This window comes from Streptomyces sp. NPDC002018, from assembly GCF_042890865.1.
Lineage (GTDB): Bacteria > Actinomycetota > Actinomycetes > Streptomycetales > Streptomycetaceae > Streptomyces.
The window spans coordinates 1-57671 of record NZ_JBIASO010000006.1 but is presented as its reverse complement, the minus strand read 5'-3'; the positions used below and the strand labels follow the sequence as shown (position 1 = coordinate 57671).

The following is a 57671-nucleotide window of genomic DNA, read 5'->3' as shown; positions in this document are numbered from 1 at the left end:
GCGCCGCTTGAAGTACGTCAGGACACGCGGCGTCAGATACTCCGACAGATACCGCTCCGCGGTGGGCCGCAGACCGGGATAGATCTGCGGCTGCATCGCGAACCCGACGGTGCTGACCAGCTCGGCGAGCTGCTCGTTCGGCCGGTGCGTGCCCTGCTCCTCCAGCGGAGGCAGCAGCGCGTCCACGATCGTCACCGGCACCCGGTTGCTGTTCTGGTACGGGGTGAGCCGCTCCAGCAGCAGTTCCGTACCGGCACGGGCGACCGGCAGATCGTAGAAGGTGGCCGCCGTGAGGAGGGCCGTGGAGAAGCAGGCCACCACGAGGGCCGGGTTCAGCCGCTGGTAGAGCACCTCGGCCAGGACCGGCCCCGACCGTATCGTCAGCCGCGCGCCGAGCCGTTCGGCCTCCTCCTCCAGCCGGCGCGACCACTGCGCGGGCGCCGAGGGGTGCGGCTTGAACACGATCCGCCGGTGGCCGCGCGCGACGGCCCCCCGGAGCATCCGCAGATGCAGCTCCTCCTCCTCCTGGACGGTGAGGATGTCCAGCAGGGACAGATACTGGCCGAGCAGCAGGGCGGGGGCCTCGGCCCCGGACTCCTCCTCGTCCGCCCCGGAGTCCTCGCCGGTCCCGAAGTCCGTCGTCGCGTCCGCCAGTTCGGCGAGCACCTTGACGAAGGCGTCGGTCGGGATGATCTCGGGCTCGACCCCGAACTCGGTCAGCAGCAGCGGCTTCAGCCCCGGCACCAGATCGAGATGGAGCAGCCGCTCGACCCGCGAGCCGATCAGGGGGTCGACCTTGGAGCGGGTGGGGCCGTAACTCATCAGCCCGTCCGCGTAGATGTGGATCGGGCTCTCGCCGAAGATCATGGCGACGGCCTGGGACGGGTTGGCCTGGATGGACTCACAGGCGATCTCCACCGGCCCGTCGCCGAGGTTCCACGCCTCGCGGACCGCGCGCTGCCACAGCGGCGCGTCCTGCTCACGGGGGCCCCAGCCCGCCGGATGGAACGGCCGGATGAAGTCGTTCCACGAGCGGACCTCGTCGAACTCGGGCCGCAGCCGGTCGAACCCGGGCAGCTCGCTGAACGGCTTGCCCAGTTCGGGCGAGGACGAGACATCGCTGACCACGAGGATGCGCCGGTGATCGGCCCGCGCGCCGAACTGCCCGGATCTGAGCGCCGCGGTCACGGTGGCGGCCGCGTACTGGGTGGCCGCGAAGAAGAGCTGGGTGGAGGACGTGCCCGCCATCAGACCTGGACCTCCATCGAGCGGGAGACGGGACGGCGGCGTACCCGGCGGAGCTGGCCGGCCCGGCGGGTGCCGAGCGCGTCGATCGTCTCCGCCAGGATGTCCGAGGGCATGCGCTTCAGCGCCGCCGCGCTCAGGGAGCGCAGTTTCCGTGCCACTGACGGTTCCATCCTCTCGATGGATTCCAGGTGATGGGCCATGACGGCGCAGTACGTCCGTACGGCCTTGGGAAGGAACCGGTCGGCCTCCGCGTCCTCGGCCGTCTCCGCCAGCACCTGGTCGAAGGCCCGGATGAAGTCGAGCTGCCGTACGTCACCGATCTGGGTGAGGGACGAGGCGACCCCGCGCCGGTAGAAGACACCGTGCAGACCGACGGCGGCGAAGGTCTCCGCCTCCCGGTGCAGCCGCCAGATCCAGGGCCGGTCCTCGGCGGTCCGCAGACCGTCCCTGAAGTGCACCAGACCGCGGTCGACCAGCCGGCGGTGATAGGCGCCGGCCCAGGCGTACGCGTAGTCGACGGAGGTGGAGCGGTACTCGGGCAGGATGGCGTCGCGCGGATTGAGCACCGTGTCGCGCGGGGCGACCGGGACCCGGTGGATCGCGCGGGCCTTGCCGGTGAACTGGACGTGGTCGGTACGGATGAAATCGACGCCGAGACCCTCGATGGCGGCGAGGAGCTGTTCGAAGTAGCCGGGCACCACCCAGTCGTCGCCGTCGAGGAAGGTCACGTACTCGCCACGTGAGGCGTCGAGTCCGGTGTTGCGCGCGGTGGCCAGTCCCCCGTTCCGTTCATGTCTGAGCAGGACCGCCCCCGGAAGGTCGCGCTCGGCCTGTTCAAGGATCCGGGGGGTTCCATCGGTCGAACAGTCGTCGACCAGCAGGAACTCGAAGTCCTCGCGGCTGTTCGCACGGAGGCTTCTCAGGGTTTCGAGGGCGTATGTCTGCACGTTGTAGAACGGCACGACGACGGAGAGCTTGACCACAGCCGTGACGGTAGGCGGCGGCACGTCATTCGTTCTGACATCCGGGAATATGGCAGGTGAACGAAGAATGGCGGAATGGTGAATCAGCCCGCGTTCCGGCCTCTTCCCGGGCTCCGTCGCCATTCGTAGATGTGTTGTTAACCCTTTATTGCCATTGAGTTCGGCCGACAAACGGAAACTCTTTCTAACGTCCTCGTCGTGCCATCACGTACCAACGCAGCGGTCCGGGTCGCAGTGCTCGCCGACTCCGACACCCGGTGGAAGTGGGGTGCGCTCACCGCGCGCCGTATCGCCCCGGAAGGCCGCTCCACAGAGCTGAGCGGCTATCTGCTGCGCGGCAGAGCCACGCCCACCGCCCGCCAGCTCGCCGAGGTCGGCGCGGAGGCGGACGCGCTGCGTGAGGTGACCGGCACCGCGTTCCTCCAGGAGCTGCGCGAGAAGGAGTACGACCTCGTCGTGCTCGCCCTGGTCGGAGGCGCCGTGCAGGCGATGCTCCACGGGATATCCGCGCTGGACCTCGAAGACCGCCCGGTCATCGTCACCGGCTATGTCGGCGTGGTCTACGAGAAGCTCTCGGACGGTCTGCTGCTGCGGCACGGCGCGGATGTCGTCCTCGCGAACTCCCGCTACGACGGTCAGCGCTTCCGCGCCGTCTACGAGGGGGTGGGCGCCGACGCCTCGTCCGTCACCGAGGCCGCGCTGCCCTTCCTCGGCGGTGAGCGCTACGCCCCCGAGGAGGGCCGGGACACGGTCGTCTTCGCCGCCCAGCCGTCCGTACCGGCGAGCCGCGCCGACCGCTCCTATCTGCTGAGGCGCCTGGTCGAGCACGCCCGGCTGCACCCCCGCCGCGAGGTGCTGCTGAAGCTGCGCAGCAAGATCGGCGAACACACCACGCATGTGGAGGAGTTCCCCTACCAGCGGCTCGCCGAGAAGGTGCCCGGCGGTCTGCCGCCCAACTTCAAGCTGGTCTACGGGAACATGGGCGAGGTCCTCGACCGCACGGATCTGCTGGTCACCGTCTCCTCGACCGCCGCCCTGGAAGCCCTGCACCGGCGCATCCCCACCGCGATCCTCACCGATCTCGGGGTGCGCGAGCCGCTCGGCAACCACCACTTCATCGGGTCCGGCTGTCTGGCCTCCTGGGAGCAGCTCGACAGCGGGGAGCGTCCGCGCGCCGACGCCGTCTGGGCGGACCGCCAGGGCGTCGCGGCCGACGGCACGTACTCCTCGGCCTTCGACGAGGCGCGCAAGCAGGTCGCGAAGCTGCTCGACGGGCCCGCGCTGGCGCCCCTCAGCCCCTACTACACGGCCACCACCGCGCCCGGCTATCTGCCGGGGCTCCTCGCCCGCTACCACCTGGCGGCCGACGGCACCGCGCTGCCCTCGCGGGCGCCGTCGAGCGGCAGCGGCGGGGTCCGCCGCGTGGTGCGCGAGGCGGTACGGGGCGCGGCGCGCGGCGCGTACCGGCACGGGGTGCAGCGCGTGGCCCCCGTCATCCGGCGTATGGGCGACCTGTGAGCCCGCGTGACACCCCGCCCGCGGCCCCACCGGCACCGGAACGGCCCCGCGCCGAGCCGCCCGGGGCCGAGCGGTCCGGAGCCGAGCGGTCCGGAGCCGAGCGGTCCGGAGCCGAGCGGTCCGGGACCGGACAGCCCAGGGCCGGACAGCCCAGGGCCGGACAGCCTCGGGCCGGGCAGCCCCGGGCCGCAGCAGAGCAAGAAGCACGAGCCGCACAGCGACCAGCCGCGGAGGCACCATCCGCGGACCAAGGAGTTCAGATGACCGTCCTCGCGGTAATACCCGCACGCGGCGGATCCAAGGGCGTACCCGCGAAGAACCTCGCCGCCGTCGGCGGTGTCCCGCTCGTCGTCCGCGCCGTCCGCGCGAGCCTGGCGGCCCGGCGCGTGACCGACGTGGTCGTCTCGACCGACGACGCGGCCATCGCCGAGGCGGCGCGTTCCGCCGGCGCCGAGGTCGTCCTGCGCCCCGCCGCGATCGCGGGCGACACCGCGACCAGCGAGGCCGCCGTCCTGCACGCGATGGACGCGTACGAGGCGATGCGTGGCCTGGTCGCGGACGTGGTGCTGCTGGTGCAGTGCACCAGCCCGTTCATCACGGCCGAGGACCTGGACGGTGTCGTCGGCGCCGTCACCGAGGACGGCGCCGACACCGCGCTGACCGTCGCGCCCACCCACGGCTTCATCTGGCGCCAGGACAGCGAGGGCAGCGACGACGGCGGTGCCTCCGGCGGCTACGGCGTCAACCACGACAAGTCGAACCGGCCGCGCCGCCAGGACCGTCCCCAGGAGTATCTGGAGACCGGAGCCGCGTACGCGATGCGCGCCGACGGCTTCCGCGCCGCGGGCCACCGCTTCTTCGGCCGTACCGCCCTGGTGCGCACCGACCCGTCCCGGGTGCTGGAGATCGACGATCCGCACGACCTGGCCCGCGCCCGCGCCCTCGCGCCGCTGCTCGACCCGGCCGTCCTGCCGCGCCACGACGACATCGACGCCGTCGTCCTCGACTTCGACGGGACCCAGACCGACGACAAGGTGATGGTCGACTCGGACGGCCGCGAGATGGTCGCCGTGCACCGGGGCGACGGACTGGGGATCGCGGCGCTGCGCCGTTCCGGGCTGGAACTGCTCATCCTCTCCACCGAGCAGAACCCGGTGGTCGCCGCCCGCGCCCGCAAGCTCCAGGTGCCGGTGCTCCACGGCATCGACCGCAAGGACCTCGCACTGAAGCAGTGGTGCGACGAGCAGGGGATCGCGCCCGAGCGCGTGCTGTACGTCGGCAACGACGTCAACGACCTCCCGTGCTTCGGCCTCGTCGGCTGGCCGGTGGCCGTCGCGAGCGCCCATGACGCCGTACGCGCCGCGGCGCGTGCCGTCACCACGACCCCCGGCGGCGAAGGGGCGATCCGTGAGATCGCCGCCTGGCTCCTCGGTCCGGGTCTCCAGACCCCCCACAAGAACACCCTCAACAAGTAAGGACCCACCCATGAGCACCGACGCCACCTCCCGCCTGCGGACTTTCGGCAAGCGGACCGCCGGCCCCGGCCAGCCCGTCTATGTCACGGGTGAGATCGGCATCAACCACAACGGTGAGCTGGACAACGCCATCGCCCTGATCGATGTGGCCGCCGAGGCGGGCTGTGACGCGGTCAAGTTCCAGAAGCGCACCCCGGAGATCTGCACCCCGCGCGACCAGTGGGACATCGAGCGCGACACCCCCTGGGGCCGGATGACGTACATCGACTACCGCCACCGCGTCGAGTTCGGCGAGGACGAGTACCGCGCCATCGACGAGCACTGCAAGGAGCGCGGCATCGACTGGTTCGCCTCCCCGTGGGACACCGAGGCCGTCGCCTTCCTGGAGAAGTTCGACCTGCCGGCCCACAAGGTGGCCTCCGCCTCCCTGACCGACGACGAACTGCTGCGCGCCCTGCGCGCCACCGGCCGTACGGTCATCCTCTCCACCGGCATGTCGACGCCGAAGCAGATCCGTCACGCGGTCGAGGTCCTGGGCAGCGACAACATCCTGCTCTGCCACGCCACCTCGACGTACCCGGCCAAGGCCGAGGAGCTGAACCTGCGCGTGATCAACACGCTCCAGGCCGAGTACCCGAACGTGCCGATCGGCTACAGCGGCCACGAGACCGGTCTCCAGACCACCCTCGCCGCCGTCGCCCTCGGCGCCACCTTCGTCGAGCGCCACATCACCCTCGACCGCGCCATGTGGGGCTCGGACCAGGCCGCCTCGGTCGAGCCGCAGGGTCTCCAGCGTCTCGTCCGTGACATCCGCACCATAGAGGCGTCCCTCGGTGACGGCGTCAAGAAGGTCTACGAGTCGGAGCTCGGCCCGATGAAGAAGCTCCGCCGTGTCGCGGGCGTCGTCGCCGAGACCGCCGAGCCGGTGGCGGTCTGACGGCCATGACCGGTCCCAGCGGGGGCCGCCCCCCGCACCCTCGTGCGATCGCCTTCGTGGAGAGCCCCGTCCAGTTGCTCAATGTGCTGGAGTGGGCCCGCGCGAGCGCGACCGGTGACGCCCTCACCGTCGTCGTGCTCTCGCCCACCGATCCCATGTCACGCGGTCAGCTCCGCCGGATGGCGGAGCTGGCCCGGGACGAGGGCTTCACCGTGCGCTGGCAGGAAGCGCGCGGTGGGGCGGGGGCGCCCCTGCGGACCGTACGGGAGCTGGCACCGCTGCTGCGGAAGGCCGGCAGGATCGTCATCGGCGATCCGTTCTCCCGTTATGTGCAGCTCCTGCTGACCCTGGTCGGCACCAAGGAGCTGACGGTCGTGGACGACGGCACCGCGACCATGGAGTTCATCGGCCAGATCGCCCGTGGTGAGCGGCTGGTGCGCTGGCACCGGCGCGGTGGCGCCCGGGGGCCGCGCGAACTGGTGCTCGCACCCGTCACCGCCGCCGCCCGGCGGCGGCTGACGCCGTCCCGGGCGCGTCCGGTCGAGGTCTTCACCTCGATGCCCGTCGAGGACGTACCCGACGGGATCACCGTCACCGCCAACCGCTTCGAGTGGACGCGGGCCACCTTCGGCCCGCCCCGGGTCCACGAGGGCGCGGACATGGTCGGCACCTCGCTCGTGGAGACGGGCGTGGTCGACGCCGACCAGTATCTCGACGCGGTCGGCGCGCTGGCCCGCACCCACAAGGCCACCCGCTACTTCGCGCACCGCCGCGAGGCCGCGGACAAGCTCCACCGTCTCCACACGGCCACCGGCCTGGAGATCGTCCGCCCGGACCTCCCGCTGGAACTGATCGCCCGCCGGGGCCCGATCGGCAGCACGATCCTGAGCTTCCCCTCCACGGTGGTGCACACCCTCCCGCTGGCCCTGGCGGGCACGGGCGTCCGCGTCGCGGTGTGCGACATCGCCCCGGAGTGGCTCAAGGCGTCGGCCTCCCCCCGGGCCCAGGGCTTCCTCTCCGGCGTCACGACCACGGCCCGCGACGTCCACCGCCTCCCGAGAACACCGTCACCGGCGTAGGCGGAGGCGTGGGGGTACGGTCCGGACCGGTCATACGGCGACCGCGCGGACGAGCAGCGTCCCGATGTGCCCGGCGTGGGGCGCATCGAGGACCTGCGCGTCGGCCGTCGCGAACCCGGCCCGGGTGAGCAGACGCTCCCACACGGCCGGACGGTAGCTGTACCGGTAGGTGAACAGCGCCTTGCCCGCGAAGCCCCCCTTGTACATGCCCTGCGGGCCGTACGCGCCGGGGATGGCCGGAGGCTGCGAGAAGACGAAGACCCCGCCGGGCTTCAGCCGCCGCCGGACGAGCGGGAGGAGACGGCCCGGGTCGGTGAACCAGGCCGCTCCGAAGACGGAGTAGACGGCGTCGTACAGGTCCTCGTGCCCGCTCAGATACTCCAGGACCTCGCCGCACACGAACACCGCACCGGTGCCGCTCCACCTCGCGGTGGACTTCTTGACCATGACGGGAGACAGATCGACGCCACGGGCGTCGATCCCCCGCCGAGCGAGGTGGGCGAGGGCGCGCCCGGTGCCGCAGCCGATCTCCAGCACGGAACCCGGGTCACCGAGCAGTTCGGGGCCGGGCCCGTGACCGGCGTACTGCGTCCAGCCGAAGCTCGGCTCGACGTCCTCCTGGAAGGCGGACGCGGCGTAGGCGTCCCACAGCTCGGTCTCTGCGGCGATGTCGTGGTGAGCGGGCACAGCGGTTCCTCTTCGCGTGGGGCAGGCCCCTGCCCTCCGGTGACCGAGGGCAGAGGCCGGCGCGGGACGGTTCAGTGGCTGTCGGGGACCTTGTCGTCACACGGCGAGCAGTCCGTGCCGTCGATCGCCCACAGCTCCTCGTCGATGTCGAACCCGATCGACTTCAGGAAGTCCGCTGTGCGCAGGCACAGCCCGTCGCGGCGGCGTTCGACGAACGGGGCGTGGTGCTTGTAGCGGCCCTCGTTGTACGCGTCGCAGAGGGCCCACCACACGGGTGTGTCGAGGATGAGCTGGTGGACACCGATGTCGACGAGCTTGCCGACCCCGAGGTGGACCTCCGGGTGTTCCATGGAGCCGACGGTGTACAGGACGGCGTTGCCGAGAATGCGTTCGGCCATGTCACGGACCATCGTGTGGTCGCGCAGCAGCAGGGCGACCTCGCGGTCCCACAGGGGCATGCCGCTGTCCAGCACGTTGACCGACAGATGCTTGACGTGCGGCTGGACGGCGTTGAGCAGTTCCTTCGGGTCCCGGGTACGGGTGTTCGCGGGCCGGTCGAGCGTGACGGTCATGGGCATACTCCTTCGGAGGCGGATCGTGCCGTGCCGATCGGGCCGGCGCCGGACGACTCGTGTGCTGAAGCCATGACAGGACGGTAGGGAGCGGGCGTTGAGAGACGCCAGGGACGTTGCGTGAAGTTGCGGCGCCACTCGGTGAGGTTGCGCGAAGTTGCCGATACAGGCCGTCGGAACCCCCGGCACAGGACGTCGGTCTCGGGGAAGCTTGGCGGATCAGCCCCGACGGAAGGTCGTGATCATGGTCCGACGACTGCGTTTCAACGGCACGGGCAGCGGCGTCAACGGGTGCCCGTCCCTTCATGAAGACCTCGGCACGGGTGAGCTCATCGTGCACGGCCCGGTCCTCACCGACCCCGACGACATCGCCCAGCTCCGGCACCTGAACGAGGGTGAGGTGCCCGTCGTGGTGCCCCGTGAGCTGCTCGTCGACTTCGGACCGAAGGAGATCAACCGCGTGCCGGACATCATCGGACTGGACGAGTTCGACCGGCTCTTCACGCGATTCGAGCACACAGCCTGGCGCCTGGAGAGCCGCCGCCGGTACGCGTCCGACGAACTCACCGCGACTTACGGGCAGTTCATCCGAGACGAGCCCGTCGACTGGGAGGGCGCCGATGCCGAGTGGTGCGCGGAGCGCCGTGAGCAGACCGCGCTCGGCAAGCGGTTCGAGCGCGTCCGCGTCGTCGACGCCCCGCCCACGACAGGCCAGCTCTATCTGCTCGACAACGCGCGCCGCAACAGCGCTGTCGGCGAGAAGATCCTCAATCTCGGGCGCGCGGATGCCGAGCGGCTCGGCCTGCCCGCCGAAGACTTCTGGATCTTCGACTCCCGACTGGTCGCACTGCTCAACTTCGACGACGCCGACAATCTGGTGGACGTCGAGCTGGTCACGGAGCCCGCCGCGGTGCTTCGGTACGCCATGGCACGTGATGCGGCGACGCATCATGCCGTCCCGTACGCGGAGTTCGCGGCAGGGCTGACCGACCAGGAGGAATGAGGCAGGTGCGTACCGGTGAGCACGGACTATCAGCAGGCACGAGAGGCACTCGGGGTGCGGCTGCGCGAACTCAGGCTCTCGGCCCCCGATGGCCGGCTCACCGGCATGAGGCTCGCCGAGCGGTACGGTTGGAACAAGTCCAAGGTCAGCAGGCTGGAGAACGGCAGGCAGACCCCTACACCCGATGACCTCCGTAAATGGGCGGAGGCCACCGGCAGGCCCGAGGCCTACGACGAACTGCTCGCCCGCCTCCGTGGCTTCGAGTCCCACATTCGGTCATGGCGGCGACAACTGGCCTCGGGGCACAAGGCGGTTCAGGACACTCATCTGGGCGTCCATGCCGGTGCCTCCGTGTTCCGGGGCTGGGAGTCGTCCATGATCTTCGGAATCCTCCAGACGCCGGACTACGCCCGGTCGATCTTCACGCGCTACGCGGAGCTACAGCGATCGCCGCGCGACACCGAGGAGGCGGTGCGGTCCCGCATGAAGCGACAGGAGGCGTTGTACGACTCCTCGAAGCGTTTCCACCTCATCGTGTGGGAGGCCGCCCTTCGTACCTTGATCTGTCCGCCCTCGGTACTCGCGGCCCAGCTCGACCGTCTCGCGGGAGCCGTCGGTCTGGACACGGTGGAGCTGGGGATCATCCCGCTGTCAGCCCCGCTCAGGATCCCTCCGGCCACCGCCTTCTGGATCTATGACGACCGTCAGGTGATCGTCGAGAACTGGCACGCCGAGTTGTGGATCGACGATGAGACCAGCGTGGACACCTACCTGCGGACATGGAGGACGCTCCGGGAGTCCGCCGTGTACGGCGTTGACGCGCGCAACCTCATCAACGCGGCACGACGTGCGCTGAACCAGCCCTGCGGCTGACGCCTCCGATGAAGAACCCGGCGGTCGCCGGGTGAGGGGCTGTACCGGTCGCGACGGTAGTCGGTCGGCAGTCCCAGCCGGCTGTGCTCGGCTCGGACCTGACGCTCCTGCCGATGCGGCCTGAGAGCCGGCGAGTTCCGCTGATCCGGCCGTACGGGGCGCGGTGGGAGCGCCGCTGTACGATCGCGTCCCGCGAGGGGCGGTGTGGCCGGACGGGCGGGGGGCGGCGGTGGTTGACGGGTGGGTGTGGGACGACACGCTGTTCCTGGGGGCGGCTCCGTACTACCGGCGCGGGAGGCTGCCGTACGCGCCGGGGTACGTGGAACTGCTCGCCGAGGTGCTCGGGCTCGACGGGCGGGGGCGGCTGATCGATGTGGGCTGCGGGCCGGGCACGCTCGCGCTGAGTCTGGGTCCTCACTTCGCCGAGGTCGTCGGGGTGGACCCCGATCGCGGGATGATCGCCGAGGCCGAGCGCCAGGCCGCGGGGGCGGAGGCCGTGGGGGCGGGCTCGGCCGGCGGCGCTCGATGGATCCGGGCCCGTGCCGAGGAACTGCCCGCCGGTCTCGGGACCTTCACGGTGGCGACTTTCGGCCAGTCCTTCCACTGGATGGACCGCGATCTCGTGGCCGGCAGGTTCCGGGAGCTGCTCAGGCCCGGTGGCGCGCTCGTGCATGTCTCGGATCTCAAGACGGAGGATCTGGGCGTCGACGGCCTGCCGTATCCGGCGGTGCCCTACGCCGCCATCGGGGAACTGACGAGGCGCTACCTCGGGCCGGTCCGACGCGCCGGCCGTGGCGTGCTCCCGCACGGGACCCCCAGCGGCGAGGCCGCCATCCTCACCCGGGCGGGCTTCACCGGACCCCGGCGGTATGTCGTACCGGGCGGCCAGGCACTGGAGAGGACCCGCGAGGACGTGGCCGCCTGGGTGTTCTCCAGGTCGGACTCCGCGCCGCATCTGTTCGGTGAGCGCCTCGGCGCGTTCACCTCGGACCTCGACGGGCTGCTCCGGGACCACTCCGCCCCGGGCCGCTTCTGCGAGCGCCTGCCGAGCACCGAGGTGTTCGTCTGGCAGACGCCCGCCCGACCGGAGCGGACCGGCACCGGCCGGTCGTCGTGACCGGCCGGTGCCCTGGGCTCAGACCCGCTGGGTGAGCTGCTTGAGCGTGTGCTCCAGACGCGGCAGCAACGCCCGTGCCTCCTCCGTGTCCACCGCGGCCACCTCGGTGATCAGCCTCCTCAGCCGGGCCGCGCCGGAGTCGGTCCGGTCCATCTCCTGCTCGGTCCAGGCCATGCGTACGGTGCACCGGACCCGCTCGTCCAGGACCACAGGGCCGAGCGCCGCGAACGCCGAGTCCGCCCGCTCCAGCAGCCGCAGGGCCTCCTCGCGCACCCGGAGGGCATCGGCCCGCCGGTCCCCGTCCCGCTTGCCCGTCGGGTCCGTGTCCTCCTTCTTCTCGTCCACGGCGTCGTGGGTGTCGTGGACGTCACCGGCGTCACCGGCGTCACCGGCGTCATCGGCGTCATCGGCGTCCTCGGCTTCGGCTTCGTCCTCGTCCTCGTAGAGCCCGCTCAGCAGCAACTCGCCGGTCTGGGACCACGTACGCGCGCGCTCCAGCAGGAGTCCGTCCCCCTCGCCGTCGACGGCCGCCAGCGCCTGTGCCATCAGCTCCTCGGCCGCCTCCTGGTCGCCCGCCCGGACCTTCAGCCAGGCCACGGAGCGCAGGGCCCGAGCGCAGGCCACCGGTTCGCCCACGTTCCGCCACAGCTCGATGGCCCGTCCGTAGGCGGCGACCGACTCGTCCGGCAGACCCGCCTCCGAGAGGCACTCGGCGGCGAGCGTGGCCAACTGGGCCTGCGGACGTTCGTCGTCCCAGGCCCTGGTCACCTCGGCGGCGAGCAGATACTGCTCCGCCGCCGCCCGCCGGTCACCGAGCGCGCGCAGATTCCGCCCGAGCGTCTCCCGGGCCCGCGCGGCCTGCTCGTCGCCGTGTTCCAGCAGATCCGGCAGCGCGGATTCCAGCACTTCCGCCGCCTCGGCATGGCGGCCGGTTTCGCCGTACGACTGGGCGAGGAGCAGCCGGGCGTACGCCCCCGCGCCCGCCGACTGCCCGGCCGCGTCCAGCCAGTGGGCCGCTTCGAGCGCGTACTCGGCGGCCTCGGCCTCCTTGCCGTCCTGCTGGTACAGCGCATCGGCCAACGTCAGTCGCAGATGGCCCAGTTCGTCCGCCGCCACCAGCTCCGCGCCCTGCTCCAGCGCGGCGCGTGCCGCGCTCTCGGCCTCCTGGGGCCGGCCCGTGCCGAGCAGCAGCCGTGCCCGCTGGGCGAGCGGTTCGGCCGCCTCCCACGGGCGGCCCGCGCCGACAGCGCGCCGCGCCGCCGAGGCGAACAGCGCGTCCGCCCGCTCGACATCGCCCTTCCGCCAGGCGTGCTCGGCACGCAGCACTTCGGCCTCCGCCACGAGATCGGCCAGATCGGACGTCCCGCCCTGTCCGGCCGTCCCGCTCCGCCCGGCCGTCTCGCCGGTGTCGATGCCCCGGCCGCCCTCGTGCGTCGGTTCTGTCGGTTCTGTCGGTTCCGTCGGGCCGGCGGTGAACTCCGTGACGAAGGCCGCCAGCTCCGTGTCCATGAGCGCGTGATCATGGGCCGCTGTGGACTCACCGCCACCCTGACGACCGTACTCCCCGTCCCCGTCCCCGTGTCCGTGCGCGTCCCCGTGTCCGTGCGCGTGGCGCAGCAGCGGGCCCAGTCTGATGGCGTTCAGGGCGACGGTCGCGATCCGCCGGGCCCTCGTCGGCTCGGTGGGCGCCAGGGCCCGCGCCGACGCGTCGGCCGCCGCCAGCAGGGCCCGGATCTCCTCGGCCGGGGCGCCCGCCTGCGCCGCCGCGTAGACGACGCGCAGCTCGTTGAGCGCGGCGCGACTGGGCTCACCGACGGCCCGGTAGGCGGCGACGACCTCCGCGAAGAGCTCGCGGACGGTCTTCCCGCCCGTACCGCCCGTACCGCCCGTACCGCCCGCACCGTTCGTACGGTCCGTGCCGCCCGTACGTCCGGCGCCGCCCGTCGTGTCCGCACGGCCCGCGCGTATCGCCCGGTGCTCCAGCATCTCGGCGGCGAGCAGGGGATCGGCCGTTCCGTCGCCCCGCGCGATCCGGGTCTCGATCCGGTCCCATACGACCGACGCACCCGGGTGTCCCCGGCCGCGCAGCGCACGGGCCTCGGCGGCCAGCTCGGACACCGTCCGTACGCCGTGCGCCCCGGACTTCGCCCCAGTACCCGTACCCGTACCCGCGCCCGCCGTCCCCGGAGCGACCGCCACCGGACCGGGGACCGCCGGGCCGGAGACCGCCGGGCCGGAGAGCGCGGCCCCCCGTACCCCCAGCGGCAGCGCGTCGAGGAGCGGTTCGCGCTCCAGCCTGTGCTTCAGCAGGCCCGAGACGACATCGCTGCCGTTGCGCGCGTCGAACCGGGCCGCGATCGACGCGGCCTCGGCGTCCAGCAGGTCGTGCAACTCGCGTACCGTACGCCGCTCTCCCGCCGCCGCGACCACGGGCTGGGTGTCCAGACCGAGCGCCAGCAGCCGTCGCAGCAGGGTGAGCGCGCCCGTGAACAGCTCCAGCCGCGTGTACGCGTTGCCGTCGGACGACAGATGCGGGGCGTGCTCGGCGAGCAGTTCGAGGCCCCGGCCCTCGTTTCCGGTCAGCGCGCAGAACTCGATGTGCAGCCCGATGGCCGCCAGCAGGCTCTCGTTGCCCCGGGCCATGCGGTAGCCCCGCAGATGGTTGGCGCGCGCCTCCTCCAGCCGGCCCGTCCGCACCAGCGGCAGCAGCGACTTCGCGAGCACCCGGTGCGGCTCCTCGGCGCAGTGCGAACGGTCCGCGAGGACCGGCTCCCACACGCGCAGCGCCTTGTCGTCCTGGCCCAGGCTCGCCCAGTGACCGCCCTGGTCGTTCAGCTCGCAGGCGTGGCAGTTGGCCATCCGGTCGCGCTCGGCGGCGGTCCACGCCCCGAACGCCCGCGCCGCCCGGCCGGTCTCACCGGTGTGCTGGGCCAGCTCGAACTCGGCCTGCCGCACGGCCCGTTCGCTGAAGCCCGAGATCCGGTACCGGCGCTCCATCTCGCCGAGCCACTGCTCCATGGTCGCGAGGGGGATCTCGGGGAGCGTCAGCATTCCGGAGCTGACCCACTTGAACATCCAGTGGAACGTATGGCTGTCCCCGCCGTCGAACGCGGACGGGTCCTGGTCCCACTCCTGGAGCAGCCGGGCGAACGGGACCAGCATCTTGCCCCGCTCGGTGCTGTACTCGTACGCCTGGATCATGCCGAACAGCGCCGCGCGGAGCAGATCGCGGTCCCCGGTCGACTCGGCGGCCGCGGCGAGTTCCTCGGCGCGGGCGTTGCGCAGGGGGCCGTTGGGCGCCGACCGGTTCTCCCACAGGGCGCGGCGGATCTCCTCGGGCGAGTGGGCGGTGGTCACGTGTCGTCCTCCTCGGTGACGGCCGGACGCCCGGCGACCGGATGTGTGGCCCACTCCAGCAGGCCGAGGAAGGCCCGGTTGAGCAGGGAGGTGTCCGCCGGGCGCAGCGGCCGCTGTGCCATCAGCAGGGCTTGTCCGTACAGCGACTCGACCGCCGTACCGGCCAGATCGGCGTCGCTGATCGCCGCGATCCGGCGCACCAGCGGGTTGTTGTGGTTGAGGACCAGCCGGGCGCGGGGCGCCGAGCCGCGCAGCGCGCCGAGGATGCCGCTCCACAGACTGTCGGCGTTCTCCTCCGCCGCCGCGCGGTCCCGTTCATGCCGGGCGGCCGCGGTCGTCGAGGAAGAGCGCGGGGACGGTCACGGGCTGGAAGGCGCGCAGCGCCACATCGCAGCCGAGCGGGTCGAGCCGGGTCCGCGCGGTGGCCAGGAAGGAGGCCAGGGCCAGTTCCCGCCGGGGCTCGACCGGGTCGAGATGCGCGGTGACGGCCCCCGCGTCCAGCTCGCTGACGGTGACGCCGTCCCTGATCCCCGGGAGCAGCGCGATCAGATCGGCGTCGTAGGTGTATCCGCCGTTGACGATGGCGAGACCCTGCGCGGCGGCGATGGGCGCGACCTGGCGGAACTCCTCCACCGTCCGGGTGAAGTGGACCTCGGGGTGCGCGCGGACGAACTCGTCCAGGGTGACCCGGCCGTCGCTGGTCTCGAAGGGCAGCCACGGCAGCATCAGCGAGAACAGCTCCGCGTCGTGCCGGGCCATGGACTTCACCCCCAGGTGGTGGACGGTGAGGAACGCCGCCAGCCGGTCGGGATCGCCCGCCGCCAGCTCGGCCAGCCACGCGCGGATACGGGCGCCCAGCGCTTCCCGTACGGCGGCGAGCGTCTCGTCGTCGTAGAGGTTCTCCCGGGACGCGGTGGGGCGCAGGGTGTCGGTGTCGAGGACGACACGGACGAAGAACGCCCAGTCGGGCAGCAGGTTGTCGGCCTGGGCGGTGAGCAGCATGCCCTTGAGATAGACCCGGTGGGCCGCTCGCCGGGCGGGGCTGGTGGCGTCGGGCAGGACGTACGCGACGCCCCGCACCCCCGCCACGGGCAGGTCCAGGTCGATCGAGTCGAGCGGGCTGAACCCGAAGACCCGCGCGCAGTGCCCGGCGAGCGCGACCCGGCGCGCGGTGGGCGTGGGATACGAGCGGTCCCAGACGGCGGGCCGCTCGGTCAGCGGCCGGTCGGTGACCTCGGGGCCCGTGAAGGTGACCTCGTGGGGCAGCAGCGAGCCGAAGTCCGCGGCGAGTTCGGCGACGCGCCCCGGCTCGGTCCACTCCTCGGCGCCGGGCCTGGGCTCCAGCCGGACGGTCGTCCCGGGCTCCGGGCGTGCCTCGTGCGGCAGTGTCCGCACGGTGTACGAGCCGTCGTCGCTCGCCACCCACTCGACGGGCGGTTCGCCGGGCGTCCGCGCGGAACGCGACACGACCCGGATCTGGCGGGCCACCACGAAGCAGGCGAGCAGCCCGATTCCGAACTGGCCGAGGAACTCCTGCCGGGCGTTCTCCAGGCTGTCGCGCTTCGAGCTGCGGCCGATGGTGGCGAGCAGGGTGTGCACCTCGTCGGAGGTCAGCCCGATACCGCTGTCCTCCATGACGACGGCGTCGCCGGTGGCCGTGAGACGGATACGGGCGGGGGCGGCGGGATCGTGGCCGCGCCGCGCGGTGACGGCGTCCACCGCGTTCTGGAGGAGCTCGCGCACATAGACGCGCGGGCTGGAGTAGAGGTGGTGGGAGAGCAGGTCGACCAGGCCCCGCAGATCCACCTGGAACGTGTTGACCGAAGGGACGGACGGGACGGACGGGGCGGAGTGGGCGGAGTGGGCGGAAGAAGCTGAGGGCGTGGACGGGACGGGCGGCACGGATGGGTCAAGGTTCATAAGTCGCAGAGGGGCAACCTCACGGCCCCGGGCAGGCGGCCGCTGGCGCGGGTCGGGCGATCGCGGGGTCCCCCCCTCACGAATCGCGATGGCCCCGGCCCTGACCGCGACGGCACACGCGTGCGCACACCGCCGAGGTGGACTGGGAAGGTATGGATCATCGTAGGGACGACCACTGACAACGCCCACCGCGTTTCCACCGCCCCGGCCCCTGACGGCTTCCACCGGCTCTCCCGGCGTCCCCGCCCCCTCCCCCCCCGGCGTCCCCGCCTCCCGCTTCACCCGGCTCTCCCGGCGTCCCGTCCCCCGACGGCCTCCACCGGCCGCCCCGGCTCTCCCAGGCGTCCCCGCCCCCCAGGCGCCCCCCAGGTTCCCCCCGCACCCGGTCCCGGCGATGGGCCGGAATGTCGCCCCGGCCGCCGTGTCCGCCCCGGACGCGGTTCCGCGCCGGGGCCTCCGCGGCTTCCGGACCGCCCGGCGTCCGGGCCGCGCGATCCACCCACGTCAGAGCCCCTGCCCGGCGCCGGCCTCCCGGACGAGCGCGGCGATGGGGCACCCCCGTACACATCGATACGAAACGCACCGGTATACCCGCTCCCTCGCGGTGCTAAGCACTCCCACGCCGGGAAACATCGCCTGTGTGGCTGAAATTTTGCTGATCGAGGGTTCGTTGATCCCTGAAGAGGCCTAGTCTTCAACAGGTGAGCCAGTTGATGTCCCCAGAGTCCGAGACCGACGAACTGCCCGGTGAGGCCGCACTGCCGGGCGAAGCCGCGCTGCCCGGTGCGCTGACCGAGGAGCTGCGTGCCGAGCTGGTGGCCTTCCGGCGGGACATGCATATGCATCCCGAGCTGGGCAACCAGGAGTTCCGCACCACCGCCGCGCTCAAGCACCGTCTGGAGCGGGCCGGGCTGGCGCCCAGAGTCCTCAGGGCCGGGACCGGGCTCGTCTGTGACATCGGGACCTGGGACGGTGTGCGGCCCATGCTGGCGCTGCGCGCCGACATCGACGCGCTGCCGATCCCGGACACCAAGACCGACGTTCCGTACCGCTCCACCGTGCCCGACCGCGCGCACGCCTGCGGGCACGACGTCCACACCTCCGCCGTCCTCGGCGCCGGGCTGGTGCTCGCCGGGCTCGACCGGCAGGGCCTGCTGCCCAACGCCGTACGGCTGATCTTCCAGCCCGCCGAGGAGGTGCTCCCCGGCGGAGCCGCCGACGCCATCAAGGACGGCGCGCTGGACGGTGTCGGCAAGATCATCGCCGTGCACTGCGACCCCCGGGTCGACGCCGGGCTGATCGGGCTGCGCCCCGGGCCCATCACCTCCGCCTGCGACCGGCTGGAGATCTCCCTCGACGGCCCCGGCGGCCACACCGCGCGCCCGCATCTCACCACCGACATGGTCACCGCCGTGGCCAAGGTCGCCACCGAGGTCCCCGCCCTGCTGGCCCGCCGGGTCGACGCCCGCTCCGGGCTCGCCGTCACCTGGGGACGCATCGAGGCCGGCCACGCCTGCAATGTCATCCCGCAGCACGCCGAGCTGTCCGGCACCGTCCGCTGCCTGGATCTGCACGCCTGGCGCGACGCCCCGGACCTGGTCCACAGCGCCATCGACGAGATCGCGACGCTCTATCACGCCAAGTCGCAGATCACCTATGTCCGCGGGGTGCCCCCGGTCGTCAACGACCCGGTGGTCACGGAGCTGCTGCGTGCCGCGCAGACCGCGCGCCGTGGTTCGTATGCGATCGAGGACACCGAGCAGAGCCTCGGCGGGGAGGACTTCTCCTGGTATCTGGAGCGGGTGCCCGGCGCGATGGCCAGGCTCGGCGTGCGGACCCCCGGCAGCCAGGCCCGGTACGACCTGCATCGTGGTGATTTCGACGTCGACGAGCAGGCGATCGGGGTCGGTGTGGAGCTGTTCACGGCTGCCGCGTTGATCGACGGCAACCGTTTGTAATCGGCCATGACACCTTCCGTTCGCGACGATCCGATAACGGCTTCCGTACGGGTCTTTATCTGACATCTACGCGCGTTACGATCGCCGCGAAACCAGCGCCGGAAGAGGCGCTTCGGTCAGGTTGAAGGGACCACCCTCTTGCGCCGGGTAACCAAGATTGCTGCGGCGAGCTTCGCCTCCGCCGCGCTCGCTCTGACTGCCACCGCGTGTGGCAGCACTTCGGCCGACAAGGCCAAGGAAAACGACACGTCGAGCTCGGCCTCCGCCGCGGGCGGCGTCAAGGTCGGTGTCGCCTACGACGTGGGCGGCCGTGGCGACCACTCCTTCAACGACTCCGCCGCGCGTGGCATGGACAAGGCCAAGGCCGAGTTCGGTGGTGAGGTCAAGGAACTGACCGCCAAGACCACCGACACCGAGGCCGACCGCGTCGAGCGTCTGACCCAGCTCGCCCAGGCCGGCTACAACCCGGTCGTCGGCATCGGTTACGCCTACTCCAACTCGATGAAGCAGGTGGCGGTCAAGTTCCCCGACACCACCTTCGGCATAGTCGACTCCGTTGTCGACGCGAAGAACGTCGACAACATCGTCTTCACCGAGGAGCAGGGCTCCTACCTCGCGGGTGTGGCCGCGGCGCTGAAGACGCAGAAGAAGCACGTCGGCTTCATCGGCGGTGTGGACGTCCCGCTGATCAAGAAGTTCGAGGCGGGCTTCGTCCAGGGCGTCAAGGACACCGACAAGAGTCTGAAGGTCGACGTCCAGTACCTGTCGCACGGCTCGGACACCTCCGGTTTCGCCAGCCCCGACAAGGGCAAGGCCGCCGCCCAGGGCATGCTCGACAAGGGCGCCGACGTGATCTACTCGGCCGCCGGCTCCTCCGGTTCCGGTGCCATCGAGGCCGTCAACGGCGTCAAGGGCGCCTGGGCGATCGGCGTCGACTCCGACCAGTACAACCAGGCCTCGCTCGCCAAGTACAAGGACTCGATCCTCACGTCGGTCGTCAAGAACGTCGACGTCGGTGTCTACGACCTGATCAAGTCGGTCCACGAGAAGAAGCCGCTGCTCGGCACCAACAGCTACTCGCTCGCCAAGGACGGCGTCTCGCTCGCCACGAGCGGTGGCTTCATCGCGGACATCCAGGCCAAGATCGACGAGGCCAAGCAGAAGATCGTCGACGGCTCCATCAAGGTCAAGACCACCCCGTGACCCCTTCCGGCACGCGGGTCAGGGTCATGTCGAGTCCCGCCGCCGGCTGAGCGTACGGGCCCGGGGAGAGGCTTCCACCCCTCTTCCCGGGCCCATAACGATGTGTCAACTCTACGCGCGTAGGCGGGAGTTGACGCGCTAGCGTCACCACGCCCCCCGCCCCAACGCTCCTTCCTCCGAGGAGAGTGCGCCATCAACGCGTCCAGCCCGCCCGCCGTCGAACTGCGCGGCATCACCAAACGCTTCCCCGGCGTCGTCGCCAACAGCGATATCGACATCACCGTGCGCAGAGGCACCGTGCACGCCCTCTGCGGCGAGAACGGTGCCGGCAAGTCGACCCTGATGAAGATCCTCTACGGCATGCAGAAGCCCGACGAGGGAACCATCACCGTCGACGGTGACCAGGTCACCTTCGGCAGCCCCGCGGACGCCATCGCTCGTGGTATCGGCATGGTGCACCAGCACTTCATGCTCGCCGACAACCTCACGGTCCTGGAGAACGTCGCCCTCGGCGGCGAGAAGCTCCACGGCATCGGCTCCCGGGCCCGCGCCAGGATCAAGGAGATCTCGGACGCCTACGGCCTCGGCGTACGGCCCGATGTCCTCGTGGAGGAACTCGGCGTCGCCGACCGGCAGCGCGTGGAGATCCTCAAGGTCCTCTACCGGGGCGCGCGCACCCTGATCCTCGACGAGCCCACCGCGGTCCTCGTCCCCCAGGAGGTCGAGGCGCTCTTCGACAATCTGCGCGAGCTGAAGTCCGAGGGCCTGACCGTCATCTTCATCTCCCACAAGCTGGGCGAGGTGCTGTCGGTCGCGGACGAGATCACCGTCATCCGCCGCGGTACGACCGTGGGCACCGCCGACCCGCGCTCCACCACCTCCCGGCAGCTCGCCGAGCTGATGGTCGGCAGCGAGCTGCCCTCCCCGGAGACCCGCGAGTCGACGGTCACCGGCATACCGGCCCTGACGGTCCGCGATCTGAAGCTGACCGCCACCGACACCGACGGTGTCGTACGGGACGTCCTCGCCGGGATCGACTTCACCATCCACCGGGGCGAGGTCCTGGGCATCGCGGGCGTCGAGGGCAACGGCCAGGCCGAACTGGTCGAGGCGATCATGGGCATGCGCGATCCCGACGGCGGGGTCATCACCCTCGACACCACCGACATCTCCCACGCGCCCACCCGCAAGCGGCGCGAGAGCGGCATCGGCTACATCCCCGAGGACCGCCACCGGCACGGCCTGCTGCTGGAGGCCCCCCTCTGGGAGAACCGCATCCTCGGCCATGTCACCGAGCGCCCCAACTCCCGGCGCGGACTCATCGACGCCGGGGCCGCCCGTCTCGACACCGAGCGGATCGTGCGCGACTACGACGTACGCACCCCCGGGATCGATGTCACCGCGGGCTCCCTCTCCGGCGGCAACCAGCAGAAGCTGATCGTCGGCCGCGAGATGAGCCACACGCCCAAGCTGCTGATCGCCGCGCACCCCACCCGCGGGGTGGACGTCGGCGCCCAGGCGCAGATCTGGGACCAGATCAGGGAAGCGCGCCGCGAGGGTCTCGCGGTCCTGCTGATCTCCGCCGACCTGGACGAGCTGATCGGCCTGTCCGACACCCTGCGGGTGATGTACCGGGGCCGCCTGGTCGCCGACGCCGATCCCGCCACGATCACCCCCGAGGAACTGGGCTCCGCCATGACGGGTGCCGTCACCGGCCATCTCGACGGCCAGGACGACAGCGGCCCGCGCGCCGCGGCCGGCCCCGGAGCCGGAACCGAAGCCGGGGGAGAGGACCGATGAAGAAGCTCACCGCCCGGATCGACAAGGAGCGGCTGCTCCTCGCGGTCGCCGCCCCCGTACTGGCCGTGCTCGCCGCGCTGGTCGTCACCGCGCTGGTCATCGCCGTCACCGGCAAGAACCCCTTCGAGGCGTTCGACGACATGCTGTCGTACGGCTCCGCCAGCGACAGCCAGGTCTACATCCTCAACAAGGCGACCACGTACTACCTCGCGGGCGTCGCGGTCGCCATCGGCTTCCGGATGAACCTGTTCAACATCGGCGTCGACGGCCAGTACCGCATCGCGGCCTTCTTCGCCGCCGTCGTCGGCGGCACCCTCGATCTGCCGGGTATCGTCCAGATCCCGGTGATCATCATCGTCGCGATGCTCGTCGGCGCCATGTGGGCCGGGATCGCCGGTGTCCTCAAGACCTCACGGGGGGTCAGCGAGGTCATCTCGACGATCATGCTGAACTCCATCGCGACCGCGGTCATCGGCTATCTGATCCAGCCGGAGCGGCTGGGCCAGCTCGACGAGGCGGGCACCCTGGTCTCCACCAAGCCGCTGCCCGAGTCGTCCTGGTTCTTCACCATCGACATGGGCCCGGCCGGTCTGCTCTGGGGCTTCCTCCTCGTCGCCGTGCTCGCGGGCCTCGCCTACTGGTTCGTCCTCGGCCGCACCCGCTTCGGCTTCGACCTGCGCGCCGTCGGCCAGTCCGAGTCGGCCGCCGCCGCGAGCGGGGTCAGCGTCAAGAAGATGGTCGTCACCAGCATGATCCTCTCGGGCGGTATGGCCGGGCTGATCGGGATGCCGACGCTGCTCAACGAGAGCCACATGTACAGCAACGACTTCCCGCTGGGCATCGGCTTCACCGGTATCGCGATCGCGCTCCTCGGCCGCAACCACCCGATCGGCATCGCGCTCGCCGCGCTGCTCTGGGGCTATCTGGAGCGCACCACCAACCACCTTGAAGTGATCGGCTACGACAAGGAGATCCTCGGCGTGCTCCAGGGCGTCATCGTCCTGTGCGTCGTCATCGCCTACGAACTCGTGCGCCGCTACGGCCTCAAGCGCCAGCAGCAGCGGGTCGGCGCCGAACTCGCCGCCCAGGCCGCCCAGGCTGCCAAGACCGAGAAGCTGGAGGTGGCGGGATGACTGCCACGACGACCGACACTCCGCCTCCGGCGGCGCCCAGGGCCCAGGGCGCCAAGCCCGTACGCCGCAAGCTCACCCTCGCCCGGGTCCTGCTGATCATCGCGGGCGCCCTGATCCTGGTCTCGGCCGTACGGATACTCACCGGCGCCGACCAGCTCACCTCCACGGGCCAGATCAGCGCCTCCCTCGGCCTCGCTGTGCCGATCGGTCTGGCCGGTCTCGCCGGTCTCTGGTCCGAGCGGGCCGGTGTGGTCAACATCGGTCTCGAAGGCATGATGATCCTCGGCACCTTCGGGGCCGGCTGGGTCGGCTGGCAGACCAACCCCTGGCTGGGCCTGCTCGCCGGTGTCGCCTTCGGTGTCCTCGGCGGACTGCTGCACGCGGTGGTGACCGTCACCTTCGGTGTCGACCACATCGTCTCCGGTGTGGCCATCAACCTGCTGGCCCTCGGGGTCACCCAGTATCTCGCCAAGATCTTCTTCAACTCCGGCGAGGCGCTGGCCAAGGGCGGCAACCCCAAGCAGTCGCCCCCGGTCGACTCCATCCCCGATGTCACCGTCCCCGGGCTCTCCGACGGACTCACCTCGCTCGCGAACCACCACTGGTTCCTGGTCTCGGACCTCGCGGGCATCATCGGCGGTCTGGTCACCAATGTCTCGGTGCTGACGGTCTTCGCCGTGGTGCTCTTCATCGCCACCTGGTGGCTGCTGTGGCGGACCCCGTTCGGTCTGCGGCTGCGCTCCTGCGGCGAGAACCCGATCGCGGCCGAGTCGCTGGGCGTCAACGTCTACTCGTACAAGTACGCGGCCGTCGCCGTCTCCGGCGGTCTGGCCGGTCTCGGCGGCGCGTTCCTCGCGACCGTCCCCTCGCACATCTATCTGGAGGGCCAGACCGGCGGGCGCGGCTATATCGGTCTCGCCGCGATGATCTTCGGCAACTGGCGGCCCGGCGGGCTCGCCATGGGCGCCGGGCTGTTCGGCTTCTCCGACGCGCTCCAGTTGCGCAACGGCGGCGAGACCGTCCACGCGCTGCTGCTCCTGCTCGTGGTGCTGCTGGTGCTGCTCGCCGTGTGGAAGGCCTACCGCAAGGCGGTCGTCCAGGCCGCCGCGAGCGCGGCGGTCGCCGTGCTCATCCTGGTCTGGTACCTGCTCACGGACACCGTGCCCGAGGACTTCGTCGGCGCCACGCCGTATGTCGTGACCCTTCTGGTGCTCTCCCTGTCGGCGCAGCGGCTGCGGATGCCGAAAGCTGATGGCATGCGCTATCGCAGAGGACAGGGCAAGTGACGGGCGTCGAGGGCGGCGCGGCCGGCGCGGACGCTGTGGGCGGCGCGGGCGGCGCGGGTGTCGACTGGGTGAAGCTGCGGACCGCGGCGCGAGAGGCGATGGCCCACGCGTATGTGCCGTACTCGCACTATCCGGTCGGAGCCGCCGCGTTGGCCGACGACGGCCGGACGGTCACGGGCTGCAATGTCGAGAACGCCTCGTACGGCCTCGGCCTGTGCGCCGAATGCGGTCTGGTCTCCGCCCTCCAGCTCGGCGGGGGCGGCCGGCTCACCCACTTCACCTGTGTCGACGGCACGGGTGAGGTGCTGGTGCCGTGCGGACGGTGCCGGCAACTGCTGTACGAGTTCGGCGGCCCGGAACTGATCCTGGAGACCCCGGACGGGATCCGCACCCTCGACGAGATGCTTCCGCAGGCCTTCGGCCCGGGGCACCTCCACTGAGCTCGGCCCCGGCACCGCCGCGATCCGGCGGGTCGGGGCCGTATGTAACCGGACGGAACGACCGCGCGGAGCCGCACGACCGCACGACCGCACGAAGGGGTATGCCTCCGTACGAGGACACGCGTACGCAGGCATGCCCCGCACCGGTCCCGCGCATAGATGTGCACGCACGTGTACGCAGGTGAAAGGAACGCCATGGACGTCATCTCCGTCATCCGCGCCAAGCGGGACCGGGGCGAACTGAGCCCGGAGCAGATCGACTGGGTGATCGACGCCTATACGCGCGGCGAGGTCGCCGACGAGCAGATGTCCGCGCTGGCGATGGCGATCCTGCTGAACGGCATGAACCGCGCCGAGATCGCCCGCTGGACCGCCGCCATGATCGCCTCCGGCGAGCGCATGGACTTCTCGGCGCTGTCGCGCCCCACGGCCGACAAGCACTCCACGGGCGGAGTGGGCGACAAGATCACGCTCCCGCTGGCGCCCCTGGTGGCCGCCTGCGGCGCCGCCGTACCGCAGCTCAGCGGCCGGGGCCTCGGCCACACCGGCGGCACCCTCGACAAGCTGGAGTCCATCCCCGGCTGGCGGGCCCTGCTCTCCAACACCGAGATGCTGGACGTCCTGGAGAGCACCGGCGCGGTCATCTGCGCGGCGGGCGACGGACTCGCCCCCGCCGACAGGAAGCTCTACGCGCTGCGCGATGTCACCGGCACCGTCGAGGCCATTCCGCTGATCGCCTCCTCGATCATGTCCAAGAAGATCGCGGAGGGCACGGGCTCGCTCGTCCTGGACGTCAAGGTCGGCTCCGGCGCCTTCATGAAGACGATCGAGGACGCCCGCGAACTGGCCGCGACCATGGTGGGCCTGGGCACCGACCACGGTGTGCGGACCGTCGCCCTGCTCACTGACATGTCGACCCCGCTCGGCCTCACCGCGGGCAACGCCCTGGAGGTACGGGAGTCGGTCGAGGTGCTCGCGGGCGGCGGCCCCGCCGATGTCGTCGAGCTGACCCTCGCCCTGGCGCGCGAGATGCTCGACGCGGCCGGACTCAAGGACGCCGATCCGGCGAAGGCGCTCGCCGACGGCTCGGCGATGGATGTCTGGCGCCGGATGATCGCGGCCCAGGGCGGCGACCCGGACGCGGCGCTGCCGGTCGCCCGTGAGCAGCAGCTGATCACCGCCCCCTCGTCGGGCGTCCTCACCCGGCTCGACGCGTACGGCGTCGGCGTCGCCGCCTGGCGGCTGGGCGCGGGCCGCGCCCGCAAGGAGGACCCGGTCCAGGCGGGCGCGGGCGTGGAACTGCACGCCAGGCCGGGCGACGAGGTCACGGCGGGCCAGCCCCTGCTGACCCTGCACACGGACACCCCGGAGAAGTTCGGCTACGCGCTGGACGCGCTGGAGGGCACCTACGACATCGCACCCCCCGGCACCTCCTACCAGGCGGCCCCCGTCGTACTGGAACGCATCGCCTGACCTGCCCCGACGCCCGACCGCGGCCGATGTCAACGACCCATTCGGGTGAACGGGACCGGTGGACCCCCACCGGTCCCGTCGGTCATGCTGGGATCGGTGACGTACCGATTGGAGACCGCCAATGAGCGCACTCACTGTCGACCACACAACGGCCAGTGGCCACGAGTGGGACGACCTGGTCCGTATCTGGCAGGAGACGGACGCACCCGAGGGCTGCACGGTGGAGATCATCGAGGGGATCGTCACCGTGGCACCGCCGCCGTCCAACGCCCACAACGACATTGCCGACACGGTCCAGCGTCTGCTGTACACGGTGATCCCCCATGAATGGGGGATCTACCAGACGCTCGGGGCCGCATTCCCTACCCGTCATGGCCTTTATATTCCTGACCTGGCTGTCGCGCCCAAGGCGGTGGTGCGGAGCGAACCCGGCAACTTCATCCCCGCCGCCGCGGCGGAGCTGGTCGTCGAGATCACCTCGAAGTCCACCGCGAGCCACGACCGCATCACCAAGGCCGCGAGCTACGCCCAGGCGGGTATCCCGCTCTATCTGCTCATCGACGGCTGGGCCCCGGGCGGCCCCACGGTCACCCTCTACGGGGAGCCCACGGGTGAGGTCTACCGAGTGCATCAGGCGGTGAAGTTCGGCGAGGACATCACGCTGCCCGAGCCTTTCGGGCTGACCGTCGAGACGGCCGCTTTCCCGGTCGACTGACCTCGGAACGGCCGTGCGTCACCGGGCGGTGCGCGGCTTCCCGTACGGGACCGGCCACCGGCCGCGCGTGACCGCCCGCACGGGACCGCCCGTACAGGAACAGGGTTCGCCGGGAACAGGGTTCCGCGATGAGTTACGGCCGGGGTGCCGGTCTCAGTGGGTGTGGACACCACAGAACCGATCGTTCTCACCATCGCGGGCCGGCTCGCCCCGGCCGATGTGCCCCGGCTCTGCGCGGAGCTGATCGCGCGGCTGCACGGCACGGGGGCGGCCGAGGTGATCGGTGACGTCGGCGGGCTCGGCCCGCCGAATCTGGTCGCCGTCGAGGCGATCGCGCGGCTTCAGCTCACCGCCCGGCGCCGCGGCTGCCGGCTGCGGCTGCGGGGCGTCGGCGGTGAACTGCGGCTGCTGCTGGAGCTGATGGGCCTGTCAGGCCTCGCGGACACCGCCCAGGACGCGCCGGACGCGGCGGCCGGGGAGCAGGGCGAACGCCCCTGACCTCGCCGCTCAGGTCACTTCCCTCAAGTCACTCCTCGCCCAGCCGTGGGGGCAGATCGAACAGCGGGAACCAGCGGGCCGTGTCCAGGAAGTTGTTGATCCCCGTGATCCGGCCGTCCTCGATCTCGATGACCTGGAGCGACCAGGGCGTATGGCCGTCGCCGTCCTCGGCCGGGTGGTAGTGGGCGAAGGCTGGGGTGCCGTTGGCCACCGTCGGGATCAGCCGGGAGCCACGGCAGGCGGAGCCCACCCCCAGCATCCAGCCCACGATGTCCTCGTGGCCCTGGAGCCACAGGTCGTACGGAGGCATGGAGAACGTGGCGTCGTCGCGGAGCAGCGCGGTCAGCGCCTTCATGTCATAGCCCTCGAAGGCCGCGACATACCGCTCCAGCAGTTCCTTCTGCCCGGCGTCGAGCGGATCCGTCGTGTCGGTCGCGGCGGGCGCCGACTCGGCGAGGGTGGCACGGGCCCGCTGGAGCGCGCTGTTGACGGAGGCGACCGTGGTGTCCAGCAGCTCGGCGACCTCGCTCGCCTTCCACGCCAGGACCTCACGCAGGATCAGCACGGCCCGCTGTTTCGGCGGCAGGTGCTGGAGCGCGGCGACGAACGCCAGCCGGATCGTCTCCCGCGACACCGCCATGTCCGCCGGGTCCGCCACGGACGGCAGCACCCGCCCGTCCGGCACCGGCTCCAGCCAGGTGGTCTCCGGGCGGGCGGCGAGCCGCGCCTCGGCCACCGGCGTCGCGGCCGTGAGATCCATCGGCCGCGCCCTGCGGTTCCCCGCTTTGAGCATGTCCAGGCAGACATTGGTCGCGATGCGGTAGAGCCACGACCGCAGCGAGGAGCGGCCCTCGAAGGTGTCGAAGCCGCGCCAGGCCCGCACCAGCGTGTCCTGCACGGCGTCCTCGGCCTCGAAGGCCGAGCCCAGCATCCGGTAGCAGTAACCGGTCAGCTCCGTGCGGTGCTTCTCCAGCCGGGAATCGATATCCCGGGCCGACACCGGATCACTCATAGGTCACCCCAGTCGCCCCCTTGGAACCAGTCCCCCGGAAGCTACCGCACGGCACTGACAACGGGCTCAGGTTCCCGGCTTCCGCCCGTAGACGTAGACGTCGTCCCCGTTCTTCAGCAGGGACCAGTACTTCACGGCGTTGGTCTTGGTCATGTTCACGCAGCCGTGCGAACCGGGCGGGTTCCACACGCTGAGGCCCACCGAGTGGAAGGCCTGGCCGCCGTCGAAGAACTGGCTGTACGGCATGGGCACGTCGTAGATGGAGGAGACGTGGTTCTTGTTCCGCCAGTAGATCTTCTTCAGCCCGGTCCGGGTCTCGTAGCCGTCGCGCCCGGTACGCACCGGCACCGGCCCGTACACCAGCTTCTTGCCGTCCTGGATCCAGCTCAGTTGCCGGGTGAGGTCGACACAGGCGATACGGCCCTTGTTGGTCGGGCACTTGCCGGCCTTGTTGGGTGTCCTGCCCGCGGCCTTCTGCTTGTTCATCAGATCCATCACGCCCCAGGTGACGGGCCCGGCGTAGCCGATGGTGGGGGTGATGCCGTGCTTCGACTGGAAGGCGCGGGTCGCCTTGCAGTCGGCGGCGGACTGCTTGCCGTCCACCGGCCGGCCGAGGAACTTCTCGACCTGCTTCTGGTACGGGCCCTTGCTGGTCGTACAGGAAGCCGCCTGCGCGGGCGCGGCGCCCAGCGCCACGGTCAGCGGGACCACCAGCGCGGCGATCCCCGCCGCCACGGCCCCGTTACGGCGTATCTGTCCCATCTCTCCCGTCCCCCCTTCGGTCCACGTCACTCGTGTGGCGTACTCGGGGTGGTAGACGGGTGACGGGCGCGCGGAGTTGCACGGCCCGGACGGGAGATTTCCCTCAGCGGCGGGAGGTTTCGGCGCCGGCGGCGCCGGCCACCACGCCGGTGGCGTTCGCACCCGCGGCGGTGGTGCTCGCGCCCGTGGCAGCGGTGGTCGCGGCGGCCGTGGTGGCGGTCGCGGCCGTCAGTCGGCGCTCGGCCCGTGCGCACCGCGTCCCGTACAGCGTGATCGAGACGACCCCGAGCACCGCCGCGAGACCCAGCGCCACCGTCGCCGTCCAGCCGCCCGCGTGGAACGCGACCGCGCCCAGGGTGCCGCCGGCGCTGCTGCCCAGGTAGTACGCCGACTGGTAGAGCGCCGAGGCCTGCGCGCGCCCCGTCTTCGCCGTACGGCTCACCGAGGACGAGGCGACCGCGTGCCCCGCGAAGAAGCCCGCCGTGATCAGCACCAGACCGAGCAGCACCGCCGTCAGGGTGTCCGTCAGCGAGAGCAGCAGACCCGCCGCCGTCGTTCCCACGGCCAGATAGAGCGCGCCGCGCCTGCCCAGCCGCGCGACCAGCCGTCCGGCCGCCGCCGAGGAGACCGTACCGACCAGATAGACCAGGAAGACCGAGCCGACGATGCCCTGGGGCAGACGGAAAGGCGCCTCCACCAGCCGGTAGCCGATCACGGTGTAGACCGCGCCGAACACCGTCATGAAGAGCGCGCCGATCGCGTACAGCCGGCGCAGCAGCGGATCGGCGAGATGCCCGCCGACGGTCCTCGCGAGCGACCGCGCGCTCAGCGGCCGCGGGGTGAAGTGCCGTGCCCTGGGCAGCAGTACGCGGAAGACCACCGCGCACACCACCGCCAGCAGCCCGACCACGCCGAGCGCCGCCCGCCAGCCCCAGAGCTGGGCGGCCCAGCCCGCGACGATACGGCCGCTCATCCCGCCGACGCTGTTGCCCGCGACGAACAGACCGATCGCGGCGACCAGCGCCTTCGGCCGCACCTCCTCGGCGAGGAACGCCATCGCCGACGCCGGCAGTCCGGCCAGCGCCGCGCCCTGCACGGCGCGCAGCGCCACCAGCCACTCCAGGCTTGGCGCGAACGGCACCAGCAGCCCGACCCCGACGGCGACCGCCAGTGAGACGGTCATCAGCGTGCGCCTGCCGAACCGTTCGGACAGCGCGCTCAGCGGCAGCACGAACAGCGCCAGCGCGCCCGTGGCCGCCGAGACTGTCCAGCTCGCCTGGCTCGCCGTCACACCGAGGCCGGTGGAGATGGCGGGCAGCAGGGCCTGGGTGGAGTAGAGGAGGGCGAAGGTCGCGACCCCGGCGGCGAAGAGCGCGAGGCTCATCCGGCGGTAGCCGGGACGGCCGGGGGAGAGATGCGAGGAAGCGGTGGCGGCGTGAGCGGTGGACGGCGCGGAGAGGGTGGTGGACGGCGCGGAGGAGGCGCCCACGGTGGTGGGCGCCCCGGTACTGACGGAAGGCATGTCTCGAACGTAGGCTCCCCGGCTTCATGCGTCCAATGCATGGAACGGGGATAATCGTTCCCATGACGCATGAGCAGAGGTCACGCAAGCCCGTGTCATGGAACAGTTACGAAGAAGACATGGCGGCGGCAGGAGCGCTCGGGGCGCAAGGCGCGCAAAGCACGCAAGGTGTGGAAGTCGCGAAAGGCGCAAAAGGGGCGAATGGCGGGGCAGGCGCGGCCGATCTGGACCCCGAGTCCTGGCCGGCGGTCCTCGCGCCGCGCCTCGCGTACTTCGCCGGGGTGGCCCGGCACGAGCATGTGACCCGCGCCGCGCAGGACATGGGCGTCCCGCAGTCCACGCTCTCGCGGGCGATGGTCCGGCTCGAACAGGACCTGGACATCGCACTGTTCGCCCGAAGGGGCCGTACGGTCTCGCTCACCCCGGCGGGCCGGACCTTCCTCGCCTCCGTCGAGCGGGCCCTCGCGGAGGTGGAGCGCGCGGCCGAGTCCGTACGGGCCGACGCGGACCCGGCGTCCGGCAAGGTGGCCTTCGGCTTTCTGCACACCATGGGGTCCGAGACCGTACCGGCACTGATCAGGGCCTTCCGCGCCGACCATCCCCGGGTGCGGTTCCAGCTCGTCCAGAACTACGGCGAGGCGATGATGGAGCGTCTGCGCGCGGGGGAGCTGGACCTCTGTCTCACCTCGCCGGTGCCCGACGCCCCGGATCTGGTCGCCCGCAGACTCGACGAACAGCGGCTGCGGCTGGTCGTCCCCGACGACCACCGGCTCGCCGGACGGCGCCGTGTCCGGCTCGCCGAGGCCGCGGACGAGACGTTCGTCACCCTGGAGCCGGGGTACGGGCTGCGCCGTATCACCGACGACCTCTGCGCGGAGGCGGGCTTCCGGCCGCGCGTCGCCTTCGAGGGCGAGGAGGCGGAGACGCTGCGCGGGCTGGTCGCGGCGGGCCTGGGGGTCGCCCTGCTGCCCCCGCCGGCGGTGGCCCGCCCCGGGGTGGTCGAGCTGACGGTCACGGCGCCGCGCGCGGTGCGCGAGATCGGCGTCGCCTGGCTGGACGGCCACCCCGACACCCCGCCGGTGGCGGCCTTCAAACGCTTCCTGCTCTCGCGCCGGGGCCAACTGCTCCCGGACTGACCGGGACGAGGCACACGACCGCACCCCTCGTCGGCCTTGTCGCCCCCGGCCCCGCAGGCCCGTCGGTCCCGTAAGCCCTCCGGCCCCGCAGGCCCGTCGGCCGGTCCCGCAGGCCCGTCGGTCCCGACGCCCCGGCCCCGCAAGCCAGCCGGCCCCGGCGCCCCGGCCCGGCCCCGCAAGCCAGTCGGCCCCGGCGCGCCCCGGTCCCGTCAGCCCGCCGCTACGGTCGTAACGATCTGCCGTAGCCCGCCGCCAGGGGCATGCGCAGTCCCAGCGGCGGCGGTGCCGCCAGGGCGTCCGCGACCGGGCGGGAGTACGCGCGGGGGAGCAGCGAGCCCAGCACGAAGTCCGTGGCCAGCGCGAGGACTTCCTCCTGGTACTGGCGCAGCGCGTGCCCGTCGGAGTGCACCTCGAACCGGCAGATGTCGCGGTTGATCTTCTTGACCCGCTCGGCCAGCCGGTACGAGAGCTCCGGATCGCTGCGCTCGTCATTGGTGCCGTGCATGATCAGCACATGACGGTCCGTGAGCTGGCGCACCGGCTCCGGCTCGACCGCCCTGTCCTGCTCCGGCAGCCAAGGGGCCATCGCCAAAACGGAGTTGACCGCCGAGTGCCCCGCCGCCTGGAGCGCGGCCCGGCCGCCCATCCCGTGTCCGGCCAGACACACCGGTACATCGCCGTACCGCCGTACGACCTCCTCCGCCGCCCACTCGGCGTCCGCCGCGAGCTGCGCCTGCGTGCCGTTCCAGCCGCGCCCGCGGTAGTGCACCACATGCACGGCCAGTCCCTCGGCCGCCCCCGGCCTGGCCAACGCCCGTGCCAGCGGCAGCATCCGGGCGTACGCGACGGGGGAGGGACGGCGGTCGGAGACCGGCTCACCCGACGGAAGCACCAGGATCACGCCCCCCGTGGCCGTCCCCTCGGGGAGCGCGGTGAACGCCCGCCCCAACCGTGCCCGTGGCTCCGCGCGACGCGCGCGCGCCGAACCGTCCCGGCCTGCCGTACGTCCCCCCGGCCCGGGAACTGCGCTCTGTCCCATAGCAGAACAGTCTCAGAAGGACGGGTGTACTCCACCCGTCCGCCGGGTCACTGTTACATATCGACAGGGCGGATCTACGCGCGTAGGCGTTAGAGTGCGGAAATGACGAGCCAGACCTACCGGCCACCCACCGCCGACCAGATCCACCGCGCCCCCAAGGTCCTTCTCCACGACCACCTGGACGGCGGACTGCGTCCCGGCACGATCCTCGACCTCGCCCGTGAGGCCGGCTACGAGAACCTGCCCGAGCGCGAGTCCGACAAACTCGGGGTCTGGTTCCGTGAGGCCGCCGACTCCGGTTCGCTGGAGCGCTATCTGGAGACCTTCGCCCACACCTGCGCCGTCATGCAGACCCGTGACGCGCTCTTCCGTGTCGCCGCCGAGTGCGCCGAGGACCTCGCCGAGGACGGAGTCGTCTACGCGGAGGTGCGGTACGCGCCCGAGCAGCACCTGGAGGGCGGGCTCACCCTCGAAGAGGTCGTCGAGACCGTCAACGCGGGCTTCCGCGAGGGCGAGCGGCGCGCCCACGCGAACGGCCACCGCATCAGGGTCGGCGCCCTGCTCACCGCGATGCGGCACGCGGCCCGCGCGCTGGAGATCGCCGAACTCGCCAACCGTTACCGGGACTCGGGCGTGGTCGGCTTCGACATCGCGGGCGCGGAGGCCGGCTTCCCGCCCACCCGTCACCTCGACGCCTTCGAGTATCTGAAGCGCGAGAACAACCACTTCACCATCCACGCGGGCGAGGCCTTCGGACTGCCGTCGATCTGGCAGGCCCTCCAGTGGTGCGGCGCCGACCGGCTGGGCCACGGGGTGCGCATCATCGACGACATCGAGGTCGCCGAGGACGGCACGGTCACGCTGGGCCGGCTCGCCGCGTACGTACGGGACAAGCGCATCCCGCTGGAGCTGTGCCCCAGCTCCAACCTCCAGACGGGTGCGGCGGCCTCGTACGGCGAACACCCGATCGGGCTGCTCCGCAGACTGCACTTCCGGGCCACGGTCAACACCGACAACCGGCTGATGAGCGGGACGAGCATGAGCCGGGAGTTCGAGCTGCTGGTGGACACCTTCGACTACACGCTCGACGACATGCAGTGGTTCACGGTCAATGCGATGAAATCAGCATTCATTCCTTTCGATGAACGACTCGCGATGATCAATGACGTCATCAAGCCCGGATATGCCGAGCTGAAATCCGAATGGCTGTTCAAGTAGAAGGCTCTGACCTGCGCATATCCAATCCGGGCGGGATGGGTGTCCTGCGGGGGAGCGGTCGGGAACACGTCCTGCGGACCGTTTCCCGGTGTTTGCGGGAGATATGGGTGACTGGCTAACTTGCAGAGCCGCTCGCATTCCCACTTCTCATGTCCCCTCCCCCGAAACTCCCCCTCCCCAAGGACGAAATCCCAGATGAAGCAGTCCGCCGTCAAGACTCTCGGTGTCGCCGCGCTCGGTGCCGCCTTCGCCGCTGCCGCCGCGGGCACCGCCTCTGCCGCGCCCGTGCCCACGGCCGCCGGCGCCCTCGCCGGAGCCGGCGCGGTCTCCGCCCTGGACACCGTCGGCACCGCCGCCAAGGAACTGCCGGTCGAGGAGACCGCCGCGCAGCTTCCCGCGCCCGCCTCCGACGTCGTCGGCGGCAGCCGCATCGCGCTCGACACCCTGCGGCTGGTCGCGCCGCACATCTTCGGCACCGCCGCTCCCGCCAAGACCGCCGCTCCGGCCAAGACCGCCACGGCCGCCAAGACCCCCAGCGCCCTCGGCACCGTCGCCCCGGTCAACGGACTGCTCGGCGGACTGCCGGTGAACGGCCTGGCCAAGGGTGGGATTCCGGTCAACGGGATTCCGCTCGGCGGCTGATCCGGCCGACCGTCCGGGACCGTGGATCCAGCACCACGGTCCGGGGCAACAGCGGTGGGGCGCACACCCGGCTCAGGGTGTGCGCCCCACTGTGCGTGCGGCCCCACTGCGCCTGTACCGGCACGCGCCGACCGGTACGCGATGGACCGGCACACGGTGTTCCGGTGGACGCGGGCGTACGGATCGCTACCAGGCGGTCGTGGCGGTCTTCTCTTTCGGCAGGAGCGCCCACAGCGCCAGATAGAGCAGGAACTGGGGCCCCGGCAGCAGGCACGAGACCAGGAAGATCGCACGAACCGTGTTCGCGGAGGTGTGGAAGCGCCGTGCCAGCGCCGCGCACACTCCGCCGATCACGCGTCCGTCACGGGGGCGGATCAATGCGGCCATGGTGGGCTCCTTCGAGACCGTCGTGGGAGCCTCTTCTCCGGTGCTCCCGTTGTCTCCATGGTGCGGGCGGAGCCGGGTCACGGGCGTCGCTCTACGGAGCGATGCCGACCCTGGGAATCGTCGGGGTCGTGCCCTGAGGGACCTCGTCCCGATGGAGGGTCCCCGTCTCCTCCCCGGGCCGGGGTACGCGGCGGACCGTACAGTGCCGGTCTCCCCGCCGCAGCCGTGCCCGCCCCGCGGGCACCAGCAGCAGATGGGCCAGGGCCACACCGGCCGTGTTGAGCAGCAGTGAGTCCACGTCGACCACCCGGCCGGGAACCCCGGTCTGGAGCAGCTCGATGCCCAGCGAGACCAGCGCCCCGGCCGTGACCGTACGGGCCATGGAGGCCCAGCCGGAGACGGCGACCTTGCCGCCCGCCATCGGCAGCAGCACCCCGAGCGGGGCCAGCAGGAGCAGTCCCTCCGCGATCCGGCGCGCGCCCACGAGGGGCCCCAGCGCCAGATCCGCCTTGATACCCGCGAAGGGCGTCAGATTCGCCGCGTTCACCCAGGGGACGTCCAGCGGGCGGAGCGTCAGCCACCCCACCAGCGTGAGATGCAGGAGGAGGAGTACGAGCCCCGCCGTACGGAAGCGGATGACGGCAGAGCCGCCCGGACCTTGACGCACATATCCAGGGACGCGCGGCCCGACGGAATCGGTTCCGCCGCTCCCGCGGGAACGCCGCCATGAGACGGGCATCACCACGGAGCGGGCGCCGGGGACCGCTCCGGTGCCCTGTCCCGGCGCCCGTCCGGGCTCGGCGGACATCACCGCGCGGAGGGGACGGAGGGCGAAACGGAAGCGGACGCCGACGCGGAAGCGGAAGCCGGTGCCGAGGCGGATCCCGCCCCGGACGGCCCCGGCGGGAGCGCGCGCAGCGACGTGTCCGGATTGCTCTTCGTGTCCTGGTCGCACCGGTAGCCGCGCGGGGGACGGTCGCCGGGGCCGCCCAGGACCACCGTGCCGTCCGTGATCTCGCTCTCCGCGAAGGTGCAGACGATCTGGGCGAGCGCGGTCGCCGGCAGGTCCTCCGGCTGGCGGCTGAGCCGCAGGGTGTCCGCGGGATCCTCCGCGCGGGGCCCCGAGAGGATCAGCGGCCCCCGCACATAGGTGGTGAAGCCCGCTTCCCGTTCACTGGTGGACGGCTGCGCCTGGAGCTCGTCGAGCAGGCCCTGCGCGATCTCCACACGGTCGTCCGCCGACCTCCCCCGCGGGACGGGCGTGGCGCGCTCCACCGACGCGAGACCGGACGCGCAGGCCAGATAGATCCCCACGGGAACGCCGGGCCTCGACTGGGTGATCACCGTCTCGCCCGCGACCTGGCACGGCATCCGCGACGGCGCGGGCCCCGCGTCGACCGGGACGGAGGTGGTCCTGATCCCGCATCCCGCCGCGAGGGCGACGAGCGCGAGCGCGCCCGCGAGGCGCCCGGCCGCCGTGCCCTGGCGGGCCGCCCGCCCCTCGCTCCGGCCGCTCCCCGCCGTACCGAACCTGGGTGTCATCGCGCGTCGCCCTCCTCTCCCGCTTCCTCCGCCCGGCCCCGGCCGTGCTCGTGCTCCGGCCCCGCAGGCTCCGGGTCCGCGCCGTCCCGGGGCAGCCGCAGCACGAACATCGCGCCCCCGTCCGGCACATTGGCGGCGGTGATGTCACCGCCGTGGATATGGGCGTTCTCCAGCGCGATCGACAGACCCAGACCGCTGCCCTCCGAGCGCGGCCGGGACGCGCTCGCCTTGTAGAAACGGTCGAAGACGTGCGGCAGGACGTCCTCGGGGATACCGGGGCCGTGGTCCCGTACCTCGATGACGAGCGAGCCGTCCTCCGTGCGCACCGCCACCCGGACCGGCGAACCGCCGTGCTTGAGCGCGTTGCCGATCAGATTCGCCATGATCACATCGAGTCTGCGCGGATCGAGCCGCGCCATGATGCCCCGCTCCGCGTCCAGCTCCACCGCGTCCAGCCAGGCACGCGCGTCGATACAGGCCGTGACCTGGTCGGCGACATCGACATCGTCCAGGACGAGCCGGGCCGTACCCGCGTCGAAGCGGGTGACCTCCATCAGATTCTCCACCAGGACATTGAGCCGCCGGGTCTCGCTCACCACCAGGGTCACCGCGGGCGCGATCATCGGGTCGAGGCTGTCCGCCTCGTCCTCCAGCACCTCCGTCACGGCGGTCAGCGCGGTCAGCGGCGTCCGCAGCTCATGGGACATGTCCGCGACGAAACGCCGGCTGGACTCCTCCCGCGCGCTCATGTCCGCGACCTTCTTCTGCAACGACTCCGCGGCCCTGTTGAACGTACGCGAGAGATCCGCCAGTTCATCCGTCCCGGACACCCGCAGCCGGGTCCCGAGCTTGCCCTCACCGAGCTGCCGCGCCGCCTCGCCCAGCCGCTGCACGGGCTTGAGCACGGTCGTCGCCGCGGCCTGCGCCAGCAGCGCGGACCCGACGAGGGCGAGGGCCGTCGCGATGCCCAGGGACCAGGCGAGCGAGTTGAGGTCCGCGCGCTCCTGGTCCAGGGACTTGAGGAGATAGCCGGTCGGACCGCCCCCGATGATCCGCGTACCGCCCACCAGATAGGGCGTACCGCCGCGCTCGGTGCGCAGCCAGAACACGTGGTACGGGTAGGCGTTCCCGGAGGTGACCTTCTGCTTGTCGTTCACGGCCTGCTGGAGCGACTTCGGTACGTCGTCCAGCGTGAAGGTGTCCGGATCGGAGACCCCGACGACGGGCTTCCCCTCGGCGCGTTCGCCTATCAGCAGCACGCTGTAGCCGGCGCTGCCGTCCGCCATCTGCTCCGCCGTGCTCTGCAACTCGCTCTGGCTCGGCCACAGGGGCAGCTCCGCCGCGCGGTTCTGCATCTTCTGCTGGAAGTCGTTGAGGGCCGAGTCCTGGGTACGGGTCAGCACGGCCTCGCGGTTGAGCCAGTACGCGATCCCCGACGCGGAGACCGCCGCCGTCAGCGCCACCACCCCGAAGACGACCACGAGCCGCAGCCGCAGACTGGTCCAGCGGAGCCCCGAGAGGATCGCTCTCTTGGTCGCGCCGCCCTTCACCGCCGCGCCGAGCCGTGCGGCCCCCGCTCCGTTCTCCAGCGGGCCGCGCTCCGGCCCGTCCACCACGTGCGCCTCGGTCACGAAGGCGCGTCCAGCCGGTATCCCACTCCGCGCACCGTACGGATCAGGGTCGGCGAGGACGGCACGTCCTCCACCTTCGCGCGCAGCCGCTGCACACACGCGTCCACCAGCCGCGAGTCGCCCAGATAGTCGTGCTCCCACACCAGGCGCAGCAACTGCTGGCGCGACAGCGCCTGGCCGGGACGGCGGCTCAGCTCCAGCAGCAGCCGCAGCTCGGTCGGGGTGAGCTGGAGATCCTCGCCGTTCTTGGTGACCGTCATCGCGGACCGGTCGATCACCAGACCGCCGAAGGTCGCCGAGTCCGTGGACTCCCGTTCGCCGCGCCGCAGCACCGCGCGGATCCGCGCGTCCAGCACCCGGCCCTGCACCGGCTTGACGACATAGTCGTCGGCCCCGGACTCCAGGCCGACCACCACATCGATGTCGTCGCTGCGCGCGGTCAGCAGAATGATCGGCAGCTGGTCGGTGCGCCTGATGCGCCGGCACACCTCGAAGCCGTCGATCCCGGGCAGCATCACATCCAGCACGATCAGATCCGGCCGCTGCTCCCGGAGCAGTTTCAGGCCGTCCTCTCCCGTCGCCGCGGTGGCCACACGGTGGCCCTGGCGTGACAGCGAGAGTTCGAGGGCCGTGCGGATGGCGTCGTCGTCCTCGATCAGCAACAGGAAAGGCACGGGGGCCATTCTGTCCCATGGGGGACCACAGTTCGACCGTTGGAGCGCTCCCATACCTTCCGCACGGTTCGCGCAAGGTCCGCCGCCCCCTGTGACAGGCCTGTGACAGTCGGCGGACAGCGCCATGAAACTGCCCCGGCAAGCTCTTGGTCACAGAGCACGGAGCAACACCGGAAGCAACTCCAAACGACGGGGGGCGCGGGATGAACGCACTGCACGGCACGGCCTCGAACGCGGTGGTCACGCGTCTTCACGACGTCACGAGGAGCGGGGAGAAGTCCGGCGCCGTGAACGGGCGGGGGTGCGTTCGCGGCGCCGGGCGTCAGCACAAGCCGTCGTACATGACGGTGGTTGACGCGGACCTGGCGGGCAACGGGGGAGCCGCCATGTACGGGGAGGGCTCGGGGGAGCGGAAGCTCCCGGCGGAGCCGGCGGACGCCGAAGCGGCGTTCACCGCCTACGTCCAGGAGCGCCGTGCCTCCCTGTACGCCACCGCCTACCACCTGACCGGTGACCGCTTCGAGGCCGAGGACCTGCTCCAGAGCGCCCTCTTCTCGACGTACCGGGCCTGGGACAGGATCAGCGACAAGGCCGCGGTCGGGGGCTATCTGCGGCGCACGATGACCAATCTGCACATCAGCGCCTGGCGCAGGCGCAAGCTCAACGAGTATCCGACGGAGGAGCTGCCGGAGACGGCGGGCGACACCGACGCGATGCGCGGCACGGAACTGCGCGCGGTGCTGTGGCAGGCGCTCGCGCGGCTGCCGGAGCTCCAGCGCACGATGCTGGTACTGCGCTACTACGAGGGCCGCACCGATCCGGAGATCGCGGACATCCTCGACATCAGTGTCGGCACGGTGAAGTCGAGCATCTGGCGGTCGCTCCGCCGGCTGCGTGAGGACGAGGTCCTCAGCTTCGGCCGTGACGAGGAGGAGTCCTTCGGCGAACTGGTCGCCTGAGGGCCGTAGGGGGAAACACGGGGGAAGCGGGGGGCCCGCGGTCTCGGGGGAGACGGCGGGAGCACGGGGGAACAGCACGGGGGGAGAACTCGCGGGTCGTGGGGGCCCACGGGGGATCACAGGGAAAGGGAGCGGGACCGCACAGGACCGGGGGGTCGTGTGCGGTCCCGCTCTTGCGTTGTCCGGGTCCGGCTCCCGCGCGGCGGCGGCTCACCGCGCGGGCCGCTCAACGGCCGCTCGCGGTGGAGCTGGGTGCGGGTGCGGGCGCGGGTGAAGGACGACCGGGCGCGGCGTTCCGTACCGCCGCCTCCGCGGTGTGCGTCCCGGCGGCGGTGATCCGGCCCAGCGCCTCCGCCCTGCCGCACGGATACGCGCCCAGCGCCGTCTGCCGCGCGACGATCCCGCGCTCCGCCCGCATCAGCCGCAGGCCCCGCCGCAGCAGGAACGCGACCGACTTGCGGCCCTCGCGCAGATCGCGCAGCAGACGCCGCCGGAAGGTCGTCGAGGGCCGCCCGCGCAGACAGAGCGCGTCGGCCAGCACCCCCGACTCACGGCAGCGCGCGACGATGTCGGCGGCGAAGATGCCCTCCGCGAGGAACAGCGGGGCGTGCCCGAGGTCGAGCGCCTCCGTGTCCACCCGGGCGCTGGTGGCGATGGAGTAGACGGGAACGGTCGTACGGCCCGTACGGCACAGCTCCTCGATCGCCGCGACCGCGGCGTCCGCGTCCCAGGACAGGGCGGAGTCCCAGTCGATGTCCGTGCTGTCCGTGACGAGCGGCAGCGTCGGGTCGTCGCCCTCCTTGTAGAAGTCGTCGAGGCGCAGCACGGGCAGGCCCGTACGCGCGGCGAGGGAGGACTTTCCGGAGCCTGAGGGGCCCGCGAGGAGGACGACCCGGGCCGGAAGGGAAGGAGAAGTCACGGGACACCAGTCTGCTGTATGGACCCGCGTACGTGACCCCCCGGGTGTACGGATACCCGACGGATCATGGCGAATCGATGACGGACCGGGGAGGGGGCCGGGAAGAGTGCGGGACGGACCGGGACGTATCACCCCTGGGGCCACCCGGTCCTGATGGCGTGACACACCGCATCTTGGGGGCGCCGGCTGTCGTTACGGAGTCGGGAAAGTCACTCGATCACTCGGCCAGGCAGGAAAACTCATGGCACGTCATGCAGCTCCCACCTCTCCGCGCCGCGCTCTGCTGCGCGCCGGTCTGACCGTCACCGCGGCGGGCGCGGCCCTCGGTCTGGGCGGTACGGCGGCCCAGGCGGCGCCGCCCGTCGCCGCGCCGCCCGTCGCCGCGCCGGCCGCGACGGGCAGTGACCTCCGGCTCGCCGAGGCGACGGAGGCCGCGGGCACGGCCCTCGGCGGCGCGCTCGGCCACGGGACGGCCGGCGCGCTCGCCCCCGTCACCAAGCTCAGGCTCAATCCGCTGTCCGGCACCGGCGTGGATCCCCTCGACAACGCGGTGGGCACCCAGATCGCCGACTTCAAGCCGCTCTCCACGGCCACGGTGACCGATCCCCTGACCAAGGGCGGCGGCGCACTCCAGGACCTCCCCGTGATCGGCCAGGTGGCGGGCCTGCTGCCGCGCTGACGGCCCGGGGGACGGCCCCCGCGCAGAACGGGCCCCGCACAAGACCGAGCCACGCACAGAACGGGCCCCGCTCTCGCCTGGACGAGGGAGAGCGGGGCCCGTTCCGTGCGCGGTCCTGCGGAGTCAGTACGAGGAGCCCGAGGCGCCGAGGCTCCCGGTGGGGTGCCAGACCGTCTTGGTCTCCAGGAAGGCCGTCAGCCGGCGGGTGCCCGGGTCGGACCACCAGTCGGTGGTGTGCGGGCGCAGGACGCGCTTGAGGTTGTCCGCCGCCGCGATCTCCAGCTCCTTGGCCAGGGACGCGTCCGCGCCGGTCAGATCGATCCCGTTCACGTCCTGGTGCGCGGCGAGCGGGGCCGCGATCTCGGCGGTCCGTCCCGACAGCACGTTGACCACACCGCCCGGCAGGTCCGAGGTGGCCAGCACCTCGCCCAGGGACAGCGCGGGCAGCGGGGCGTCCTCGCTCGCCACGACGACCGCCGTGTTGCCCGTGGCGATCACCGGTGCGACGACCGAGACCAGGCCCAGGAACGAGGAGTCCCGAGGCGCCAGGACGGTGACGACACCGGTCGGCTCGGGGGTGGAGAGATTGAAGAACGGACCCGCCACCGGGTTCGCGCCGCCCACGGTCTGGGCGATCTTGTCGGTCCAGCCCGCGTACCAGACCCAGCGGTCGACCGCCGCGTCGACGGCCGCCGCGGCCTTCGGCTTCGACAGGCCCTCGGCGTCCGCGACCTCCCGTACGAACTGGTCCCTGCGGCCCTCCAGCATCTCGGCGACGCGGTAGAGGATCTGGCCGCGGTTGTACGCGGTCGCGCCCGACCAGCCGCCGAACGCCTTGCGGGCCGCGACGACCGCGTCCCGGGCGTCCTTGCGGGAGGAGAGCGGCGCGTTGGCCAGCCAGGCGCCCTTGGAGTCGGTCACTTCGTACACCCGGCCGCTCTCACTGCGGGGGAACCTGCCCCCGACGTACAGCTTGTAGGTCTTGAGGACACCGAGCCGGCCGGCGCCGGAGCCGTTGGACGATTCCTTAGACATCGAGGTACGCCTCCAGGCCGTGACGGCCGCCTTCCCGGCCGTAGCCGGATTCCTTGTAGCCGCCGAAGGGCGAGGTCGGGTCGAACTTGTTGAACGTGTTGGCCCAGACGACGCCCGCCCGGAGCCTGCTCGCGACCGCGAGGATACGGGAGCCCTTCTCGGTCCAGATGCCCGCCGACAGGCCGTACTGGGTGTTGTTGGCCTTCGCCACGGCCTCCTCGGGCGTACGGAAGGTCAGCACGGACAGGACCGGGCCGAAGATCTCGTCGCGGGCGACGGTGTGCGCCTGGGTGACGTTCGTGAAGAGCGTCGGCGCGAACCAGTAGCCCGAGGACGGCAGTTCACACGCGGGCGACCAGCGCTCCGCGCCCTCCGCCTCGCCCGTCTCCGCCAGCGCCGTGATCCGGGCGAGCTGCTCGGCGGAGTTGATCGCGCCGAGATCGGTGTTCTTGTCCAGCGGGTCGCCCACGCGCAGCGTGGACAGCCGGCGCTTCAGCGACTCCAGCACCTCGTCGTGGACCGACTCCTGGACGAGCAGCCGGGAGCCCGCGCAGCAGACCTGGCCCTGGTTGAAGAAGATCCCGGTGACGATGCCCTCGACGGCCTGGTCGACCGGCGCGTCGTCGAAGACGATGTTGGCGCCCTTGCCGCCGAGTTCGAGGGTGACCCTCTTGTCCGTACCGGCGATCTCGCGGGCGATGGCCTTGCCGACGGCGGTCGAACCGGTGAAGGCGACCTTGTCGATGTCCGGGTGCGACACGAGCGCCGCGCCCGTACCGCCGTCACCGGTCACGATGTTGACCACGCCCCTGGGCAGCCCCGCCTGACGGCAGACGTCCGCGAAGAAGAGCGCGGAGAGCGGGGTCGTCTCCGCGGGCTTGAGCACCACGGTGTTGCCGGTGGCGAGCGCCGGGGCGATCTTCCACGCGAGCATCAGCAGGGGGAAGTTCCACGGGATGACCTGGCCCGCGACCCCCAGGGGCCTCGGCTCGGGCCCGTACCCGGCGTGGCCGAGCTTGTCCGCCCAGCCCGCGTAGTAGAAGAAGTGCGCCGCGACCAGCGGGAGATCGGTGTCCCGGGTCTCCTTGATCGGCTTGCCGTTGTCGAGGGTCTCCAGGACGGCCAGCTCCCGCGAGCGCTCCTGGATGATCCGCGCGATACGGAACAGATACTTGGCACGCTCGGCGCCGGGGAGCGCCGACCACTTCTCGAACGCCTTGCGCGCGGCGCGGACCGCCCGGTCGATGTCCTCGGAGCCCGCCTGGGCGACCTCGGAGAGCACTTCCTCGGTCGACGGGGAGACGGTCTTGAAGACCTTGCCGTCGGCCGCCCCGGTGAACTCACCGTCGATGAAGAGCCCGTACGAGGGGGCGATGTCGACGATCGCACGGGACTCGGGCGCCGGCGCGTACTCGAATACAGAAGCCATGGTGATCAGTCCACCGTCACGTAGTCGGGGCCGGAGTAGCGGCCGGTGCTGAGCTTCTGACGCTGCATCAGCAGATCGTTCAGCAGACTGGAGGCGCCGAAGCGGAACCAGTGGCTGTCCAGCCAGTCCGCGCCCACGGTCTCATTGACCAGCACCAGGAACTTGACCGCGTCCTTGCTGGTGCGGATGCCGCCCGCGGGCTTCACACCGATCTGGGCGCCGGTCTGCGCGCGGAAGTCCCGTACGGCCTCCAGCATCAGCAGGGTGTTGGCCGGCGTGGCGTTCACCCCGACCTTGCCGGTCGACGTCTTGATGAAGTCCGCGCCCGCGATCATGCCGAGCCAGGACGCGCGGCGGATGTTGTCGTACGTGGACAGCTCGCCGGTCTCGAAGATGACCTTGAGCCGGGCGGTCCCGGCCGCCTCCTTCACCGCGCGGATCTCCTCGTACACCTTGAGGTAGTGACCCGCGAGGAACGCGCCGCGATCGATGACCATGTCGATCTCGTCCGCGCCCGCGTCCACGGCGTCCCGGGTGTCCGCGAGCTTCACCCCGAGGGAGGCCCGGCCGGCCGGGAAGGCGGTCGCGACGGACGCCACCTTCACCCCGGACCCGGCGAGCGCGGCGACCGCCGTCCCGGCCATGTCCGCGTAGACGCAGACCGCCGCCGTGGAGGGTGTCGTACGGTCGGTCGGATCGGGCCGCCGGGCCTTGGCGGCGAGCGCCCGGACCTTGCCCGGGGTGTCCGCGCCTTCGAGCGTCGTCAGATCGATCATGGAGATGGCCAGATCGATCGCGTACGCCTTGGCCGTGGTCTTGATCGAGCGCGTCCCGAGCGAGGCCGCGCGCGCCTCCAGGCCGACGGCGTCGACGCCGGGCAGCCCGTGCAGAAAGCGGCGCAGTGTGCTGTCGGACGCGGTCACGTCGGCGAATGCGGGAGTGATGGTCGGCATGGTCACCAGAGGAGCATATCTACGCGCGTAGCGACGTGTACAGGGGGGTGCTCGTTGTGAGGCCGAGCTGTGACCGGAGGGCTGTCGAGGGTTTACGGACGCGTACGGCAGAATCGGGCATATGACGAGCCCCACGCCCCCGCCGTCCGACCCGACCTACCGCGACCGTGTCTACCGCTCGGCCGCCGGGATCCTCGGCGGGATCCTGCTGCTGGCGGTCGTGGGCTGGCTCGGCGTGGACGCGCTCGTACGGGGCACGGGCCGCACGCCCTGGCTCGCGCTCGCCGGACTGCTCTTCGCCGTGCCGCTCGTCATCGCCTTCAGCCTGCGCCCGGCCGTCTTCGCCGGCGCCGACCGGCTGCGCGTCCGCAACCCCTTCCGGACGATCACGCTGCCCTGGGCGTCGGTCACGGAGATACGGGCCGCGTACTCGTGCGAGGTGTTCACCGAGAACGACGGGAAGTTCCAGCTCTGGGCCGTGCCCGTCTCGCTGCGGCAGCGCAAGCGCGCCCACCGCCATCAGGACCGCCTGGCCCGCGCGGGCGCCGCGGCAACGGCGGACGCCCTCGACCCGGCCCGTCTGGCGGTCGCGGACCGCGCGGTCGCGGACCTGCGCGAACTCTCGGAACGCGCCGAGACCCAGCCCACGGCCCAGGGGGAGCCGACGGTGCGCTGGGCGTACGAGGTGATCGCCCCCACGCTGGCGGGCCTGCTCCTGCTGATCGTGCTGCTGGCCACGGGCTGACGGTCCCGCTGACCCCCACCGCCCGGAGACCCGGCGTCCGGGCCGACGGTCCCGTCCCCGATCGCCGGACGGGCCGGGTCGCGGCCCCGGCCCGGAGACCCCGGCACCAGTAGGTCCAACACTCTGGGACTTGCTCGGGTAGCGGACTGTTTCCGCAGGTCACTAGGGGTTTCCCATGGCTACAGCCACACCGGTCAAGGCGCGCAGGCACTCGCTGGTCCAACGGGGTGCGGTCTCCGTTCCCGCCGCATTCGACAATCGCCCCGAAGCTGACCTGTCGCTCAGGAAGTCGAAAGTCGTCCGGGAGGGGGAGCGCGCACTCTCCATCCGCGCACAGGAGGAACGGGGCCGGGCGTGGGCCGAGGAGAACAGCTACCGGGTCCGCAAGGTGTGGAAAGAGAACCTGTCGGCGTGGTCCGACGTCCAGCGCCCGAAGTACGACGTGGCCATGGACGCCGTACTCAACGGGGAAGTACCCGCCCTTTGGTGCTACGCGCTGGACCGGTTCAGCCGCAAGGGTGCCGAAGCGGTTGTGCCGATCCTCGGCAAAGCGCACGTGATCTTCGACTATGAGCGTCTGGACTCGATGGACGAGCGGGACCGTCGTTGGATCATCGACCGTGCCGAGAACGCGCGCGAGTACTCGCAGCGTCTGTCACACAATGTCCGGTCGACCAAGAACCGGCAGCGCAACGAGGGACGCTGGCTCGCCAGAGCGCCGTTCGGGCTTGTCGCCGATCCGCGGGCGAAAACTTCCGATGGCTGTCCCCGCGCCGCTACTTCCGCTTGTCGATCGCCTGTCGCCGACGGGCGCGCTCCCTCTGTCGGCGGGCACGCTCACGCTGTCGCTCCTGCCACAGCTCCTTGCGATGCACGGAGCTTTGAGGCCAAAGAGCACGGATAGCGGCGTTGAGCCCGAAGACGAGGATGCCGAGACCAGCTAGAACCAGCACGGCGCCCCACGGAGCCGTTTCCGGCAGGTTGAACACAACAATGAACCTTCCGACCTTGAACGGTCGGCGGGCCACTCAGGCAGCTATTACGGCGCTCCCCAGCGCGCTGCGGTGATGCCCGCCCCGGTGTGTGATCAAGGGGAGGGCGGAGTTCGGGCCACGAGGCGTGATTTGCGGCGACGTGTCGATCGGATCGGGCTTCCAGACAGGTACGTTTTCCACTGCCGCCCGGCCAAGCAGTCGAGACAGCAACAGAATCAACACCCGCACGAGGAAACGCAGCAGGCATGCGATCAACTCTCCCAATGCTGCGAGGAAGACCGTCACGGCTGTGCGTCGTTCTGCGACCGTGGATGCGGAACGCAGGCTCTCAGCGGCCGATCTGATGTGGGCGCGAGCGCCGTTCTCTTCTTCGCTCTGGAGCCAGGCTGCCACATCCCGCTCAATCTCAAACGCGGTGGCACTCACACGAAAAACTGCTGTGGGATCAAGTTCGAGGGTGGTGGCGAAGTGGAGCGCAGCCTCTGTCTTTCCCTCGCCAGGCAGGCCGTGAAGCACTAGAACGCCTGAGTGCATGTGCTTCAAGTATTCCAATTTCCTGGAAAGAACTCTCTTGTGTGCGGGCTCGCTCTCTTTCATCACATTCCCGTTAGCTAGTGAGCCGTGGTCGAGAGTCTAGCGCGTGGCGCCGACACCCTCCTGCGACAGGAGTTGCCCATGCCTCGCAGACCCCGCCCCCCTGCTCCGTCCCCGGCTGCCCCGAACTGACCGCCCGTGTCGGCCGGTGTCCTGCTCACATACGCAGAGCGATACTGCTACTCTCCGGCCTCTGGCGCCTTGAGACCCTGGTAAGCCTCGCGAAGATCCGGCGCTTCAGGGAGTCGCCGTTTCTCCACTGCCTTGACGACTTCCAATGCACGCCAATGGTTTGAGGGCACGATACGGCCGGACAATATGGCGCGTTGAGCCGCATTACACGCTTCGTCCATACGGTCGCCACCGAGCAAGGCCAAAGCCAAATCGATATTGGCTGACGCGACCCGGCGAGGCCATTTATGAATATCCTCAGAAGGGGCTAGCCTGGCAATTACCTCGCGCGCGTAAGTTTCTGCGGACGGGTCTCCGATCCATGCAAGCGTTGTGGCGGTGTAGGCTAGCGACTTACCGGGGTCGTATTGGAAATGGTGCTCCGTTCCTTTCCGCGGCACCATTGCCCCCGACATTCGTTGAACCTTTTCAATCGCCGCATAAGTCGCTGCGTCTTCTCCTAGGCGCGCCCGTGCCCTTCCTTCTTGAGCTGTAGCCTGAATTTCTACTGAACTCCCGGTCGGTGCTAGTTGTTGCGCCACCTGAGACAGTTCGAGCGCACGGCCATAGTCGCCATCCGTCAGCACTCGCCAAGCGTCTGTTTCGTAACACCACGCTTCGATTTCTCGGTGCCCGGCGTGCCGAGCAAGGCTTGCCGCTGCCTGCAAACGGGCCGTTGCGGCGTGCTCCTGGTTCAGATCGATATGGAGCGTCGCGCCCAATAGTTGGAACCAGCCTCCGACGACGTAAAGCCGTTGCTGTTCGCTTAGTGTCATGCGAGCGTCCATGAGATGTGCCACGTACGCAGAATGCTTCCGCACACGCTCCAAAAGTTCCTGTGGCGGAGAAACTGGATACTTCATGGCCAACTCATCGAATGAGTTTTCTAGCCGGCTCAACGTCTCCTTCCCCACGTCGCTTGCCGAGACCCGCCGCGCCAATTCGAATGCATCGAATTCATCATCGGTTGTAGGGTGTGCAACCGGAAGCCACAAGCTAGGCGGTTGGGGCAGCGTGTACACGTCGGGAATGAGAAGCGCGTCAAGCTCGTTCGCTGTGACTCCTAGCGCTTTAGCGATCTTCGGCCGTTGCCAGGGCTGAGGGCCGGTTTTCCCATTTTCCCAGCGCTGAACAGTGGAACGGTCAACGCCTACCGCTTCCGCGAATTCCTCTTGATTCAATCCACGTGCTTTCCGGCGCTCCGCGAGTCTCCGCCGCCTAGTGTCGGTCATCCTGCCCGTCCCCTCTCGTCCGGGTGCCGTCTGCCCTGGTCAGCGTATCCAGTGCGGCCGGAGTGCGGCAGGACTGCGGCCTTTCTGCTGTGGTGCCGAGCCCTTCGCCGCGCTTCTCTAGGTCAACACTCGACAGCATCAACGGTCTTGATGAACAGCGGGATGGTGGCCATGGCGTACGAACTACCGAAGCGGTTACCCCGCAACGGCGCGGCAGAGCTCGAAGCGGCCGTCACCGGGCACGAGTTCTACCGGCTGACGCCGGATGAGACGTGGCACAGCAAGTGGGCGTTGTGGCCGGCCGGTGCTCCCCGTGGGCCGTTTCGCAAGCCGACCCGCACGATTCTCCACCGGGTCATGGCCGGAGTGGAAAAGCGGTTGAACTGTGTCCAGTGAGACCACGACAGCCGTGGACGTGCCCACGCCGGACCTTGAGCCCGTGGCCCGGCCCGAGTGCGACATCTGCCGTGCGGCGGACCGGAGTCGAGCCACTGCTCACACGGTGGGCAGCCCCGTGAGTGTCCGAAGCGCCAACGACACCATCCGGCAGCACCCACACGGGGCGACCGATCAGAAGGACGGGACGGAGTGAAGGAGAACCGCGAGATCCCCGTACGGTCCCATCTGGCCGCATGGGACCCGTGCCAGTGTGGAAGACCGGAATGCCCCGACGCCGTTGCCGACGACGATTCGAAGCACAGTCGAGCCGACGACCGGTCGCACAGTCCCACCATGGAGCGCATCCGGCCTCTCATCCGGCAGGACACCGCGCAGCGCCGTCACGAAGTCGGCTTTCTGGGGCGGCGGCTGTGACCTGCAAACCCGCCCCGGGGGATCTCCCGCGAAAGCCTTTGCGGACCTCAAGCGGTGCCACTCCTACCAAGGAAGCGACTACCACTCCTTTGGCCCGTGATCCACGTCCACGCATCACCTTTCATGGCGAGACGCCGCGCTGCTACGCGTGCCACTGGCCCGTGGAACCGGAGGAACCCCTCCGCAGGGTGTACTGGGACGCTCCTTCCGGTTCCGGCTGGCATGTGCCCGTGCACGAAGACTGCTTCAAAGCCATTGAGTACGAACAACGTGACGACCACGAGTAGTCACGGGAAGACAGGCCCCGGCTGGGTATTCAGTACCTGCGCCAGCTCAAGGGGCAATTCAGCCCCGCCCATAAGTCGCCTTGGCGCATGGGCGGGGCTATTCAGCGTTCTGGTCCTCGCCACTGCGATTCCGAACGTAGGTCACTGCGAGTGTGCCCGATGTGATGTCCCGGATGATCTCTGCGGCGATCTGTTGATACGGCGGAGTCGGGGCGTCGTAGTCAATGCTCGGGCTCATGCCGGAAGCGTAGACATCCGGCCACAGTCCAAGCGTCCCTATACGTAGGTAGACGATGGTAGAGGAGTTGGCTTACCGCCAGATGTGAAACGCCCCGACAGACCGATTAGGCCCGGTTCATCGGGGCTCCGCCGAACAGCTTTCGAGGAGCTGAACGACATGCGCGATGTCCAAGCCGTGGACCGGGGTAAGCGCATCGCAGGCCCGAGAAATCTTCCATGTCCAAGAAACTCAGACGCTCACCCCAGAACAGCGCGAACACTGGTGGGCCGCTGCGTTCCATGAGATCGGTGTGGATTACGACTTCAACGTGTGCCCCGGCTGCATCTACCTGCGCCCGGTTTTTCCGGCACAGGCGGACCGGTACCGGAGGTAGCAAGCACCATCAGCAGCAAACAGAGCCTCGTTCGGCCAAGTGCCGGGCGGGGCTCTTTCATGCCCCGACCTGCTGATTTCCTGACTCCCAGGGTGTACGGTCTACCCCCGGCGCCACCCCCCGCCACGGCCTCTCGCCAGGGAGGCGCACCGGATCGCTCAGATGCCCGCCGCCTTCGCCATGTCCCGCTTCAGCGCCTCCAGCACCTCCGTCGCCGTCGCCCGCGCGACCGCCAGCCCCGGCGCGTCCGCCACCGGGATCACGACCTCCAGGTAGCACTTGAGCTTCGGCTCCGTGCCGCTCGGGCGGACGATCACCCGGGCCCGGTACGTCCCCTCCAGGTGGTACCGCAGGCCGTCCGTCGGCGGGAGCGTGGCCGAGCCCTCCGTCAGATCCTCCGCGGAGACGACCTCCAGACCGGCCAGCACCATCGGCGGACGCTCACGCAGCCGGCGCATCGCGTCCGCGATCAGTGACAGGTCCTTGACGCGGACCGAGAGCTGGTCCGTGGCGTGCAGCCCGTGGGTGACGGCCAGGTCGTCCAGGAGGTCCCCAAGCGTACGGTCCCGTTCCTTCAGTTCCGAGGCCAGCTCGGCGACGAGCAGCGCGGCGGTGATGCCGTCCTTGTCCTTCACCCCGTCGGGGTCGACGCAGTAGCCGAGCGCCTCCTCGTACCCGTACCGCAGGCCCTCGACGCGCGCGATCCACTTGAAGCCGGTCAGCGTCTCCTCGTACCCCAGCTCCGCCGCCCGCGCGATCCGCCCGAGCAGCGAGGACGAGACGATCGACGCGGCGAACGTCCCCGTCGCGCCCTTGTGGACGAGATGCGCGGCGAGCAGCGCGCCGACCTCGTCGCCGCGCAGCGTCCGCCAGCCGTCCTCCGCCGTGTCGTCGGGCACGGCCACCGCGCAGCGGTCCGCGTCCGGGTCGTTGGCGATGATCAGATCGGGCTGGGCGCGCCGGGCCGTGGCGAAGGCCAGATCCATCGCGCCCGGCTCCTCCGGGTTGGGGAACGCGACGGTCGGGAACGCGGGGTCGGGCTCCGCCTGCTCCGCCACCAGCACGGGCTCGGGGAAACCGGCGCGCGCGAAGGCCGCCAGGAGGGTCTCCGTACCGACACCGTGCAGCGCCGTGTGGACGGTCCGCGCGGTCCGCGGGGTGCCGGGTGTCAGGACCGCGTCCGTTCGCTCCAGATAAGCCGTCAGGACCTCGTCCCCGAGGATCTCCCAGCCGTCCTCCGGGCGCCGTACGGAACCGAGCGGGCCGATCGCGTCGATCTCGGCCGCGATCTCGCCGTCCGCGGGCGGCACGATCTGGGAGCCGCCGCCGAGATAGACCTTGTAGCCGTTGTCCCGGGGCGGGTTGTGGCTCGCGGTGACCTCCACCCCGGCCACGGCGCCGAGATGCCGTACGGCGAAGGCGAGCACCGGCGTGGGCAGCGGCCGGGGCAGTACGGCGGCGCGCAGCCCCGCGCCGGTCATCACGGCGGCGGTGTCCCGGGCGAACTCCGCCGACTTGTAGCGGGCGTCGTACCCGATGACGACCAGTCCGTCGTCGTCGCCGCGGTTCCTCAGATACGCGGCGAGGCCGGCCGCCGCCCTGATGACCACGGCGCGGTTCATCCGCATGGGCCCCGCGCCCAGCTCCCCGCGCAGCCCGGCCGTGCCGAACCGCAGCGTGCCGGCGAACCGTTCGGTGAGGGAGGCCACATTCCCGGCCTCGATGATCGCGGCGAGTTCCTCGCGGGTCTCGCTGTCCGGGTCCTCGGCCAGCCAGGCCTTGGCCCGGGTGACGACATCCTGCTCCATGGGGTCCTGCTGCTGCACGGTGGGTGGACCTCCTCGCGCCTGCGGCGGCGCCGTTCTCGCGGAGGCGGTCGGCCTCCGCTTCGGTTGCTCAATGCGTGGTGGACGCGGTACCGGGACCGGGCCGGATGTCCTGGTCAGATGTCATTCCCGGCTCAGACGCGCTCAAGCACCCGCGCCAGCAGCGCACCCATCTGCGTCGCCGAGTCGCGGCCCGCCTGGAGGACCTCCTCATGGTTGAGGGGCTCGCCCGAGAGGCCCGCGGCCAGATTGGTGACCAGCGAGATCCCGAGGACCTCGGCGCCGGCCTCGCGGGCCGCGATGGCCTCCAGCACGGTGGACATGCCGACGAGGTCGCCGCCCATCACCCGGACCATGTTGATCTCGGCCGGGGTCTCGTAGTGCGGGCCGGGGAACTGCACGTACACCCCCTCCTCCAGCGCCGGGTCGATCTCCTTGCACAGCGCGCGCAGCCGCGGCGAGTACAGGTCCGTCAGATCCACGAAGTTCGCGCCGACGATCGGGGAGACGGCCGTCAGATTGATGTGGTCGCTGATCAGCACGGGCTGGCCGGGGCGCATGCCCTCGCGCAGTCCGCCGCAGCCGTTGGTCAGTACGACGGTCTTGCAGCCCGCGGCGACGGCGGTGCGGACCCCGTGCGCCACGGCGACGACGTCCCGGTCCTCGTAGTAGTGCGTACGGCCGAGGAAGACCAGCGCGCGCTTTTCGGCGATCTTGTACGAGCGGATCCGCCCGCCGTGGCCGGCCACGGCGGGCGGCGGGAACCCCGGCAGCTCGGTCACGGGGAAGTCCGCCTCGGGGGCACCGAGCGCTTCGACGGCGGGTCCCCAGCCCGAGCCCATCACCAGGACGATGTCATGGGTCTCGGCGCCGGTCAGCTCGCGCAGGCGCGCGGCGGCGGCGTCAGCGGCGGCCAGGGGGTCGGCGGGTCCGTCGGCGTGGGCCGGGATAACAGATGCGTTCACGCGGATGAGGGTAGCCGGTCATTCCCTACGCGCGTAGATGATGGGCACACGGTCTTGACATCGTTGTGTTGTCGTTTCGGACAGACGGGGTCGCGGTGTGACGGCGAACGCGTGGCCGGACGCCCGGAATGCCCCGTATGTACGTCGCTTTCGCGCCGTGCGCGCGATGCCTTCGCGCCATGGCTCAGCAGGGACGCTTGCGCAGTTCCATCACATAGTCGTGGGGTGCGCCCGCCGATTCCGCCGCGTCCGCCAGCTCGCCCAGATAGCGGGCGGAGGGAAGGCCGCCCTCGTACCCGTTGAGCACATACATCCAGGCCGGCTCCTCGCCGTCCAGGGTGTGCACCCGGATCCGCATCCGGCGGTATATGTCGAGCCCCACGCCCTCCCAGCGGTCCATGGAGTCCTCGTCCATCGGGGCGATGTCGTACAGCGCGACGAAGACCTGGGAGCGCGGCGCCTCCACGACGGTGACGAGTGAGCCCTCCCAGCCCATGTGCTCGCCGCCGAAGGTGAGCCGCCAGCCGTTGAGCCAGCCGGTACCGCGCAACGGGGAGTGCGGGGCGCGGCGGGACATCAGCCGCGCGTCGAGGTTGCCGGCGTACGCGGCGTAGAGCGACATGAGGTTGAGGGTACGGGAGGTGCGGGCGTGGCCGCCGGTCCACCGGTCCGGCGGCGGCGTCCGCCCGTCGCGGTCCGGGGATTCCCGTACGGCGGACGCCGGAGGGTTCCCGGATGGAGGGCCCCGGGGCGAAGCTACTTGAAGCGTGCGGGACAATGGAGTACGTACTGCATCCCCCGGGGGTCCCCCCGGAACCCCGGCCGGGGTGGCAGACGGGCCGGGTTGACAACGCGAGGCGGACTTTTTCGTGACCCGGATCGTGATCATCGGTGGCGGACCCGGCGGCTACGAGGCAGCCCTGGTGGGCGCCCAGCTCGGCGCCGAGGTGACCGTTGTCGACTGCGACGGCCTCGGCGGGGCGTCGGTACTCACCGACTGCGTGCCGTCCAAGACGCTCATCGCGACGGCCGAGGTGATGACCACCTTCGACTCCTCGTACGAGGAGCTGGGCATCATCGTCGCCGACGACACCCCGCCCAAGGAGCAGTCGGCCCGGGTCGTCGGGGTCGATCTGGGCAAGGTCAACCGACGGGTGAAGCGGCTCGCGCTCGCCCAGTCCCACGACATCACCGCCTCCGTCACCCGGGCCGGCGCGCGCGTCATGCGCGGCCGGGGCCGGCTCGACGGCCGGCAGGCCGTGGACGGGTCGCGCCAGGTCATCGTGACCGCGGCCGACGGCAGCGAGGAGTCGCTCACCGCCGACGCCGTGCTGATCGCCACCGGGGCCCATCCCCGGGAGATCCCGGACGCGCGCCCGGACGGCGAGCGCATCCTCAACTGGACGCAGGTCTACGACCTCGACGAGCTGCCCGAGGAACTGATCGTGGTCGGTTCCGGTGTGACCGGCGCCGAGTTCGCCGGCGCCTACCAGGCGCTGGGCTCGCGGGTGACGCTGGTCTCCTCCCGTGACCGGGTGCTGCCCGGCGAGGACCCGGACGCCGCCGCCGTGCTGGAGGACGTCTTCCGGCGCCGCGGTATGAACGTGATGTCCCGCTCCCGGGCCGAGGCCGCCAAGCGCGTCGGCGACCGGGTCGAGGTCACCCTCTCCGACGGACGGATCATCACCGGCACGCACTGTCTGATGGCGGTCGGCGCGATACCGAACACCGAGGGCATGGGCCTGGAGGAGGCCGGCGTACTGGTCAAGGACTCCGGCCACATCAAGACCGACCGGGTCTCCCGTACCTCCGCGCCGGGGGTCTACGCGGCCGGCGACGTCACCGGGATCTTCGCGCTCGCCTCCGTCGCGGCCATGCAGGGGCGGATCGCGATGTACCACTTCCTCGGGGACGCGGTGGCCCCGCTCAACCTCAAGACCGTCTCCTCGAACGTCTTCACCGACCCGGAGATCGCCACGGTCGGTTACAGCCAGGCGGACGTGGACGAGGGCAGGATCGACGCCCGGGTCGTCAAGCTGCCGCTGCTGCGGAACGCCCGCGCCAAGATGCAGGGCGTCAGGGACGGCTTCGTCAAGATCTTCGCCCGTCCCGGTACGGGCATCGTCGTCGGCGGTGTGGTCGTCGCGCCCCGGGCCAGTGAGCTGATCCACCCCATCTCGCTCGCCGTCGACAACAGTCTGACCGTCGAGCAGATCGCGAACGCCTTCACCGTGTATCCGTCCCTGTCGGGCTCGATCGCCGAGGTCGCGCGGCAGTTGCACACACGCAAGACGGCGGAGGAGGGCTGACCCGAGGGGGTCACGCCCGCTCTCACGGGAGCGCGGCCGGGGCTCCCGGCGACGGTCCGGAACGGTTCCGGCGGAGGCTCGGCGGGGGCTCGGCGGGGGCTCGGCGGAGGTGTGCGCGGGGGGTGGGCGCGGGGTCCGGCGGGCCTCCGCGCGTCCTGGGCGAACGGTCGCGTCGACGTATACCACTACGTGCGCTCGTCTGTGTACAACTTCTCTTATTCGGCGCAAACTGCTGAAAGCAGACGGTCGTTGGGGTTACTGTCAGTTTCGTGTTCGCTGCAGAACGTCGCCAATTGATCCTCGAAATGGTGCGCGCCAACGGAGCCGTGTCGCTCCGTGAGCTCGCCCGCGTCGTCCAGACCTCCGAAGTGACCGTACGGCGGGACGTGCGGGCGCTCGAGGCAGAAGGACTCCTCGACCGCCGGCACGGCGGTGCGGTACTGCCGGGCGGATTCACGCGAGAATCCGGCTTTCCGCAAAAGTCCCATCTCGCGACGGCGGAGAAGACGGCCATCGCCGATCTCGCCGCGAGCTTCGTCGAAGAGGGCGAGGCCGTGGTCGTCGGTGCCGGTACGACCACGCAGGAGCTGGCCCGCCGGCTCGCGCGGATCCCCGGGCTGACCGTCGTCACCAACTCACTGCTGGTCGCACAGGCGCTGGCCCATGCCAACCGGGTCGAGGTCGTCATGACCGGCGGCACGCTGCGCGGGTCGAACTACGCCCTGGTCGGCAGCGGCGCCGAGCAGTCCCTCCAGGGGCTGCGGGTCACCCGCGCGTTCCTCTCGGGGAGCGGGCTGACGGCGGAGCGCGGTCTCTCCACCTCCAACATGCTCTCGGCGAGCGTCGACCGGGCGCTGGTGCAGGCCGCGGCGGAGGTCGTGGTGCTGGCCGATCACACCAAGCTCGGTACGGACACGATGTTCCAGACGGTGCCGACGGATCTGATCAGCCGGCTCGTGACCGACGAGCCGCCCGCGCACGACGACCGTGCGGGGACGGAGCTCCAGGCCCTGGCGGACCAGGGTGTGCAGATCGCGGTGGCGGGCGCGGGGGTGGGGGCCGGCGCCGGTACGGGCGCGGGTCCCGGCGGCTCCGGCGGCGCGGGTGGCTCCGGTGCGGGCGGCTCGGGCGGGGACGGGGTTCCGGCGGGGCGTCAGTCCCGCAGGGACGTGCCGCTCCCGGGACAGCGCCGTACGCACTCGGGGGCGCCCGGAGGCGGCGCCGGCGGCCCGGGGCCGCAACTGCGCAGCGCGGCGGCGTCGCTGACGACGCAGGAGCCGGGCGAGCGGTCGAGGGTGGCGGACCTGCGCCGCCGGTAGCCGTCCAGCGGTGCGGCGCCTCCCGCCGAGAGCCCGGAGCCCGGAAGTCCGGAGCCCGGAGCCCGGAAGTCCGGAGTCCGGGGCCCGGAAGTCCGGAGTCCGGGGCCGGAGCCCGGGGCCTGGGGCCCGGGGAAAGCGGGGAGGCGTGACGCGGGTCGCCCGTGCGGTACGGGGTCCGTGCCCGTGCGCGCGGGGCGCGTCGGCCCCGTCCCTCAGGAGCGGGCCGCGCCGGGCTCCTTGAGGCCCGTCAGGGTCAGTTTCAGGAGACGGTCCGCCAGACGCGGATCGTCCGGGGACTGTTCCGCCGCCAGCGCGATCGCGTTCGTGAGCTGCATCAGATCCTCGATGGAGGCGTCGGACCGTATATGACCGGCCTCCTGCGCCCGTACCAGCAGACGGGCGCCCGCCGCGCGGAGCGGGACACTGCACTGCGACAGGGCGGAACTCCGGTCCTGCGAGACCGACATGAGCGCCCGCGCGAGCCCGCGGTACTCGCCCGCGTGGGTGATGAGGGCGCGCAGCCACTCCACCAGGGCGGTGCAGGGCTGTTCCGCGTCGGCGAGTTCGCGCGAGCGTTCGAGCAGGACGGCGACGGCCTCCTGGAAGACCGCGTTCAGCAGCGCGTGACGGTTGGGGAAGTGCCGGTAGAGCGTGCCGATCCCCACACCCGCGCGACGCGCGACATCCTCCAGCGAGGCGTCCGTACCGTGCTCCGCGAAACTGGCGCGCGCCTCGGTCAGCAGCCGGTCGTGGTTGCGGCGCGCGTCCGCGCGCATGGGCCGGGGCGGCGTCTGTGCCGTGCTCGTCGCCATTCGTGGTCCTCCTGTCGCCACGGGTGGGTCCAGGATGCCAGGCGGCGGATACACCGAGGGCCACCGGACAGCTCCGGTGGCCCTCGGTGCGGGTGTGTCAGTCCTTGATTTCGCAGATGGTGGCGCCGGAGGTGAGGGAGGCGCCGACTTCGGCGGTGAGGCCCTTGATGGTGCC

General features: G+C 70.9%; 50 protein-coding genes and 1 pseudogene (1 of these 51 running past the window's edge). 26 read left to right on the top strand and 25 right to left on the bottom strand.

Going from position 1 to position 57671, the window contains the following annotated elements; genetic code table 11:
• Both ACFYYH_RS11545 and ACFYYH_RS11540 read right to left on the bottom strand, forming a co-directional pair.
• Positions 1–1248, bottom strand: the 5' portion of a protein-coding gene (locus ACFYYH_RS11545) for a polysialyltransferase family glycosyltransferase (RefSeq protein WP_388549032.1). 123 nt of this gene lie to the left of the window's left edge; 1248 of the gene's 1371 nt are visible here — the first part of the coding sequence; its start codon is at positions 1246–1248; its stop codon lies off the left edge, out of view.
• Positions 1248–2231 carry a glycosyltransferase family 2 protein gene (locus ACFYYH_RS11540; protein ID WP_388549029.1) on the bottom strand — a complete coding sequence of 328 codons (984 nt, stop codon included), beginning with the start codon at positions 2229–2231 and terminating at the stop codon, positions 1248–1250. The genes ACFYYH_RS11545 and ACFYYH_RS11540 overlap by 1 nt, the downstream gene beginning before the upstream one ends.
• A 198-nt stretch (positions 2232–2429) precedes the next feature.
• Between ACFYYH_RS11540 and ACFYYH_RS11535 the strand changes: the two genes are divergently transcribed.
• From ACFYYH_RS11535 to ACFYYH_RS11520, 4 genes are all read left to right on the top strand, one after another.
• On the top strand, positions 2430–3749 hold the full coding sequence (locus ACFYYH_RS11535) for a DUF6716 putative glycosyltransferase (RefSeq protein WP_388549027.1): 1320 nt from the start codon (positions 2430–2432) through the stop codon (positions 3747–3749).
• Between the two features lie 260 nt (positions 3750–4009).
• Positions 4010–5224, top strand: coding sequence for a cytidylyltransferase domain-containing protein (locus ACFYYH_RS11530; protein ID WP_388549025.1), 1215 nt, complete (start codon positions 4010–4012; stop codon positions 5222–5224).
• Between the two features lie 10 nt (positions 5225–5234).
• On the top strand, positions 5235–6161 hold the full coding sequence (locus ACFYYH_RS11525; protein WP_388549022.1) for an N-acetylneuraminate synthase family protein: 927 nt from the start codon (positions 5235–5237) through the stop codon (positions 6159–6161).
• Positions 6162–6166: 5 nt separating this feature from the next.
• Positions 6167–7240 (top strand): hypothetical protein, encoded by a 1074-nt coding sequence (locus ACFYYH_RS11520; protein WP_388549019.1) that lies wholly within the window; start codon positions 6167–6169, stop codon positions 7238–7240.
• 30 nt (positions 7241–7270) lie between these two features.
• Here the strand turns inward: ACFYYH_RS11520 and ACFYYH_RS11515 are convergent, their stop codons facing one another.
• Together ACFYYH_RS11515 and ACFYYH_RS11510 are read right to left on the bottom strand one after the other, a co-directional pair.
• Entirely contained in the window at positions 7271–7927 is a 657-nt protein-coding gene (locus ACFYYH_RS11515) for a class I SAM-dependent methyltransferase (RefSeq protein WP_388549016.1), read from the bottom strand.
• Positions 7928–7998: 71 nt separating this feature from the next.
• Positions 7999–8499 carry a hypothetical protein gene (locus tag ACFYYH_RS11510; protein ID WP_388549013.1) on the bottom strand — a complete coding sequence of 167 codons (501 nt, stop codon included), beginning with the start codon at positions 8497–8499 and terminating at the stop codon, positions 7999–8001.
• A 244-nt stretch (positions 8500–8743) separates the two neighbouring features.
• On the opposite strand from ACFYYH_RS11510, the gene ACFYYH_RS11505 reads away from it, so the two are divergent.
• The 3 genes from ACFYYH_RS11505 to ACFYYH_RS11495 all read left to right on the top strand — a co-directional run bounded on the left by ACFYYH_RS11505 (position 8744) and on the right by ACFYYH_RS11495 (position 11492).
• Complete coding sequence (locus tag ACFYYH_RS11505) at positions 8744–9502, top strand: DUF6879 family protein (RefSeq protein WP_388549010.1); 759 nt, start codon at positions 8744–8746, stop codon at positions 9500–9502.
• Between the two features lie 15 nt (positions 9503–9517).
• Positions 9518–10375, top strand: coding sequence for a helix-turn-helix domain-containing protein (locus ACFYYH_RS11500; protein WP_388549009.1), 858 nt, complete (start codon positions 9518–9520; stop codon positions 10373–10375).
• Between the two features lie 229 nt (positions 10376–10604).
• Positions 10605–11492 (top strand): class I SAM-dependent methyltransferase, encoded by an 888-nt coding sequence (locus tag ACFYYH_RS11495; protein WP_388549006.1) that lies wholly within the window; start codon positions 10605–10607, stop codon positions 11490–11492.
• Positions 11493–11510: 18 nt separating this feature from the next.
• Here ACFYYH_RS11495 and ACFYYH_RS11490 read toward each other — a convergent pair whose 3' ends face one another.
• Both ACFYYH_RS11490 and ACFYYH_RS11485 read right to left on the bottom strand, forming a co-directional pair.
• Complete coding sequence (locus ACFYYH_RS11490) at positions 11511–14849, bottom strand: tetratricopeptide repeat protein (protein ID WP_388549003.1); 3339 nt, start codon at positions 14847–14849, stop codon at positions 11511–11513.
• Positions 14846–16769 (bottom strand): annotated as a pseudogene (locus ACFYYH_RS11485) (HSP90 family protein). The gene ACFYYH_RS11490 and the pseudogene ACFYYH_RS11485 overlap by 4 nt, the downstream one beginning before the upstream one ends.
• Positions 16770–17482: 713 nt before the next feature.
• Here ACFYYH_RS11485 and ACFYYH_RS11480 point away from each other — a divergent pair.
• From ACFYYH_RS11480 to ACFYYH_RS11440, 9 genes are all read left to right on the top strand, one after another.
• Complete coding sequence (locus ACFYYH_RS11480) at positions 17483–18727, top strand: amidohydrolase (protein ID WP_388549001.1); 1245 nt, start codon at positions 17483–17485, stop codon at positions 18725–18727.
• Between the two features lie 138 nt (positions 18728–18865).
• Positions 18866–19930 (top strand): BMP family protein, encoded by a 1065-nt coding sequence (locus ACFYYH_RS11475; protein ID WP_388548998.1) that lies wholly within the window; start codon positions 18866–18868, stop codon positions 19928–19930.
• 222 nt (positions 19931–20152) lie between these two features.
• A complete protein-coding gene (locus ACFYYH_RS11470; protein WP_388549671.1) occupies positions 20153–21730 on the top strand; it encodes an ABC transporter ATP-binding protein in 1578 nt (525 codons plus the stop codon).
• Entirely contained in the window at positions 21727–22863 is a 1137-nt protein-coding gene (locus ACFYYH_RS11465; RefSeq protein WP_388548995.1) for an ABC transporter permease, read from the top strand. Before ACFYYH_RS11470 ends, ACFYYH_RS11465 begins: the two co-directional genes overlap by 4 nt.
• Positions 22860–24149 (top strand): ABC transporter permease, encoded by a 1290-nt coding sequence (locus ACFYYH_RS11460; protein WP_388548991.1) that lies wholly within the window; start codon positions 22860–22862, stop codon positions 24147–24149. Before ACFYYH_RS11465 ends, ACFYYH_RS11460 begins: the two co-directional genes overlap by 4 nt.
• 35 nt (positions 24150–24184) lie before the next feature.
• A complete protein-coding gene (locus ACFYYH_RS11455) occupies positions 24185–24589 on the top strand; it encodes a cytidine deaminase (protein WP_388549668.1) in 405 nt (134 codons plus the stop codon).
• 195 nt (positions 24590–24784) lie between these two features.
• Positions 24785–26062 carry a thymidine phosphorylase gene (locus ACFYYH_RS11450; protein WP_388548988.1) on the top strand — a complete coding sequence of 426 codons (1278 nt, stop codon included), beginning with the start codon at positions 24785–24787 and terminating at the stop codon, positions 26060–26062.
• 121 nt (positions 26063–26183) lie between these two features.
• Positions 26184–26777: a Uma2 family endonuclease gene (locus ACFYYH_RS11445; RefSeq protein ID WP_388548985.1), complete on the top strand. Its 594-nt coding sequence runs from the start codon at positions 26184–26186 to the stop codon at positions 26775–26777.
• A 144-nt stretch (positions 26778–26921) separates the two neighbouring features.
• Positions 26922–27275 (top strand): STAS domain-containing protein, encoded by a 354-nt coding sequence (locus ACFYYH_RS11440; protein WP_388548983.1) that lies wholly within the window; start codon positions 26922–26924, stop codon positions 27273–27275.
• A gap of 28 nt (positions 27276–27303) precedes the next feature.
• On the opposite strand, the gene ACFYYH_RS11435 is transcribed toward ACFYYH_RS11440, so the two are convergent.
• The 3 genes from ACFYYH_RS11435 to ACFYYH_RS11425 form a co-directional block, all read right to left on the bottom strand.
• On the bottom strand, positions 27304–28287 hold the full coding sequence (locus ACFYYH_RS11435; protein ID WP_388548980.1) for a sigma-70 family RNA polymerase sigma factor: 984 nt from the start codon (positions 28285–28287) through the stop codon (positions 27304–27306).
• A gap of 66 nt (positions 28288–28353) precedes the next feature.
• Positions 28354–29049: a L,D-transpeptidase family protein gene (locus ACFYYH_RS11430; protein ID WP_388548977.1), complete on the bottom strand. Its 696-nt coding sequence runs from the start codon at positions 29047–29049 to the stop codon at positions 28354–28356.
• A 103-nt stretch (positions 29050–29152) separates the two neighbouring features.
• Positions 29153–30571 (bottom strand): MFS transporter, encoded by a 1419-nt coding sequence (locus tag ACFYYH_RS11425; protein WP_388548976.1) that lies wholly within the window; start codon positions 30569–30571, stop codon positions 29153–29155.
• A 62-nt stretch (positions 30572–30633) separates the two neighbouring features.
• Here ACFYYH_RS11425 and ACFYYH_RS11420 point away from each other — a divergent pair, with 62 nt between their 5' ends.
• Complete coding sequence (locus ACFYYH_RS11420; protein ID WP_388548973.1) at positions 30634–31707, top strand: LysR family transcriptional regulator; 1074 nt, start codon at positions 30634–30636, stop codon at positions 31705–31707.
• A 220-nt stretch (positions 31708–31927) separates the two neighbouring features.
• Here the strand turns inward: ACFYYH_RS11420 and ACFYYH_RS11415 are convergent, their stop codons facing one another.
• Positions 31928–32746, bottom strand: coding sequence for an alpha/beta hydrolase (locus ACFYYH_RS11415; RefSeq protein WP_388548970.1), 819 nt, complete (start codon positions 32744–32746; stop codon positions 31928–31930).
• A 102-nt stretch (positions 32747–32848) separates the two neighbouring features.
• Here ACFYYH_RS11415 and ACFYYH_RS11410 point away from each other — a divergent pair, with 102 nt between their 5' ends.
• Positions 32849–33964: an adenosine deaminase gene (locus ACFYYH_RS11410; RefSeq protein WP_388548967.1), complete on the top strand. Its 1116-nt coding sequence runs from the start codon at positions 32849–32851 to the stop codon at positions 33962–33964.
• A gap of 195 nt (positions 33965–34159) precedes the next feature.
• On the top strand, positions 34160–34606 hold the full coding sequence (locus ACFYYH_RS11405) for an ATP-binding protein (protein ID WP_388548965.1): 447 nt from the start codon (positions 34160–34162) through the stop codon (positions 34604–34606).
• 186 nt (positions 34607–34792) lie between these two features.
• Here the strand turns inward: ACFYYH_RS11405 and ACFYYH_RS11400 are convergent, their stop codons facing one another.
• The 5 genes from ACFYYH_RS11400 to afsQ1 form a co-directional block, all read right to left on the bottom strand.
• On the bottom strand, positions 34793–34993 hold the full coding sequence (locus ACFYYH_RS11400; protein WP_388548963.1) for a PspC domain-containing protein: 201 nt from the start codon (positions 34991–34993) through the stop codon (positions 34793–34795).
• A 91-nt stretch (positions 34994–35084) separates the two neighbouring features.
• Positions 35085–35660 (bottom strand): VanZ family protein, encoded by a 576-nt coding sequence (locus ACFYYH_RS11395; protein ID WP_388548960.1) that lies wholly within the window; start codon positions 35658–35660, stop codon positions 35085–35087.
• A gap of 140 nt (positions 35661–35800) precedes the next feature.
• Entirely contained in the window at positions 35801–36535 is a 735-nt protein-coding gene (locus ACFYYH_RS11390; RefSeq protein ID WP_388548958.1) for a hypothetical protein, read from the bottom strand.
• Positions 36532–38085 carry an ATP-binding protein gene (locus ACFYYH_RS11385; RefSeq protein ID WP_388549666.1) on the bottom strand — a complete coding sequence of 518 codons (1554 nt, stop codon included), beginning with the start codon at positions 38083–38085 and terminating at the stop codon, positions 36532–36534. The genes ACFYYH_RS11390 and ACFYYH_RS11385 overlap by 4 nt, the downstream gene beginning before the upstream one ends.
• A gap of 77 nt (positions 38086–38162) precedes the next feature.
• Positions 38163–38840, bottom strand: coding sequence for a two-component system response regulator AfsQ1 (afsQ1, locus tag ACFYYH_RS11380; RefSeq protein WP_079124961.1), 678 nt, complete (start codon positions 38838–38840; stop codon positions 38163–38165).
• 203 nt (positions 38841–39043) lie between these two features.
• On the opposite strand from afsQ1, the gene ACFYYH_RS11375 reads away from it, so the two are divergent.
• Positions 39044–39799, top strand: coding sequence for a SigE family RNA polymerase sigma factor (locus ACFYYH_RS11375; RefSeq protein WP_388548955.1), 756 nt, complete (start codon positions 39044–39046; stop codon positions 39797–39799).
• A 226-nt stretch (positions 39800–40025) separates the two neighbouring features.
• Here the strand turns inward: ACFYYH_RS11375 and ACFYYH_RS11370 are convergent, their stop codons facing one another.
• Positions 40026–40718: a uridine kinase gene (locus ACFYYH_RS11370; RefSeq protein ID WP_388548953.1), complete on the bottom strand. Its 693-nt coding sequence runs from the start codon at positions 40716–40718 to the stop codon at positions 40026–40028.
• A 241-nt stretch (positions 40719–40959) separates the two neighbouring features.
• On the opposite strand from ACFYYH_RS11370, the gene ACFYYH_RS11365 reads away from it, so the two are divergent.
• Positions 40960–41397 (top strand): hypothetical protein, encoded by a 438-nt coding sequence (locus ACFYYH_RS11365; RefSeq protein WP_388548951.1) that lies wholly within the window; start codon positions 40960–40962, stop codon positions 41395–41397.
• Positions 41398–41520: 123 nt separating this feature from the next.
• Here ACFYYH_RS11365 and ACFYYH_RS11360 read toward each other — a convergent pair whose 3' ends face one another.
• Genes ACFYYH_RS11360 through deoC form a run of 3 tightly spaced genes read right to left on the bottom strand, consistent with a single transcriptional unit; the run spans position 41521 to position 44814 of the window.
• A complete protein-coding gene (locus ACFYYH_RS11360) occupies positions 41521–42432 on the bottom strand; it encodes an aldehyde dehydrogenase family protein (RefSeq protein ID WP_388548949.1) in 912 nt (303 codons plus the stop codon).
• Positions 42425–43861, bottom strand: coding sequence for an aldehyde dehydrogenase family protein (locus ACFYYH_RS11355; RefSeq protein ID WP_388548946.1), 1437 nt, complete (start codon positions 43859–43861; stop codon positions 42425–42427). Before ACFYYH_RS11355 ends, ACFYYH_RS11360 begins: the two co-directional genes overlap by 8 nt.
• A gap of 5 nt (positions 43862–43866) precedes the next feature.
• Positions 43867–44814, bottom strand: a complete 948-nt coding sequence (deoC, locus tag ACFYYH_RS11350; RefSeq protein ID WP_388549663.1) for a deoxyribose-phosphate aldolase — start codon at positions 44812–44814, stop codon at positions 43867–43869.
• A gap of 121 nt (positions 44815–44935) precedes the next feature.
• Between deoC and ACFYYH_RS11345 the strand changes: the two genes are divergently transcribed.
• Positions 44936–45559 (top strand): PH domain-containing protein, encoded by a 624-nt coding sequence (locus ACFYYH_RS11345; RefSeq protein WP_388548943.1) that lies wholly within the window; start codon positions 44936–44938, stop codon positions 45557–45559.
• Between the two features lie 175 nt (positions 45560–45734).
• Positions 45735–46463, top strand: coding sequence for a recombinase family protein (locus tag ACFYYH_RS11340; protein ID WP_388548940.1), 729 nt, complete (start codon positions 45735–45737; stop codon positions 46461–46463).
• A 124-nt stretch (positions 46464–46587) separates the two neighbouring features.
• Here ACFYYH_RS11340 and ACFYYH_RS11335 read toward each other — a convergent pair whose 3' ends face one another.
• Together ACFYYH_RS11335 and ACFYYH_RS11330 are read right to left on the bottom strand one after the other, a co-directional pair.
• Positions 46588–47151 (bottom strand): hypothetical protein, encoded by a 564-nt coding sequence (locus ACFYYH_RS11335; RefSeq protein ID WP_388548938.1) that lies wholly within the window; start codon positions 47149–47151, stop codon positions 46588–46590.
• Positions 47152–47327: 176 nt separating this feature from the next.
• Positions 47328–48551 (bottom strand): helix-turn-helix transcriptional regulator, encoded by a 1224-nt coding sequence (locus tag ACFYYH_RS11330; protein WP_388548935.1) that lies wholly within the window; start codon positions 48549–48551, stop codon positions 47328–47330.
• Positions 48552–48722: 171 nt separating this feature from the next.
• On the opposite strand from ACFYYH_RS11330, the gene ACFYYH_RS11325 reads away from it, so the two are divergent.
• Positions 48723–48947, top strand: coding sequence for a hypothetical protein (locus tag ACFYYH_RS11325; protein ID WP_388548933.1), 225 nt, complete (start codon positions 48723–48725; stop codon positions 48945–48947).
• A 1476-nt stretch (positions 48948–50423) separates the two neighbouring features.
• Here ACFYYH_RS11325 and ACFYYH_RS11320 read toward each other — a convergent pair.
• The 3 genes from ACFYYH_RS11320 to ACFYYH_RS11310 all read right to left on the bottom strand — a co-directional run bounded on the left by ACFYYH_RS11320 (position 50424) and on the right by ACFYYH_RS11310 (position 53678).
• Entirely contained in the window at positions 50424–52073 is a 1650-nt protein-coding gene (locus tag ACFYYH_RS11320; protein ID WP_388549660.1) for a phospho-sugar mutase, read from the bottom strand.
• 152 nt (positions 52074–52225) lie between these two features.
• On the bottom strand, positions 52226–53056 hold the full coding sequence (locus ACFYYH_RS11315; RefSeq protein WP_388548931.1) for a purine-nucleoside phosphorylase: 831 nt from the start codon (positions 53054–53056) through the stop codon (positions 52226–52228).
• Positions 53057–53240: 184 nt separating this feature from the next.
• A complete protein-coding gene (locus tag ACFYYH_RS11310; RefSeq protein WP_388548928.1) occupies positions 53241–53678 on the bottom strand; it encodes a gamma-glutamylcyclotransferase in 438 nt (145 codons plus the stop codon).
• A gap of 247 nt (positions 53679–53925) precedes the next feature.
• Here ACFYYH_RS11310 and ACFYYH_RS11305 point away from each other — a divergent pair, with 247 nt between their 5' ends.
• Together ACFYYH_RS11305 and ACFYYH_RS11300 are read left to right on the top strand one after the other, a co-directional pair.
• A complete protein-coding gene (locus ACFYYH_RS11305; RefSeq protein ID WP_388548926.1) occupies positions 53926–55365 on the top strand; it encodes an NAD(P)H-quinone dehydrogenase in 1440 nt (479 codons plus the stop codon).
• A gap of 269 nt (positions 55366–55634) precedes the next feature.
• Complete coding sequence (locus ACFYYH_RS11300) at positions 55635–56684, top strand: DeoR/GlpR family DNA-binding transcription regulator (protein WP_388548924.1); 1050 nt, start codon at positions 55635–55637, stop codon at positions 56682–56684.
• Between the two features lie 212 nt (positions 56685–56896).
• Here ACFYYH_RS11300 and ACFYYH_RS11295 read toward each other — a convergent pair whose 3' ends face one another.
• On the bottom strand, positions 56897–57496 hold the full coding sequence (locus tag ACFYYH_RS11295) for a TetR/AcrR family transcriptional regulator (protein ID WP_388548921.1): 600 nt from the start codon (positions 57494–57496) through the stop codon (positions 56897–56899).
• Positions 57497–57671: the final 175 nt, after the last annotated feature.

Bases quoted from the DNA above. Each gene is read 5' to 3' on its own strand.
- ACFYYH_RS11530 (WP_388549025.1), top strand. From the start codon at position 4,010: ATGACCGTCCTCGCGGTAATACCCGCACGCGGCGGATCCAAGGGCGTA.
- ACFYYH_RS11525 (WP_388549022.1), top strand. From the start codon at position 5,235: ATGAGCACCGACGCCACCTCCCGCCTGCGGACTTTCGGCAAGCGGACC.
- ACFYYH_RS11520 (WP_388549019.1), top strand. From the start codon at position 6,167: ATGACCGGTCCCAGCGGGGGCCGCCCCCCGCACCCTCGTGCGATCGCC.
- ACFYYH_RS11510 (WP_388549013.1), bottom strand. From the start codon at position 8,499: ATGACCGTCACGCTCGACCGGCCCGCGAACACCCGTACCCGGGACCCG.
- ACFYYH_RS11505 (WP_388549010.1), top strand. From the start codon at position 8,744: ATGGTCCGACGACTGCGTTTCAACGGCACGGGCAGCGGCGTCAACGGG.
- ACFYYH_RS11480 (WP_388549001.1), top strand. From the start codon at position 17,483: ATGTCCCCAGAGTCCGAGACCGACGAACTGCCCGGTGAGGCCGCACTG.
- ACFYYH_RS11465 (WP_388548995.1), top strand. From the start codon at position 21,727: ATGAAGAAGCTCACCGCCCGGATCGACAAGGAGCGGCTGCTCCTCGCG.
- ACFYYH_RS11460 (WP_388548991.1), top strand. From the start codon at position 22,860: ATGACTGCCACGACGACCGACACTCCGCCTCCGGCGGCGCCCAGGGCC.
- ACFYYH_RS11450 (WP_388548988.1), top strand. From the start codon at position 24,785: ATGGACGTCATCTCCGTCATCCGCGCCAAGCGGGACCGGGGCGAACTG.
- ACFYYH_RS11445 (WP_388548985.1), top strand. From the start codon at position 26,184: ATGAGCGCACTCACTGTCGACCACACAACGGCCAGTGGCCACGAGTGG.
- ACFYYH_RS11435 (WP_388548980.1), bottom strand. From the start codon at position 28,287: ATGAGTGATCCGGTGTCGGCCCGGGATATCGATTCCCGGCTGGAGAAG.
- ACFYYH_RS11430 (WP_388548977.1), bottom strand. From the start codon at position 29,049: ATGGGACAGATACGCCGTAACGGGGCCGTGGCGGCGGGGATCGCCGCG.
- ACFYYH_RS11425 (WP_388548976.1), bottom strand. From the start codon at position 30,571: ATGCCTTCCGTCAGTACCGGGGCGCCCACCACCGTGGGCGCCTCCTCC.
- ACFYYH_RS11420 (WP_388548973.1), top strand. From the start codon at position 30,634: ATGACGCATGAGCAGAGGTCACGCAAGCCCGTGTCATGGAACAGTTAC.
- ACFYYH_RS11415 (WP_388548970.1), bottom strand. From the start codon at position 32,746: ATGGGACAGAGCGCAGTTCCCGGGCCGGGGGGACGTACGGCAGGCCGG.
- ACFYYH_RS11410 (WP_388548967.1), top strand. From the start codon at position 32,849: ATGACGAGCCAGACCTACCGGCCACCCACCGCCGACCAGATCCACCGC.
- ACFYYH_RS11405 (WP_388548965.1), top strand. From the start codon at position 34,160: ATGAAGCAGTCCGCCGTCAAGACTCTCGGTGTCGCCGCGCTCGGTGCC.
- ACFYYH_RS11400 (WP_388548963.1), bottom strand. From the start codon at position 34,993: ATGGCCGCATTGATCCGCCCCCGTGACGGACGCGTGATCGGCGGAGTG.
- ACFYYH_RS11390 (WP_388548958.1), bottom strand. From the start codon at position 36,535: ATGACACCCAGGTTCGGTACGGCGGGGAGCGGCCGGAGCGAGGGGCGG.
- ACFYYH_RS11375 (WP_388548955.1), top strand. From the start codon at position 39,044: ATGAACGCACTGCACGGCACGGCCTCGAACGCGGTGGTCACGCGTCTT.
- ACFYYH_RS11365 (WP_388548951.1), top strand. From the start codon at position 40,960: ATGGCACGTCATGCAGCTCCCACCTCTCCGCGCCGCGCTCTGCTGCGC.
- ACFYYH_RS11360 (WP_388548949.1), bottom strand. From the start codon at position 42,432: ATGTCTAAGGAATCGTCCAACGGCTCCGGCGCCGGCCGGCTCGGTGTC.
- ACFYYH_RS11355 (WP_388548946.1), bottom strand. From the start codon at position 43,861: ATGGCTTCTGTATTCGAGTACGCGCCGGCGCCCGAGTCCCGTGCGATC.
- deoC (WP_388549663.1), bottom strand. From the start codon at position 44,814: ATGCCGACCATCACTCCCGCATTCGCCGACGTGACCGCGTCCGACAGC.
- ACFYYH_RS11345 (WP_388548943.1), top strand. From the start codon at position 44,936: ATGACGAGCCCCACGCCCCCGCCGTCCGACCCGACCTACCGCGACCGT.
- ACFYYH_RS11340 (WP_388548940.1), top strand. From the start codon at position 45,735: ATGGCTACAGCCACACCGGTCAAGGCGCGCAGGCACTCGCTGGTCCAA.
- ACFYYH_RS11335 (WP_388548938.1), bottom strand. From the start codon at position 47,151: ATGAAAGAGAGCGAGCCCGCACACAAGAGAGTTCTTTCCAGGAAATTG.
- ACFYYH_RS11330 (WP_388548935.1), bottom strand. From the start codon at position 48,551: ATGACCGACACTAGGCGGCGGAGACTCGCGGAGCGCCGGAAAGCACGT.
- ACFYYH_RS11325 (WP_388548933.1), top strand. From the start codon at position 48,723: ATGGCGTACGAACTACCGAAGCGGTTACCCCGCAACGGCGCGGCAGAG.
- ACFYYH_RS11320 (WP_388549660.1), bottom strand. From the start codon at position 52,073: ATGGAGCAGGATGTCGTCACCCGGGCCAAGGCCTGGCTGGCCGAGGAC.
- ACFYYH_RS11310 (WP_388548928.1), bottom strand. From the start codon at position 53,678: ATGTCGCTCTACGCCGCGTACGCCGGCAACCTCGACGCGCGGCTGATG.
- ACFYYH_RS11295 (WP_388548921.1), bottom strand. From the start codon at position 57,496: ATGGCGACGAGCACGGCACAGACGCCGCCCCGGCCCATGCGCGCGGAC.